45 protein-coding genes (1 of these 45 cut by a window edge) are annotated in these 52,243 nt (G+C 69.9%); 24 read left to right on the forward strand and 21 right to left on the reverse strand.

The window, feature by feature from the left end:
* A protein-coding gene (locus tag ACIQBL_RS33980) for an NADP-dependent oxidoreductase (protein ID WP_401948682.1) crosses the window boundary here: on the forward strand, positions 1-681 show its 3' portion. Its footprint begins 318 nt before the window's first position; only the last 681 of its 999 coding nucleotides appear in the window; the start codon falls outside the window, past its left edge; its stop codon occupies positions 679-681.
* Between the two features lie 59 nt (positions 682-740).
* On the opposite strand, the gene ACIQBL_RS33985 is transcribed toward ACIQBL_RS33980, so the two are convergent.
* Entirely contained in the window at positions 741-1,895 is a 1,155-nt protein-coding gene (locus ACIQBL_RS33985; protein ID WP_401948685.1) for a serine hydrolase domain-containing protein, read from the reverse strand.
* Positions 1,892-4,474, reverse strand: coding sequence for a M14 family zinc carboxypeptidase (locus ACIQBL_RS33990; protein ID WP_401948687.1), 2,583 nt, complete (start codon positions 4,472-4,474; stop codon positions 1,892-1,894). Before ACIQBL_RS33990 ends, ACIQBL_RS33985 begins: the two co-directional genes overlap by 4 nt.
* A 225-nt stretch (positions 4,475-4,699) precedes the next feature.
* Between ACIQBL_RS33990 and ACIQBL_RS33995 the strand changes: the two genes are divergently transcribed.
* Positions 4,700-5,563, forward strand: coding sequence for a hypothetical protein (locus ACIQBL_RS33995; protein ID WP_401948689.1), 864 nt, complete (start codon positions 4,700-4,702; stop codon positions 5,561-5,563).
* A gap of 37 nt (positions 5,564-5,600) precedes the next feature.
* Positions 5,601-6,404: an EI24 domain-containing protein gene (locus ACIQBL_RS34000; protein ID WP_401948692.1), complete on the forward strand. Its 804-nt coding sequence runs from the start codon at positions 5,601-5,603 to the stop codon at positions 6,402-6,404.
* Here the strand turns inward: ACIQBL_RS34000 and ACIQBL_RS34005 are convergent.
* Together ACIQBL_RS34005 and ACIQBL_RS34010 are read right to left on the reverse strand one after the other, a co-directional pair.
* Complete coding sequence (locus ACIQBL_RS34005) at positions 6,390-7,646, reverse strand: pyroglutamyl peptidase (protein WP_401948695.1); 1,257 nt, start codon at positions 7,644-7,646, stop codon at positions 6,390-6,392. The two genes, ACIQBL_RS34000 and ACIQBL_RS34005, sit on opposite strands and share 15 nt — an antisense overlap.
* Positions 7,647-7,721: 75 nt before the next feature.
* Entirely contained in the window at positions 7,722-8,690 is a 969-nt protein-coding gene (locus ACIQBL_RS34010; RefSeq protein ID WP_401948697.1) for a LysR family transcriptional regulator, read from the reverse strand.
* 49 nt (positions 8,691-8,739) lie between these two features.
* Between ACIQBL_RS34010 and ACIQBL_RS34015 the strand changes: the two genes are divergently transcribed.
* The 4 genes from ACIQBL_RS34015 to ACIQBL_RS34030 all read left to right on the forward strand — a co-directional run bounded on the left by ACIQBL_RS34015 (position 8,740) and on the right by ACIQBL_RS34030 (position 11,258).
* A complete protein-coding gene (locus tag ACIQBL_RS34015; protein WP_401948700.1) occupies positions 8,740-9,129 on the forward strand; it encodes a RidA family protein in 390 nt (129 codons plus the stop codon).
* A gap of 25 nt (positions 9,130-9,154) precedes the next feature.
* Positions 9,155-9,493, forward strand: a complete 339-nt coding sequence (locus ACIQBL_RS34020) for a YrdB family protein (RefSeq protein ID WP_401948703.1) — start codon at positions 9,155-9,157, stop codon at positions 9,491-9,493.
* Between the two features lie 83 nt (positions 9,494-9,576).
* On the forward strand, positions 9,577-10,239 hold the full coding sequence (locus ACIQBL_RS34025; RefSeq protein WP_401948706.1) for an RNA polymerase sigma factor: 663 nt from the start codon (positions 9,577-9,579) through the stop codon (positions 10,237-10,239).
* On the forward strand, positions 10,236-11,258 hold the full coding sequence (locus ACIQBL_RS34030; protein WP_401948709.1) for a CU044_5270 family protein: 1,023 nt from the start codon (positions 10,236-10,238) through the stop codon (positions 11,256-11,258). The genes ACIQBL_RS34025 and ACIQBL_RS34030 overlap by 4 nt, the downstream gene beginning before the upstream one ends.
* A gap of 64 nt (positions 11,259-11,322) precedes the next feature.
* On the opposite strand, the gene ACIQBL_RS34035 is transcribed toward ACIQBL_RS34030, so the two are convergent.
* Positions 11,323-11,898, reverse strand: coding sequence for a TetR/AcrR family transcriptional regulator (locus ACIQBL_RS34035; RefSeq protein WP_401948712.1), 576 nt, complete (start codon positions 11,896-11,898; stop codon positions 11,323-11,325).
* Positions 11,899-12,005: 107 nt separating this feature from the next.
* On the opposite strand from ACIQBL_RS34035, the gene ACIQBL_RS34040 reads away from it, so the two are divergent.
* The gene (locus tag ACIQBL_RS34040; protein ID WP_401948715.1) at positions 12,006-14,450 is read left to right on the forward strand and encodes a glycoside hydrolase family 3 protein; all 2,445 of its coding nucleotides are present in this window, start codon (positions 12,006-12,008) and stop codon (positions 14,448-14,450) included.
* A gap of 83 nt (positions 14,451-14,533) precedes the next feature.
* On the opposite strand, the gene ACIQBL_RS34045 is transcribed toward ACIQBL_RS34040, so the two are convergent.
* Both ACIQBL_RS34045 and ACIQBL_RS34050 read right to left on the reverse strand, forming a co-directional pair.
* On the reverse strand, positions 14,534-15,505 hold the full coding sequence (locus ACIQBL_RS34045; RefSeq protein ID WP_401948718.1) for an aldose epimerase family protein: 972 nt from the start codon (positions 15,503-15,505) through the stop codon (positions 14,534-14,536).
* Positions 15,506-15,515: 10 nt separating this feature from the next.
* Entirely contained in the window at positions 15,516-16,421 is a 906-nt protein-coding gene (locus tag ACIQBL_RS34050) for an SGNH/GDSL hydrolase family protein (protein ID WP_401948720.1), read from the reverse strand.
* A gap of 254 nt (positions 16,422-16,675) precedes the next feature.
* Here ACIQBL_RS34050 and ACIQBL_RS34055 point away from each other — a divergent pair, with 254 nt between their 5' ends.
* Complete coding sequence (locus ACIQBL_RS34055; protein WP_401948723.1) at positions 16,676-17,170, forward strand: DUF3145 domain-containing protein; 495 nt, start codon at positions 16,676-16,678, stop codon at positions 17,168-17,170.
* 160 nt (positions 17,171-17,330) lie between these two features.
* Here ACIQBL_RS34055 and ACIQBL_RS34060 read toward each other — a convergent pair whose 3' ends face one another.
* The 5 genes from ACIQBL_RS34060 to fasR form a co-directional block, all read right to left on the reverse strand.
* Complete coding sequence (locus ACIQBL_RS34060; RefSeq protein ID WP_401948725.1) at positions 17,331-18,602, reverse strand: beta-ketoacyl-[acyl-carrier-protein] synthase family protein; 1,272 nt, start codon at positions 18,600-18,602, stop codon at positions 17,331-17,333.
* 115 nt (positions 18,603-18,717) lie between these two features.
* The gene (locus ACIQBL_RS34065; protein WP_015660680.1) at positions 18,718-18,966 is read right to left on the reverse strand and encodes an acyl carrier protein; all 249 of its coding nucleotides are present in this window, start codon (positions 18,964-18,966) and stop codon (positions 18,718-18,720) included.
* Positions 18,967-19,047: 81 nt separating this feature from the next.
* Positions 19,048-20,046: a ketoacyl-ACP synthase III gene (locus ACIQBL_RS34070; protein ID WP_401948727.1), complete on the reverse strand. Its 999-nt coding sequence runs from the start codon at positions 20,044-20,046 to the stop codon at positions 19,048-19,050.
* 17 nt (positions 20,047-20,063) lie between these two features.
* Positions 20,064-20,981 (reverse strand): ACP S-malonyltransferase, encoded by a 918-nt coding sequence (locus ACIQBL_RS34075; RefSeq protein ID WP_401948729.1) that lies wholly within the window; start codon positions 20,979-20,981, stop codon positions 20,064-20,066.
* 89 nt (positions 20,982-21,070) lie between these two features.
* Positions 21,071-22,276, reverse strand: coding sequence for a fatty acid biosynthesis transcriptional regulator FasR (fasR, locus tag ACIQBL_RS34080; protein WP_401948731.1), 1,206 nt, complete (start codon positions 22,274-22,276; stop codon positions 21,071-21,073).
* Between the two features lie 73 nt (positions 22,277-22,349).
* Here fasR and ACIQBL_RS34085 point away from each other — a divergent pair, with 73 nt between their 5' ends.
* On the forward strand, positions 22,350-23,000 hold the full coding sequence (locus ACIQBL_RS34085; RefSeq protein ID WP_401948816.1) for a pirin family protein: 651 nt from the start codon (positions 22,350-22,352) through the stop codon (positions 22,998-23,000).
* On the opposite strand, the gene ACIQBL_RS34090 is transcribed toward ACIQBL_RS34085, so the two are convergent.
* Both ACIQBL_RS34090 and ACIQBL_RS34095 read right to left on the reverse strand, forming a co-directional pair.
* Positions 22,997-23,818 carry a serine hydrolase domain-containing protein gene (locus ACIQBL_RS34090; protein WP_401948733.1) on the reverse strand — a complete coding sequence of 274 codons (822 nt, stop codon included), beginning with the start codon at positions 23,816-23,818 and terminating at the stop codon, positions 22,997-22,999. The two genes, ACIQBL_RS34085 and ACIQBL_RS34090, sit on opposite strands and share 4 nt — an antisense overlap.
* 19 nt (positions 23,819-23,837) lie before the next feature.
* Positions 23,838-24,305, reverse strand: coding sequence for a GNAT family N-acetyltransferase (locus ACIQBL_RS34095; protein ID WP_401948736.1), 468 nt, complete (start codon positions 24,303-24,305; stop codon positions 23,838-23,840).
* A gap of 97 nt (positions 24,306-24,402) precedes the next feature.
* Between ACIQBL_RS34095 and ACIQBL_RS34100 the strand changes: the two genes are divergently transcribed.
* Positions 24,403-24,864 (forward strand): MerR family transcriptional regulator, encoded by a 462-nt coding sequence (locus ACIQBL_RS34100; protein ID WP_401948739.1) that lies wholly within the window; start codon positions 24,403-24,405, stop codon positions 24,862-24,864.
* Positions 24,861-25,877 carry an aldo/keto reductase gene (locus ACIQBL_RS34105; RefSeq protein ID WP_401948742.1) on the forward strand — a complete coding sequence of 339 codons (1,017 nt, stop codon included), beginning with the start codon at positions 24,861-24,863 and terminating at the stop codon, positions 25,875-25,877. Before ACIQBL_RS34100 ends, ACIQBL_RS34105 begins: the two co-directional genes overlap by 4 nt.
* Before the next feature lie 94 nt (positions 25,878-25,971).
* On the opposite strand, the gene ACIQBL_RS34110 is transcribed toward ACIQBL_RS34105, so the two are convergent.
* The 3 genes from ACIQBL_RS34110 to ACIQBL_RS34120 form a co-directional block, all read right to left on the reverse strand.
* Positions 25,972-26,820, reverse strand: a complete 849-nt coding sequence (locus tag ACIQBL_RS34110) for a DUF4429 domain-containing protein (RefSeq protein ID WP_401948819.1) — start codon at positions 26,818-26,820, stop codon at positions 25,972-25,974.
* A gap of 75 nt (positions 26,821-26,895) precedes the next feature.
* On the reverse strand, positions 26,896-28,110 hold the full coding sequence (locus ACIQBL_RS34115; protein ID WP_401948745.1) for an alpha/beta hydrolase: 1,215 nt from the start codon (positions 28,108-28,110) through the stop codon (positions 26,896-26,898).
* 83 nt (positions 28,111-28,193) lie between these two features.
* On the reverse strand, positions 28,194-28,865 hold the full coding sequence (locus ACIQBL_RS34120; RefSeq protein WP_401948748.1) for a TetR family transcriptional regulator: 672 nt from the start codon (positions 28,863-28,865) through the stop codon (positions 28,194-28,196).
* Between the two features lie 47 nt (positions 28,866-28,912).
* On the opposite strand from ACIQBL_RS34120, the gene ACIQBL_RS34125 reads away from it, so the two are divergent.
* Entirely contained in the window at positions 28,913-30,559 is a 1,647-nt protein-coding gene (locus tag ACIQBL_RS34125; protein ID WP_401948751.1) for an MFS transporter, read from the forward strand.
* A 234-nt stretch (positions 30,560-30,793) separates the two neighbouring features.
* The gene (locus tag ACIQBL_RS34130) at positions 30,794-31,072 is read left to right on the forward strand and encodes a small hydrophobic protein (protein WP_401948754.1); all 279 of its coding nucleotides are present in this window, start codon (positions 30,794-30,796) and stop codon (positions 31,070-31,072) included.
* A 31-nt stretch (positions 31,073-31,103) separates the two neighbouring features.
* Here the strand turns inward: ACIQBL_RS34130 and ACIQBL_RS34135 are convergent, their stop codons facing one another.
* Positions 31,104-31,865 (reverse strand): potassium channel family protein, encoded by a 762-nt coding sequence (locus ACIQBL_RS34135; RefSeq protein ID WP_401948757.1) that lies wholly within the window; start codon positions 31,863-31,865, stop codon positions 31,104-31,106.
* Positions 31,866-31,961: 96 nt separating this feature from the next.
* A complete protein-coding gene (gene aceE / locus ACIQBL_RS34140; protein WP_401948760.1) occupies positions 31,962-34,709 on the reverse strand; it encodes a pyruvate dehydrogenase (acetyl-transferring), homodimeric type in 2,748 nt (915 codons plus the stop codon).
* 408 nt (positions 34,710-35,117) lie between these two features.
* Here aceE and ACIQBL_RS34145 point away from each other — a divergent pair, with 408 nt between their 5' ends.
* The 6 genes from ACIQBL_RS34145 to ACIQBL_RS34170 all read left to right on the forward strand — a co-directional run bounded on the left by ACIQBL_RS34145 (position 35,118) and on the right by ACIQBL_RS34170 (position 39,666).
* Positions 35,118-35,555 (forward strand): DUF3052 domain-containing protein, encoded by a 438-nt coding sequence (locus ACIQBL_RS34145; protein WP_019060358.1) that lies wholly within the window; start codon positions 35,118-35,120, stop codon positions 35,553-35,555.
* Positions 35,556-35,697: 142 nt separating this feature from the next.
* A complete protein-coding gene (locus tag ACIQBL_RS34150; RefSeq protein WP_356054754.1) occupies positions 35,698-36,156 on the forward strand; it encodes a peroxiredoxin in 459 nt (152 codons plus the stop codon).
* A gap of 113 nt (positions 36,157-36,269) precedes the next feature.
* A complete protein-coding gene (locus tag ACIQBL_RS34155) occupies positions 36,270-36,845 on the forward strand; it encodes a TerD family protein (protein ID WP_019060360.1) in 576 nt (191 codons plus the stop codon).
* 115 nt (positions 36,846-36,960) lie between these two features.
* A complete protein-coding gene (locus ACIQBL_RS34160; protein WP_401948765.1) occupies positions 36,961-37,536 on the forward strand; it encodes a TerD family protein in 576 nt (191 codons plus the stop codon).
* Positions 37,537-37,663: 127 nt separating this feature from the next.
* Entirely contained in the window at positions 37,664-38,809 is a 1,146-nt protein-coding gene (locus ACIQBL_RS34165) for a DUF475 domain-containing protein (protein WP_401948767.1), read from the forward strand.
* Between the two features lie 122 nt (positions 38,810-38,931).
* Entirely contained in the window at positions 38,932-39,666 is a 735-nt protein-coding gene (locus ACIQBL_RS34170) for a tellurium resistance protein TerA (protein ID WP_019067110.1), read from the forward strand.
* Positions 39,667-39,761: 95 nt separating this feature from the next.
* Here ACIQBL_RS34170 and ACIQBL_RS34175 read toward each other — a convergent pair whose 3' ends face one another.
* Positions 39,762-40,535, reverse strand: coding sequence for a TerD family protein (locus ACIQBL_RS34175; protein ID WP_401948770.1), 774 nt, complete (start codon positions 40,533-40,535; stop codon positions 39,762-39,764).
* A 177-nt stretch (positions 40,536-40,712) separates the two neighbouring features.
* On the opposite strand from ACIQBL_RS34175, the gene ACIQBL_RS34180 reads away from it, so the two are divergent.
* Genes ACIQBL_RS34180 through ACIQBL_RS34190 form a run of 3 tightly spaced genes read left to right on the forward strand, consistent with a single transcriptional unit; the run spans position 40,713 to position 45,273 of the window.
* Positions 40,713-41,879, forward strand: coding sequence for an HpcH/HpaI aldolase/citrate lyase family protein (locus tag ACIQBL_RS34180; protein ID WP_401948772.1), 1,167 nt, complete (start codon positions 40,713-40,715; stop codon positions 41,877-41,879).
* A 14-nt stretch (positions 41,880-41,893) separates the two neighbouring features.
* The gene (locus tag ACIQBL_RS34185; protein WP_401948774.1) at positions 41,894-44,446 is read left to right on the forward strand and encodes a phosphoribosyltransferase; all 2,553 of its coding nucleotides are present in this window, start codon (positions 41,894-41,896) and stop codon (positions 44,444-44,446) included.
* Positions 44,446-45,273: an HAD family hydrolase gene (locus tag ACIQBL_RS34190; protein ID WP_401948777.1), complete on the forward strand. Its 828-nt coding sequence runs from the start codon at positions 44,446-44,448 to the stop codon at positions 45,271-45,273. Before ACIQBL_RS34185 ends, ACIQBL_RS34190 begins: the two co-directional genes overlap by 1 nt.
* Here the strand turns inward: ACIQBL_RS34190 and ACIQBL_RS34195 are convergent.
* Positions 45,270-45,482, reverse strand: coding sequence for a zinc ribbon domain-containing protein (locus ACIQBL_RS34195; protein ID WP_401948779.1), 213 nt, complete (start codon positions 45,480-45,482; stop codon positions 45,270-45,272). The genes ACIQBL_RS34190 and ACIQBL_RS34195 overlap by 4 nt on opposite strands.
* A 424-nt stretch (positions 45,483-45,906) precedes the next feature.
* Between ACIQBL_RS34195 and ACIQBL_RS34200 the strand changes: the two genes are divergently transcribed.
* Complete coding sequence (locus ACIQBL_RS34200; protein ID WP_401948782.1) at positions 45,907-52,134, forward strand: RHS repeat-associated core domain-containing protein; 6,228 nt, start codon at positions 45,907-45,909, stop codon at positions 52,132-52,134.
* Positions 52,135-52,243: the final 109 nt, after the last annotated feature.

Genomic DNA, 52,243 nt, shown 5'->3' on the forward strand with positions numbered 1-52,243 from the left:
GGCGCCGTCAAGGTCGACCCGGACCTCGCCCCGCTCTCCACCTACCTCGGCGTCGTCGGCATGACCGGCCTCACCGCCTACGCGGGCCTGCTGCGCACCGCCGCCTTCAAGGAGGGCGACTCGGTGTTCGTCTCCGGCGCCGCTGGTGCCGTGGGCAGCGAGGTCGGCCAGATCGCCAAGCTCAAGGGCGCCTCCCGGGTCATCGGCTCCGCCGGCTCGGACGAGAAGGTCAAGCTCCTCGTCGAGGAGTACGGCTTCGACGCGGCCTTCAACTACAAGAACGGCCCGGTCGCCGCACAGCTGCGCGAGGCCGCCCCGGACGGCTTCGACGTCTACTTCGACAACGTCGGCGGCGAGCACCTGGAAGCGGCGATCGGCTCCCTGAACGAGCGCGGCCGCATCGTGATCTGCGGCATGATCTCGGTCTACAACAGCACCGAGCCCGTCCCCGGCCCGAAGAACCTCGCCCGCCTCATCCAGACCCGTGGCCGCATCGAGGGCTTCCTCGTCGGCGACCACTACGACCTCCAGCCGCAGTTCGTCCAGGAGGTCGGCGCGTGGGTCGCGTCCGGCGAGCTGAAGTACCGCGAGACCGTCGTCGAGGGCATCGAGAACAACCTGGAGGCGTTCCTCGGGCAGCTGCGCGGGGAGAACACCGGGAAGATGATCGTCAAGCTCTGACCGGGAGAGAGTCGGGCTTGGTGGGCCCTCGCCCCTGGTGAGGGCCCACGCCGTCGATCTCAGTTCGCCAGCGCCGCGCCGTGCACCGCTCGCACCAGCCCCACGTTCTCCGGTGCCGCGCCGCCCGGGAACGCGAAGCGGCGGCGGGTGTAGCCGTAGGCGAGCCCGCTGCGGGGGTCCGCGAAGGCCTGGGAGCCCGCCGCGCCGCTGTGGCCGATCGTGCCGGCGCCCAGGAACGGGTACCAGGCCTCCGCCGTGGCCTGGAAACCCAGGCCGTACGCCTTGTGCGTGCCGGCCACCACGTCGTACCCGACGGAGTGCAACTGCCCGAACTCCGCCACCGTGTCCGGCTTCAGCAGCGGCGCCCGGTCCTCGACCGAGCTGATCGCCGCCGCGTACAGCCCGGCGAGACCGCGCGCCGACGCCACCCCGCCGACCGACGCGGGCCCCTTCGCCCGGATCACCCGCTCGTTCGGCAGCGCCGCCAGTTCGGTCGGCTCCGGCGCGTGCTCGTTGAAGGCGATCGCACCGAGGCTGTGCGGCGCGGGCGGCGCCGCGGCGCGCGCGGCCCGCTGGTCCGGGGTCGGCAACACGGGCTGGGTGGTGCGGAACCGGGGTTCGTGCACCATCGGCAGACCGAGGAAGAAGTCCAGGCCGTACGGCGCCCGCACTCTCTCCTCGTGCACCTCCTGGAGCGAACGGCCCGTCGCCCGCCGGACGATCTCGCCGGTCAACGCGCCGATCACCAGGGCGTGATAGCCGAACGCCGTGCCCGGGCGCCAGAACGGCCGCTGGTCGGCGAGGCGTTCGGCGACCGCCCGGTCGTCGGCGAGTTCGTCCAGCGTGAAGCCCGTGTCCGTGCCGACCAGGCCCGCCCGGTGCGCGAGCAACTCGCGCAGAGTCAGCGCGCCTTTGCCCTCCGCCGCGAACTCCGGCCAGTAGTAGGTCACTTTGCGGTCCAGCTCCAGCGTGCCGTCCTGCACGAGCAGCGCGACCACGAGGTGCGCGGCGCCCTTGGTGGAGGAGAACACGCCGTACAGGGAGTCGCCGTCGGCGCCGGGCGGTCCCGCCCAGAGGTCGACGACCCGCCGTCCGTGTACGTATGCACACAACTGGCCTTCGTAGTCCGCGCGTTCGGTCGCCACGAACGCGGCGAACTCGTCCCGCACCGCTTCGAAGCCGTCGGCTACGGTGCCGTGGATCTCCTGGGTCATCCGCTCTCCTCAACTGATCCGCTGCCGCGTGTGCCACTGCTCGCGTGTGCCATGGTGAACAACGCCCGTCCGACCTGCGGGAGTTCCCCCTTCGGGTGATCCCGGAAGAGGGGCTCCGTGCCGAACAGGACAGCTCGCGGGCCACTGACGACCGAGGGCCGCCCCGACGCGGCGGCAGGACCGCCGGAACCGTCGGCCTGCGCCCGCCAGTGCCCGGCGACCAGTGGATTTCCGGTCGCGTACGACTGCTCGACGCGCACCCCGGGCCCGAGACCGGTGAACCACACCGGCGCGTAGACAAAGCCGTACGGTGGTGCGCCGGCCGTGACCGGACCCGAATTCACCACCCGCACCACGCCGTTGGCGTCCTCGTCGCCCTCGACCGCCCTCGCGGTCAGCAGCCCGGCCGCCGAGCCGAGAGCCGCGCCGGTGACACCCCGGCCGACGAGCCCGTGGCCGGTGGCGAGGAAGACGTCGAGGGCCTTGCGGGCGGCCGGGGTCAGATCCCCGTACTCCAGCCCGGCCGACACGAACAGCACGTCCGTCTTCGACCAGTCGAACCCGGCGTTCAGGACCTCCGTCGACACGGGCGTGACGTCGAAGTCCATCTCCCGCAGCGCGAACAACTCACCCGCGGTGACGGCGGCGGCGACCCGGACGGGGTGGAGGGGGGTGGTGGGGGTGGGGGTGCCGGTGAGGGGGGTTGCTTCGAAGGCCACGTCGTATCTGGCGGCGGCCTCGGCTGCCCTCGCCCGCGCCGACTCCGGAACGATCGCAGTGCCGTCCGCCGCCCGCCGTACCGGAACCCCTTGCCGGAGAAGGGAGTTCAGGGCCGCGAACTCCGCCGGGTCGGTGAGGCGGAGGCGGAGGTCGCCGTGCGGGGCGACGTAGGCCACGGGGGAGGGGGCGGAGACGGCGTGAAGTGGTGTGCCGGGGAGGGTAGTTGCCGTTCGGACCGTCGCGCCCCACAGGCGTCCCAGGCTCCAGCCCGAGATGTCGTACATGGCCGTCACCTTGTCGCTGATGTCACGGCCGTCGGCCAACAGGGCGTTCGCCAGGCCGCGTTTGGGCTGGTGCATGTCGACGACGTACGAGCCGTCCGCCGCGCGCAGGACACGGATGTCATTGGCGAGGAGATGGGCGACGAGACGGGCGCCCGGGGTGTCGGCCGCAATGGTGTAGGCGCGGGGGAATTCGGTTGTGGAGACGTCCTCCGGTCCGATTCCCGGGACCCCCGGGACGGTCCGCGCCGACACCGGCACTTGCCCCGCGCCCGCCGCACCCCGCCGGAACATCTCGATCTGGTCGGCGACGAGGGAAGCGCGGTGCGACTGGGCGAAGTCGAGGGTGGCGCGCATGGCCGCACCCGCGACGGCCACGTTGATCGCGGCGCGGCGGCGGAGTTCGGCGGTGGGGAGGGTGTCGTAGGCGGAGTTGTCGACCGTCAGCGGGATCTCGACGGTGTGGGCGGCGACCGCGCCCTGGAAGGCCGCGTACTGCGGGGTGAAGACCGGGGGCCAGACGTCCCAGCCCTCCGCCCGGTCGCGGAAGGGGATCTGGGCGGGCTCGACGCCGTCCTTGGCCGGGGTGTACCCGAGGCCGTTGACGGCGGCCTCCATGCCCAGGGCGTTGGCGTAGGTGTTCTTGAGGAAGAGGTCGTACTCGTAGTTCTCGCCGTGCGGGGGAGTGGTCGGCTCGATGAGGGTGCCGTTTACGTAACCATGCAGGTCGAGCATGACAGCGGGCTGCTTGTCGACAGTGATCGCGCGGATCACGCGGGTCTCCGGCTGCGAGGCGGTGACCAAGTCCCGGTTCAGATCGAAGCCGTTGGCGTTGGCGCGGGTGCCGGCGATACGGCCGTCCGGGTTGGCCGTGATGTTGAAGTACAGGCGGCTGTGCGCCAAGAGGTCTTCGGTTTTCGGGTCCTTGGCGGTGGCGAGCCGCTCGATGAGGGTGAGGGAGGCGTCCGTGCCCTCCCACTCGTTGCCGTGGATGTTGTTGTCGAAGAAGACCGGGATCTTGTAACTGCTCTTGATCTGCGGGGACTTGGCGGCGGTGGCGGGCGCGTTCTCGATGAGTGCGCGCATCCGCTCCTGGTCGGCGGCCTCGCGGGCGGTCTCCGGGGCGGTGACCGTGACGAGGTAGAGCCGGTGCCCGCCGGCCGAGACGCCCGCGACCTCGGCACTCACGCGATCGCCCAGCCGCTGGAGGGAGTTCAGGCGCGGGGCGAGGGCGTGGTACGGGGTCAGGCCGAGCTTCAGGGACTTGTCGGCGGTGTTCGTCGGGTCGGGGGAGAGGACCTGGCGGCGCGGGTAGGCGAGGCCGGGGTCGGTGTGCGGCTCGGTGGCCGTGAGGGCGCGGCGGGCGGCGACGGCGGGGGCGAGGGCGGCCCGCCGGTCCGGTGCGGAGCCCTCGCGGATGGCGGGGCGCGGGTCGGGCGTGCTGCCCCGGCGGGGGGCGGGCCGGGGCGTGGCGTCCGCGGTGCGGGGCTGGAGCAGGAGCGAACCGGCGGCGGTGGTCAGGGCGACGGCGGTGAGCAGAACGGGTCGCGGGGGGACGGCTCTGGCAATGGTGCGCACGCGTACCTCCTCTTTGGTTCCAGAGATCGGTACGGCGAGCCGCACCTGTTCGACTCAACGGTGAACAAGAAGGTGTTGGTGTCGTCGATGCCCCGGATGGCGCATTCGCGGGGCCGGGGAGCGGGCATGCTGAGCACAGGTACCGGGCAGCGGGTGCGGTCGGCGGTGCACGGCCGCGGACGTCCGCTTACGGCCGCGCACGTCCACGCACGGCGAGGAGTTCCCATGGCAACGATTCCTTCGCTCCCCAGCAGGGACGAGATGCTGCGCATGGCACGCAGCACGACCGACATCACCGGCCAACTCCTGGACACGGCCGGGAACATCACCAGGATCGCGATCAACACCCTTGATCCACGGGACGGTTCGGGCGCGGAGGCGCTCCGGGTCCTGCGCGAGACCACCGCCGAACTGGCCGAGGCGAGCGCGTCGCCGCAGGCCCAGGAGGCGTTCTACCGCATCGTCGACACCCTGACCCGGCTCGGCACGACCGGCGCCCCGCTGGCCGTGCACCCGGTGAGCGCACCGGCGCAGGCGCTCCTCACGGTCCTCGGTGACAGCCTGCTGCCCGTCCTGGACGCGGTGGAACCGGCGGTCGAGGAATTCGCCACGGCACTCGGCGACCTGATCGAGGCGGCCACCCCGCTCCTGCCCGCTGCGGCGGGCGTCGCCGCGGGCGCCCTGCTCGCCCTGACCCCGCTGATCAGGGCACTGGCCGACACATTGGCCGACGCGTCCCCCGAACTCCGGCGCATCGCCGAGGCGTTGACGGCCGCCCTGGCGCCACTCCTGCCACTCCAGGTGTCGTTGGCCCAACGGGTGGCGGTGGCGGGCGCGAGCGTGGTCCGGACCGCTCTCCCGCCCCTCGCCGACCTCACGGAGGCCGCGGCGGCGACCACGAAGGCGGCCCGGCCGATGCTGATCGCCGGCGAGGAGCTCTTCGTCTCGGCCCTGGAGCGGATCCAGCCGCTCCTCCTCGCGGCGGCCTTCCGGGCGGGACGGGTGGCCCGGGCGACTGCGGTACGGGTGACGGCGGCGGTGTCACCGGCGGCGGACCAGGGGGTCGTGGTGGCGGTGTCGACCGCGTAGTGCCGACACGGCGCCGACGCTGAGTAAGGTTCACCCCATGCATGATCTTGGGGCGGGATTCGGCTATCTCCTGAAGGGCCATCGCTGGATGGCCCGGCACGGACGGCACTACGGTTTCGGGCTGATCCCAGGGCTGATCACGCTGGTCCTGTATGTGGCGGCCCTGGTCGCGCTGGCGCTGTGGGGCGAGGACTTCGTCAGCTGGGCCACGCCCTTCGCGGACGACTGGTCGAGCCCGTGGCAGGGCCTGTTCCGCGGTTTCCTCACGGCGGTCCTGTTCGTACTCGCCCTGCTGCTCTCGGTGTTGACCTTCACGGCGGTCACCCTCCTCATGGGGCAGCCCTTCTACGAGACCCTCTCCGAGAAGGTCGACCGGGACGTCTCCCCGGACGGCACGGCCCCCGCATCGGGCCTCCCCCTCTGGCGCGAACTGTGGATCTCGGCCCGCGACAGCCTCCGCATCCTGGTCCGCGCCCTCCTGTGGGGCGTCCTCCTCTTCGGCCTCGGCTTCGTCCCGTTCATCGGCCAGACGGTCGTCCCGGTGATCGGCTTCTTCGTCACGGGCTTCTTCCTGACGGAGGAGCTGACGGCGGTCGCCCTCCAACGCCGAGGCATCGACCTCCGTGCCCGCCTCGCCCTCCTCCGCTCCCGCAGAGCCCTCGTCTGGGGCTTCGGCACCCCCCTCGGCATCTCCTTCCTCGTCCCGTTCGTCGCCGTGTTCCTGATGCCGGGGGCGGTGGCGGGGGCGACGATGATGGCGCGGGAGCTGCTGGGGGAGGAGACCGAGGGGGACGACACGGACGCCGGCCCGGAACCCGACCCGGAGTCAGCGGACCGGTGAAGCGTCCATCGCCACCGTCACCATCGCCTTCACCTGCGCGATGATGTCCACCCGGTTCCGCACGAACTCCGGATCGGTGATCGTCCCCGTAGCCGGATCCGTGTTCCCGGCCCCGAACTGCAGCACAGGCGTGTGGATATGCCCACCCGGCAGCGAGTCGTGCAACCCGAGCCGGTCCCGCAACAGCGTCACCCGATAGGCGATCTCGTTGGAGAGATAGTTGCCGCCGCCGCCGGAACGGGCCGTGGATCCCGCGGTCGGCCCGTCCGCCCGCACGACGGGATCGGTCCCGCCCGCCGGGATCTCGGTCACCTCGGTGTGGTCGTAGACGGGGAAACGCCCGGTGTTCGCGGCCACAATGTCCTTGTACGGCAGGGTCGTCGACGTCCACTGGGGCTGCGAGGCCGGATCGGTGACCGGGATCGTCTCCGTGCGCGACACGTTCTCGTTGTCCGGAAACCCGCCCCGCCAGGCCCCGTTGGTCCGCTCGACGTCGAACCGGCCCACCCGCCCCTGACTCACCGTCGTGAACAGATCCACCTTCGGCAGATACGGCCGCAACGCCCGCTCCACCGTCCCCTCCGCGAAGTCCGCCCACCGCACCGGGAACATGGCCGTCTCGATCCGCGCCGGCCCGTGCGCCGTCCGGATCACCGTGCCGTCGAGCGCGAGCGCGATCGCCCCCGAAGGATTGGAGATCCGGATGTCCCGGTCCAGCGTGAACGGATCGAACCCGGTCACCAGAATCCGCTTGATCCCCTTCTCGTGCGGATACCGGATACCGCTCTGCCCTCGCGAGGTCCTCTCCAACTCGGCGAGCAGAGCGACCCGTTGACCGCTGGTGACTCCGAACTCGGGCTCCCAGGCCCGCACTTCCCGAGTCATCCCCAACCGCGCCCAGTACAGGGGCCGATCGTCGTCCCGGCTGAGATCCCCGCCCGCGGGCCCTCGCCCCTGCGCCCGGTCGACTGCCCGCCGCCACAGCGCGGTTCCTTCGCGTACGACGATGCGGCGGGCCTGCGCGTAGCTGTGCGCCGCTTCGAGTGCGTGGGTGAACTCCGGGGCCACGGTGTCGAATCCGGAGTGTTCGAGGATCTCCTGGGGGACCGCCTTGTCGAGCCGTTGCTCCTCGACGGTCGGGGACAGCGCGGTGTCGGCCGCCACCGCGCCGGTGCCGGGGGCGGAGAAACCGGCCAGCAGGGCCAGTCCGAGGACGCTGGTCCGAACTCGTATGACGTTCAAGGTGGTTGAGGCCTTCCATCGCAGTGGGGTGCGGTGCGGTGCCGGACGGCTGCAGTATCGCGTGACAGGAGTGGTCTACGCCACGGGTGGGTCGGACGAACCGATCCGTTTCGCGGCTTCCTCCAACACCCCGAGGAAGGCCTCCACCGCCGCCGACAGCGACCGCCCCCGCACCGTCGCCGCGTACACCGCCCGCGCCGGTGCCCCCTCGTCCAGCACCGGCAACAGCGCGATGTCCGGTCGTACGGAGTCCGCGGCGAGCGCCGGGACCAGGGCGACGCCGAGGCCTGCGGCGACGTAGCCCTGCTTGGCGGTCCATTCGCCGACGACGTGCGCGACACGGGGGCGGAAGCCCTGGCGCAGGGCCGCGTCGAGGAGGGTGCCTTCGGGGTGGGGGGTGCCGGATATCCAGTCGGCGTCGGCGAGTTGGGCGAGACGGACGGTGCCCCGGCCCGCGAGGGGGTGATCGGCGGGGACGGCGACGTACAGCGACTCGTCGAGGAGGTGGTGGAGTGCGTACGGCTCCAGCGGGGTCCCGCCCGTCGTCGAGACGATCGCGAGGTCGAGGTGGCCGGAGGCCAGCCGGTTCAGGAGGGCGGGCGTGAGGCCCTCCTCCCGGGAGACCCGGACGCGGGGATGCCGGGTGCGGAACGCGGCCAGCGTCTGCGGCACCAGCGCCGCGTCGGCCGTCGCGAACGCCCCGAACCGCAGCCGGCCCCCGGCCACTTCACGCAGCGCCGTCAGCTCGCGCACCGCACCGTGCAGCGACTCGGCCACCGTCTCCGCGTACGGCACGAGCACCTGCCCCGCCTCCGTGAGCCGCACCCCACGTGGCAGCCGGTCGAACAACGGCGTCCCGCCGAGCGCCGCCTCCAACGAGGAGATCTGCCGGGACACCGCCGACTGCGTCCACCCCAACACCCGCGCCGCCACCGTGAACGACCCGTGTCGGGCGACCTCCAGGAACACCCGCAACCAGACCGTGGAGAGGTCGGGAACCTGGTCGCGCGCCGAACTGCCATGCGGGGTGGGCATGTCAGCCATGCTAGACATTCGCTTGTCGCACCGCGGGGCCGGACCTAGCGTCGACGCCATGCGCATCACCCTGGACAGCCCCGCCTCCGCACCCCAGCCCCTGAGCCCCTACTACTCCCAGGTCGCCCGTGTCGAACACGCCGACGGCAGCGCCCTGTTGTACCTCTCCGGCCAGATCGCGGAGGGTGCCACCCTCGCCGAGCAGAGCCGAGGCGTCTTCGAAACCATCGCGGCTCTCCTGGAGGCACACGGCGCGACCCTCGCGGACGTCATCAACATCCGCACCTACCTGACCGACATCACCGGGCTCGGCGAATACGGCGCCGTACGAAGGGAGTTCCTCACCGGGACCCCGCCCACCAGCATGACCTTCGAGGTGGCGCGGCTGTTCCGGGCGGAGGCGCTGATCGAGGTCGAAGTCGTGGCCGCCGTCCCCGCGACGGAGTGATCCCTTCCGGGTGATACTGCCGCCCATGAAGACAGCGAAGGCAGCGAACCTGGGCGTCCTCTTCGCCATCGAGCTCGGCGCCCTTGTCGCCGTCGGCTATGGGGGGTTCACGAGGGACATCGCGACCCCGCTGACCTGGCTGCTCGGGCTCGGTGCGCCCGTCGTGCTCGCGGTGCTGTGGGGGCTGTGCGGTTCGCCGAAGGCCAAGTACAAGGTGCGGGGCGCCGGCCGTGTCGGGTTCGAGGTGCTGTGGTTCGGCGCCGGTGTCGTCGCGCTGGCCCTCGCCGGGGCCAACGACTGGGCCCTTGTCTTCGCCCTCGTGTGCGTCGCGAGCAAGACGCTCGCCGTCGTCTGGCGGCAATAGCGCCGGGCCGGTTCGCGCGCAGGGACGGCCGTGGTGTGACGCGGATCACCGCAGCGCCGCCCGTGCGGAGGACAGAGAGGTGTGTGGAGAACTCACTGCGCGCCCGCGTGCGAGCCGGTGACCCGGACGCGTTCAGGCACCTCTTCGACGAGCACGCTTCCGTGGTGCACCGGCACGCCGTCCGGACGACCGGCAACTGGGTCGTCGCCGACGACATCGTGTCCCTGACCTTCCTGGAGGCATGGCGGCTGCGCGAGCGCGTGCTGCCGGGCGAGGACAGCCTGCGGCCCTGGCTGCTGGGGATCGCGACGAACGTCTCGCGCAACACCGCCCGGGCGGCGCGAAGACACCAGGCCGCGCTCTCCCGGATCCCGCCCCCCGACCCCGTGCCGGACTTCGCCGACGAGGTGACCCGGCGCCTGGCCGACAGCGAGGAACTGGCCGCCGCGCAGCGGGCGTTGCGCACGATGCGCCGCGGGGAGCGCGAGGTGTTCACGCTCTGCGTGTGGGAGGGCCTGGACGCGGCCACGGCGGCCGAGGCCCTGGGCGTCGCCGTCGGCACCGTACGGGCCCGGCTCTCGCGTGCGAGGAAACGCCTGCGCAAGCTCACCGAACGCGAACTTGAACTCGAACCCCGACGCAAGAGCGGCACGGGGAACAACGAAGTGCAACGCCCGGCCGCGGTCGGACAGTCACCGGGTAGCCGCCATCAGGCGGCTCGGTCCACGCAGGAGAAGAAGCGATGAACACCACCCCGCGACGACGCGATCAGCCGGTCGACCACCACGATCTGGCCGAGTTGCTGCCCGCACCGGGCCGTCCGGTGCTCGCTCAGGACCGCCACCGCGTACTGAGGGAACACCTGATGGAACACATCACCCACGAGCAGTCCGGTGCGGCGACCGCCTCACCTCCGTCCACCATCCGCCGACGCCCCACCCGACGTCTCGTGCTCGTCGCCGCGCCACTGGCCCTCGCCGCAGTCGTGGGCCTGGGCGTGGTGGCGGTCGACAGCGCGCAGGACGGCAAGCAGGGCACAACCGCCGCAGGCGTCACCGCCGATGACCACTACAAGGCCACCCGACTGCTGGACCGGATCGCCCTGGCGGCGGCCTCCCGCCCGGCGGTCACCGTCCGCGACAACCAGTACGTCTACACCAAGTCCCAAGGTTCGGCCGCCGAGTTGGGCGTCGACTTCAGCAGCCCCGAAGAACTCGCCCAGCACAAGGGGACGTTCACGGCGAAGGCGTACAAGGGAGCCGTCCGGCAGGAGCAATGGGACTCCGTGGACGGCAGGCGGGACGGTCTGCGCAAGGGCGTCGCGCTCGACGACCCCTCCAAGAAGATGACCATGGACATGAAGGGAGCCGGATACCTGACCTTCCGGCAGCTCCAGGCCCTGCCCACCGACCCCGGTGCGCTGCTGAAGAAGCTCTCCGGCGACGCCAAGGACGTAAACCCCGCCCGCCGCACGGAAGTTGTCGTCGAGAACCTCGGCGCCATCATCGACGACGCCACCCTGCTTCCCGACCTCAGCGCCGCGATCTACCGTGCCATGGCCGAACTCCCGGGTGTACGCGTCGTGGACCACGTCAAGGACGCCGCCGGGCGCGAGGGCGTCGGCCTCACGTTCAAGGGCGCCCCGAAGGGTTACGCCTGGGTCTTCGACTCGTCCAGCCTTGTCTACCTCGGCACAACCGGCGCCGCCCTCATGGGAGTTGGCGTCACCGACAAGACGGGTGAGGTGCCGGCCACCTCGTCCTGAACGAGCCGGTAGAGGGCGCCCGCTCCGGCGGGCGCCCTTCTCGCACGTCATGGCCGACCGAGCTTCACGCCTCGCCCAGCAGCGCCAGGAAGTCCCGGAACGCCCCCGGCATGTCCACCGACTCCGGGTCGAGCAGCCACTGGTACTGCAACCCGTCCATCACCGCGACCAGCAGCGGAGCCGTGCGCTCGGGCGTGAGCCCGTTCGGCAGCCGGTCGCCGTACTCGGCGCGCAGCACCCCCGCCATGCTCGCCCGCACCCGCACATACCGCTCGGTGAAGTACTCCCGCGCCGGATGCCCCTCCGTCACGCTCTCGCCGAGCAGCGCGGAGAAGGTCTGGATGATCGCGGGCCGCATCGCGTTGTACTCGACCAGCGAGGCGAGCAGATCGACCCGCCATCGGCTGTCCGGTACGGCGTCCCACTGGTCCCGTTCCTCAAGGACCGCGACGAGCAGCGCGTCCTTCGTCGGGAAGTAGTGCAGCAGCCCCTGCTGGGTCAGCCCGACCCGCTCCGCCACCGCCGCCAGGCTCGCACCCCGGTAGCCGCGCTCGGCGATCACTTCCAGAGCCGCCCGCACGATCTCGCCGCGCCGCTCCGCACTCCTGGTCCTGCCGTTCATGGCGTCACCGTACGACATCCCCCGACCGTGAATATAACGGCAGCATTACGAAACCTACCGCTCTACAGGTAAACGATGCACGATGGAGGCACCGCACGGCACGGACTCAACGAGGAGGCACAGCGATGGCAGGTACCCGCATCCCGGCCGACGAGGCCCGCGAGGCAGCCGCGGAGGCGGCCCTCGGCAAGCTCGACCTCGACGCCAAGGCCCGGCTGCTCGCCGGTCAGGACATGTGGTCCCTGCCCGCCCTCCCGGAGATCGGCCTGACGTCCCTCGTGATGTCCGACGGCCCGATCGGCGTCCGGGGCGTGCGCTGGACCGCCGACGATCCGTCCGTCGCGCTGCCGTCCCCCACCGCTCTCGCCGCCGCCTGGGACCCCGAACTCGCCCGCCGCGCGGGCGTGTTGCTCGCCCAGGAGGCCCGCCGCAAGGGCGTCCACGTCCTCCTCGCGCCCACGGTCAACCTGCACCGCTCCCCGCTCGGCGGGCGGCACTTCGAGGCCTACAGCGAGGACCCCTGCCTCACCGGACGGATCGGCGCCGGATACGTGACCGGCGTACAGGAAGGCGGCGTCGGCACCACCGTCAAGCACTTCGTCGCCAACGACGCCGAGACCGACCGCTTCACCGTCGACAACCTCATCTCCCAACGCGCCCTGCGCGAGCTGTACTTGGCCCCCTTCGAGCACATCGTCGAGAACGCCCGCCCCTGGGGCATCATGACCGCCTACAACACGGTCAACGGCACGACGATGACCGAACACCGCTACCTGGTCAACGAGATCCTGCGCGGCGAATGGGGCTTCGACGGCTTCAACGTCTCCGACTGGACCGCCGCCCGCTCCACCACCGGCGCCATCGAGGGCGGCCTCGACGTCGCCATGCCCGGCCCGCAGACCGTCTACGGCCCGGCCCTCGCGCAGGCCGTGCGCGACGGCGAGGTCGAGGAGGCCACCGTCGACGCCGCCGTACGGAACGTGCTGCGGCTCGCCGCCCGTGTGGGCATCCTGGACGGCGCCGAACCCGTCGTCGCGGAGGCTCAACTCCCGTCCGCCGTCGACGGCGAGGCCCTCGCCCGCGAGATCGCCCGCCGCTCCTTCGTCCTCGTCCGCAACGAGAACACCACCCTCCCGCTGAAGCCGAACACCACCGTCGCGCTCCTCGGTGCCGCCGCCCGTGACGCCCGCGTCCTCGGCGGCGGCTCCGCCACCGTCTTCCCGGCCCGGACCGTCTCCCCGCTCGACGGCCTCACCGCCGCCCTCCCCGAAGGCACCCTGACCTACGCCGTCGGCGCCGACCCCAACACCGAACTCGCCACCGCCGCCAAGGGGTTCGCGCTGCGCGCGGTCTGCCGGGACACCGAGGGCGCCGTCATCGGCACCGCCTCCGTGCCCAACGGGCAGATCCAGTGGATGGGTTCGGACCTCCCCGCGGGCGTCACCCACGACACCCTCCACACCGTCGAACTCACCGGTACCTTCACCCCGCGCGACACCGGACACCACACCTTCGGCATCAAGGGAGTCGGCGCCTTCACCCTCACCGTCGACGGCACGACGTACTACGACGACGTCCAACGCCCGCTGAAGGGCGACCCGTTCATCTCCTTCTTCGGCGCCCCCGAACCCCGCGCCCGCGTCGAACTCACCGCCGGCGCACCGGTCGAGGTGTCCCTGACCTACGTCGTCGCCCGCCCCAAGGACCTCCCCCTCAAGGCCGTCGGCTTCACGCTCGTCCACCAGGAGCCGCAGCGCGACCCCGACGAACTCATCGCCGAGGCCGTCGCGGCGGCCCACGCCGCCGACACCGCCGTCGTCGTGGTCGCCACCACCGAGCGGGTCGAGTCCGAGGGCTACGACCGCAAGGACCTCCGACTCCCGGGCCGCCAGGACGACTTGGTGCGCGCCGTCGCCGCCGCCAACCCGAACACCGTCGTGATCGTCAACTCCGGCTCCCCGGTCGAACTGCCCTGGCGCGACGAGGTCGCCGCGATCCTGCTCGGCTGGTTCCCCGGCCAGGAGGGCGGCGCGGCCCTCGCCGACGTCCTCACCGGCGCCCACGAACCCGGCGGCCGACTCCCCACCACCTGGGGCTCCCTGACCGACGCCCCGGTCACCCAGGTCGTCCCGGAGGACGGCGAACTCCCGTACACCGAGGGCGTGTTCATCGGCTACCGCGCCTGGGAGAAGGAGGGCCGCCGCCCGTCGTACGCCTTCGGGCACGGCCTCGGCTACACCGACTGGACCTACGACGCGATCGAAGCGGACGGGGTGTCCGTCACCGTCCGGGTCACCAACTCCGGTGCCCGGCACGGCCGTGAGGTCGTGCAGGTCTATCTCGCCCCGGCCCAGGCCGACCCGGAGCGTCCGGCCCGGTGGCTGGCCGGATTCGCCGGTGTCGAGGCCGGACCCGGCGAGAGCGTGGACGTGATCGTCGAACTCCCGCGCCGGGCTTTCGAGATCTGGGATGAGACGGCGAACGGGTGGGCATTTGTAAAGGGTTCGTACGAGATCCAGGCGGGGCGCTCGATCACCGACCGCAGGGTCGCGACGACTATTAACGTCTGATCCGGGGCAGTTCTCCCCTCAGACAGCCCCGGTCCGGGACCTGACCCCTGGACCGGGGCTCATTCATGCCTGCGCCCCCGCGTTCAGCGGGCCGAGAAGCCGTACACCGTCTCCGACCGGTAGACCTCCCCCGGGCGCAGCTCCGTGCTCGGGAAGCCGGGGCGGTTGGGGGAGTCCGGGAAGTGCTGGGTCTCCAGGGCGATTCCGGCCCCCGGGGTGAACGGTTCGCTCAAGTAGTCGCCGGTGTACAGCTGGATGCCGGGCTCGGTCGTCGCCACCGTCAGCACCCGCCCGGACGCCGGGTCGTGCAGCTCGGCGATCTCGACCGGGGCCGGGGTGACGCCCTTGTCGAGCACGAAGTTGTGGTCGTAACCGGCGCCGACCTTCCGCGCCTCACGGAAGTCGAAGCGCGTGCCCGCCACGTCGTCGAGGGCACCGGTCGGGATCAGCTCCGCGTCGACCGGCGTGAACCGCGAGGCGGCGAGCCGGAGTTCATGGCCGCCCGCGTTCCCGGTGCCGCTCAGGTCGAAGTAGCTGTGATTGGTCAGGTTGACGACGGTCGGCGCGTCCGTCGTCGCCTCGTAGACGAACCGCAGGGCTCCCGACTCGTCCAGCGTGTACGTCGCCGAGACCTCCAGGCGCCCCGGGAAGCCCTCCTCGCCGTGCGCGCCGACCCGGCTGAGCCGCAGCCCGTGCTCGACCGGCTCGACGTCCCACACGCGCTTGTCGAAGCCCCGCTCGCCGCCGTGCAGGGAGTTGGGCCCGTTGTTCTGCGCGAGGGAGTAGGTCACACCGTCCAGCGGGAAACGGCCGCCCGCGATCCGGTTCGCGTACCGCCCGACCAGAGCCCCGAGATACGGCTCCGGGTGGGTCAGATACCCGTCCAGATCCGCGAACCCCAGCACCACGTCCGCCGCGTGGCCCTCCCGGTCCGGCACCTCCACCGACTGCACGATCCCGCCGTACGACAGCACCCGCACCCGGACGCCCGCCCGCTCCAAGGTCCAGCGGTGCACGGGCGGGCCGTCGGGAAGTGTGCCGAAAAGTTCGCTCATGAGGGAAACCCTAGGTCACGGGTTCGCGTGCCGTGATCCGCCGGTACGCGATCGCCGCGAGCTGCGCCTGCCCGTCCTTGCTCGGGTGGAACCAGTCCCAGTGGCTCAACTGGTCCGTGCCGAAGCGGTAGTCGTAGACCGCGCCCCCGTCGAAACGGCACCGCTCGTCCGTCGCGCACACCTGCTCAAGGACCTTGTTGTACGCCTCCACCCGGCCCTGCACCGTGTCCCGCCGCGCGGTCGCCGCCGAGTCCAGGGAGTCCGCGTCGGCCAGCATCGAGGGGCAGATGCCCAGCTTCCACACCGCCTTGCCCATCGGGTTCGTCCGCCCCTGCGACCAGAGCCGCTTGAGATTCGGCACGCTCGCGACGTAGACCTGCGTCTTCGGCAGCGCCCGGCGCAGGGTCCTGAGCGAGTCCTCGAAGTCGGCGCGGAAGTCGGCCACGGAGGTCATCGCCGCGGTCGAGGCCCGGCAGGCGTCATTGGCCCCCACCATCACCGTCACCAACTGCGGCTTGCGCGCCGCCGCCTGACTGATCTGCGCGGGCAGGTCGGCCATCCGCGCCCCGGTCACCGCGTAGTTCCAGCCGCGCTCCGCCGCGCCCGTCTCGCCCAGCAGCCGTACGGCGAGACTGTCGACGGAGGCCTCGGTGCCGGTCGCCCAGGACACCTCCGGGCAGTCCGACAGGACCGTACAGGCGTCGAAGCCGCGCGTGATGGAGTCGCCCACCGCCGCGACCGAGGACGGGCTGCGGTCCCAGACCGGCGTGGGCGACGGCTTCGCCTTGGCCGCCGTACCGCTCTCGTCGCGTGCCCCGGCGGCGTCACCCCCACTCGCGTCGCAGCCGGCGGCGCCCAGGACGGCCGCCGCCACGACGGCGAGCACGGCCCGAGTACGGTCGCGTCGGTTTCGCATGCCCTGGTCCAGCCCCTTGGTGTCGTGTCACATCTCAACCCATGACAACGCGCGGGAGTTCCCGCACGCGCGCGATGCAACGGCACACCCCCGTACAAGCGTCCCCATGGGTGAATGGCGGGGTTTCCTGGCACCGGGACGGACGGTACGTCGCACTCCTCGCGCCGCCGCACGGTAGCCTCGCCCTCAACGTGGCTGCCCTGCCGCCGCCGTTTGCCAGTCTGCAAGATGCCCCGCTCTGTCCGGAGGTCCCGGTGACGACACGTGGAGTTCTGTACGTGCACTCCGCGCCGCGCGCGCTGTGCCCGCACGTCGAGTGGGCCGTCGCCGGGGTGCTCGGCACACGCGTCAGCCTCGACTGGATCCGCCAGCCCGCCGCCCCCGGAACATGGCGCTCCGAATTCTCCTGGCAGGCCGAGGTGGGCACGGCGTCCAAGCTGGCCTCGGCCCTCCGCGGCTGGCACCTCCTCCGCTTCGAGGTCACCGCCGAGCCCTGCCCCACCGCCGAGGGCGAGCGCTACAGCTGCACCCCCGACCTCGGCATCTTCCACGCCGTCACCGGCATCCACGGCGACATCCTGATCCCGGAGGACCGCCTCCGCGCGGCCCTGACGAGGTCTCAGCAGGGCGAGACCAACCTGGAAGCGGACATCGCCAAGCTCTTGGGCAAGCCCTGGGACGACGAGCTGGAGCCATTCAGGTACGCGGGCGAGGGCGCACCGGTGCGCTGGCTGCACCAGGTGGTCTAGAAACACCGGCCAGGGGCGCTCTTCTAGGGGCGCGGGGCTGTATCGATTTGCGGCTCCGCCGCGTGGGCGCGACCAGCCCCCACCGGCCTGCAGCCGACAAACAACATGTGGCCCGCCCCCAAAACCCGGGGAGCGGGCCACACACCGTTAACGACAGTTCTCAGACGGTCCGGAACGCCAACACCACGTTGTGCCCACCAAACCCGAACGAGTCGTTCAGCGCAGCGATCCGCCCCTCGACCGGCAGCTTCCGAGCCTCCCCGCGAACAACATCCGCGTTGGCCTCCGCCTCAGGGTCGAGGTTCTCGACATTGATGGTCGGCGGCGCGATCCGGTTGTACAGCGCGAGCACGGTCGCGACCGACTCGACCCCACCCGCACCACCCAACAGGTGACCGGTCATCGACTTCGTCGCCGAGACCGCCATGTGGTCGGCGTCGTCACCGAACACCTTGCGCAGAGCCTTCAGTTCGGCCACGTCACCGGCAGGCGTGGACGTCGCGTGCGCGTTCACGTGCACGATCTCCGCCGCGTCGAGGTCGGTGTTGTCCATCAGGTTCTGCAGGGCGTGGGAGATGCCACGCCCCTCCGGCTCCGGCTGCACGATGTCGTGGCCGTCGGCGGAGATGCCCTGCCCGACCGCCTCGGCGTACACGCGGGCACCGCGCTGCGCGGCGTGCTCGGCGGACTCCAGGACGAGAACGCCCGCGCCCTCGCCGAGGACGAAGCCGTCGCGGGCGGTGTCGTAGGGCCGCGAGGCGCCCTGCGGGTCGTCGTTGTTCTTGGACATCGCCATCATGTTGCCGAACGCGGCGATGGGCAGCGGGTGGATCGCCGCCTCCGTGCCACCGGCGACGACGACGTCGGCGCGGCCGGTGCGGATCATCTCGATGGCGTAGCCGATGGCCTCGGCGCCGGACGCGCACGCGGAGACCGGCGTGTGCACACCCGCGCGGGCGCCCACGAGCAGACCCACGTTGGCGGACGGGCCGTTCGGCATCAGCATGGGGACGGTGTGCGGGGAGACGCGGCGGACGCCCTTCTCCTTCAGCACGTCGTACTGGTCGAGCAGGGTCGTCACCCCGCCGATGCCGGAGGCGATGACGGTGCCGAGCCGGTCGGGGTCGACGGACGCGTCCTCGCCGGCCTTGTCGGTGAAACCGGCGTCCGCCCAGGCCTCCTTGGCCGCGATCAGCGCGAACTGCGCCGAGCGGTCCAGGCGGCGGGCCTGCGGACGCGGGATGACCTCGGAGGGGTCCACGGCGGCCGGCGCGGCGATACGGACCGCCTGTTCGGCGGCCCACTCCTGCTCCAGGGGCTTGACGCCGGACCGGCCGGCGATCAGACCCTCCCAGGTCGAGGCTGCGTCGCCACCCAGCGGTGTGGTTGCGCCGATACCGGTGACGACCACGGTGCGATTGGTCGGGCTCACGGGAATTCTTTCTCCAACGGTACGAGGATTAAGCGGCGCCACCGCCGGGTGGCGGGGCCATGCAGCCGGGCCTTTGAGCTGGCTCAGGCCTGGTGGTCCGGGCCTGAGAGGTGGCTCAGGCCTGGTGCTTGAGGATGTAGTCGGTCGCGTCGCCGACCGTCTTGAGGTTCTTGACGTCCTCGTCGGGGATCTTGACGTCGAAGCGCTCTTCGGCGGCGACGACGACCTCGACCATGGACAGCGAGTCGACGTCCAGGTCGTCGGTGAAGGACTTGTCCAGCTGGACGTCCTCAACCGGGATGCCGGCGATCTCGTTCACGATGTCGGCGAGACCGGCGACGATCTCTTCCTGAGTGGCGGCCATGTCAGGCGCTCCTTCTTTGTGATCCAGAGGGTGTGGCAGTGCTTCCCGTGCCGGATCCGATGACGATCCGGCACGGAGTGCCTAGGGGAGGGTAACGACCGTCGCGGCGTACACGAGACCCGCCCCGAAGCCGATGACGAGCGCGGTGTCGCCGCTCTTCGCCTCGCCGGTCGCCAGAAGCCGCTCCATAGCGAGCGGAATCGAGGCGGCCGAGGTGTTGCCGGTGGTGCGTACGTCACGCGCGACCGTGACGTGCTCCGGCAGTTTCAGCGTCTTCACCATCGAGTCGATGATCCGCTCGTTGGCCTGGTGGGGAATGAAGACATCCAGGTCGTCCGGGGTGATCCCGGCCGCGTCCAGCGCCTGCTGGGCGACCTTCGCCATCTCGAACACGGCCCAGCGGAACACCGCCTGGCCCTCCTGCGTGATCGCAGGGAACTTGCCCGTGCTGTCGTACTCGGTCCACGGCACGGTCTGCTTGATGGTGTCGGACTTGTCGCCCTCCGAACCCCACACGGTCGGGCCGATGTGCGGCTCCTTCGCGGGGCCCACGACGACCGCGCCCGCGCCGTCACCGAACAGGAAGGCCGTCGCGCGGTCCTCCAGGTCGGTCAGGTCGGACAGCCGCTCCACACCGATGACGAGGACGTACTCCGCGCTGCCCTCGACGACCATGCCCTTGGCGAGGGTCAGGCCGTAGCCGAAGCCCGCGCAGCCCGCCGAGATGTCGAACGCGGCGGCCTTGTTCGTGCCCAGCTTGTCGGCGATCTCCGTCGCCACGGCCGGGGTCTGCTTGAAGTGCGAGACCGTGGAGACGATCACGCCGCCGATCTGCTCGGCGGAGATGCCCGCGTCCGCGATCGCCTTGCCGGACGCCTCGATGGACATCGCGGCGACGGTCTCCTCGTCGTTCGCCCAGTGCCGCGTCTCGATGCCCGAGCGCGAGCGGATCCACTCGTCGGACGAGTCGATCGTCTCCAGGATCACCTCGTTCGGGACGACCCGGACCGGACGGTAACCGCCCACACCGAGGATGCGCGCGTAGGGTGCGCCCTTGCTCGGCTTGATCTTCGTCGACATTTCCTACGGCTCCTTCTTCAGGCGTTGGCGTGCTCGGAGATGAGCTCGCGGGCCGCGTCGAGGTCGTCGGGGGTCTTCAGGGCCAGCGTCTTGACGCCGGGCAGGGCACGCTTGGCGAGGCCGGTCAGGGTGCCGCCGGGGCACACCTCCAGGAGCGCGGTGACGCCGAGCTCCTTGAAGGTCTCCATGCACAGGTCCCAGCGGACCGGGTTGGCGACCTGGCCGACCAGCCGCTCCAGCACCTCGGCACCGGTGGCGACGGCCTGCCCGTCCTTGTTCGAGACGTAGGTGATCCTAGGGTCGGCGGGCGTCAGCTCCTGCGCGGCCTTGGCCAGCGTGTCGACCGCAGGGGCCATGTGCCGCGTGTGGAACGCGCCGGCCACCTTCAGCGCCACGACCCGGCGCACACCCTCGGGCTTGTCGGCCTCCAGGGCGGCCAGCTGCTCCAGCGTGCCGGCGGCCACGATCTGGCCCGCGCCGTTCACGTTCGCCGGGGTCAGCCCCAGCTTCTCCAGGTGCGCGACCGTGGTGTCCGGGTCGCCGCCGAGCAGCGCCGACATCCCGGTCGGGCTGATCGCGGCGGCCTCGGCCATCGCCAGACCCCGCTTGCGTACGAGGGTCAGGGCGGCCGTGTCGTCCAGGACACCCGCGAGGACGGCGGCCGTGATCTCACCGACGCTGTGACCGGCGACCGCGCCCGGCGCTACGTCACCGAGTGCCGCGGCGGAGACCAGTCCGGCGGCGACGAGCAGCGGCTGGGCGACGGCGGTGTCACGGATCTCGTCCGCGTCGGCGTCCGTGCCGTAGTGCACCAGGTCGAGGTCGACGGCGGCCGAGAGGGCACGCAGACGGTCCTCGACACCGGGGAGGTCGAGCCAGGGGGTCAGGAAGCCGGGCGTCTGGGCGCCCTGGCCGGGAGCGACGAGTACGAGCACTCTCACACTCTCTCTTGGGGACGGGCACGGCCGCCCGTGGGGACAGGGACGAAGAACGGGAAGGGGTTTTGTGGGGCCCCGACAAAAGGCTAGTTCTGGGGATCTCCATCGGCCAGACGCCCCAGGATCAGCGCGATCCGCAGAGTGAACGCGGAACGTACGTCGGACGGCGACCAGCCGGTGACGTCAGTCACACGTCGAAGCCGGTAGCGCACGGTGTTGGGATGCACGAACAGCATCCGCGCCGCACCTTCGAGGCTACTCGCCTGCTCCAGATAGACACTGAGCGTCTCCAGGAGCGCGGACCCGGCCTCCTCCAGTGGTCTGTAGATCTCCTCCACCAACTGGTCCCGCGCGCCGGGGTCACCGGCCATCGCGCGTTCCGGAAGCAGGTCGTCCGCCAGCACCGGGCGCGGGGCGTCCTGCCAGGCGGAGCACGCCTTCAGCCCGGCGGCGGCGGCCTGCGCGGACCGGGTGGCGGCGAGCAGATCGGGCACGATCGGCCCCGCGACGACGGGCCCGGCCGCATAAGGGCCGATCAGCGACTTGGCGACGGCGAGCGGATTGTCGTCCCCGCCGGCGATGACGACGAGCCGGTCCCCGAGCACCCCGGTCAGCACCTGGAGCTTGGCGTGCCGGGCGGCCCGCCGGATCGCCTCCACGGTCAGTTCGCTGTCACCGTCGGGCGCGGTACCGAGCACCACGCACACATGCTCGGGCGAGTTCCACCCGAGTGCCGCGGCCCGGGAGACGGCCCCCTCGTCGGCCTCCCCGCTCAGCACGGCGTTCACGACGAGCGATTCGAGCCGGGCGTCCCACGCCCCCCGTGCCTCGGCGGCCTGCGCGTACACCTGGGCGGTCGCGAAGGCGATCTCACGGGCGTACACGAGCAGCGCCTCACGCAGCACGGACTCGTCACCGGGCGCGGCCACCTCGTCGATGGCGGACTCCATGACCTCGATGGTCGTCCGCACCATCTCCACGGTCTGCCGGAGGGTGATAGCCCTGGTCAGCTCACGAGGAGCGGTGCCGAACACATCGGTCGAGATGGCCTGCGGCGCGTCGGGATGCCGGAACCACTCCGTGAACGCGGCGATACCGGCCTGCGCGACCAGCCCGATCCAGGAACGGTTCTCCGGGGGCATCGCCCGGTACCACGGCAGCGTCTCGTCCATGCGCGCGATGGCCTGCGCGGCGAGACTCCCGGACGACTGCTCCAGCCGCTTCAGAGTCGCCGGGTGCGAGTGGGCACGGGGCCGGGGGGCTGCGGGTCTGGTGGTTTCGGGTTCGGGCACGGGACAAGACTGCCTTATCAGGACGACGGTTTGCGGTGCCGGGTCACGGCCGAGGGCTACCGTGGTCCCCGTGATGGACGTACGGCGCTCCGCCGAGCGCTACCCAGGGGGTGACCCGCAGGCCGGGATCCAGTCATGGCACGCCTTCTCCTTCGGGCCGCACTACGACCCCGACAACCTCCGGTTCGGCGCGGTCATCGCCTGCAACGAGGAACGGCTCGCCCCCGGCGCCGGTTTCGGCGAACACCCGCACAGCCACACCGAGATCATCACCTGGGTCGTCGAAGGGGAGTTGAGCCACCGCGACTCCACCGGCCACCTGACCCGGGTCCGCCCCGGTGACGTCCAGCGCCTCAGCTCGGCGGCCGGTGTCCGCCACGTCGAGCGCAACGACACCGACGCGCCCCTGACCTTCGTCCAGATGTGGCTCGCCCCGCTGGAACCCGGCGGGGACCCGTCCTACGAGATCGTCCACGGCATCGCCGACTCCACGCCGTACGCGGTACCGGAGGCCGGCGCGATGCTGCACGTGCGGCGGCTCACCCCGGGCGAGCGCACCGCCGTACCGGACGCGGTGCATGTGTACGTCCATGTGGTGCGCGGTGAAGTGAGCCTGGGCGGCGAGAAGTTGGGGCCGGGGGACGCTGCTCGGATCACGGACGCGCGGGATCTGGAGGCTCAGGCGGCCACCGGGGCCGAGGTGTTGATGTGGGAGATGCTCTAGAGCTCCGCGAGCACCGCGTCCGTGAACACCGGCCAGACCCCCACCGCCCACTCCCCGAACGCCCGGTCCGTCAGCGCCACGCAGCCCACCCCCGCGACCGGGTCGACCCACAGGAACGTACCGGCCTGGCCGAAGTGGCCGAAAGTGCGCGGGGAGGACGAACCGCCCGTCCAGTGGGGGGACTTGGAGTCGCGGATCTCGAAGCCGAGGCCCCAGTCGTTGGGGCTCTGGTGGCCGTAGCCCGGGAGGACGCCCTTGGTGCCGGGGTACTGGACCGTCATCGCCTCGGCGACCGTGCGGGGGTCGAGGAGGCGGGGGGCCTGGAGTTCGGCGGCGAAGCGGAGGAGGTCCTCGACGGTCGAGACGCCGTCCTTCGCCGGGGAGCCGGTGGCGTCGAGCGTCGTCGAGGTCATGCCCAGGGGGTCGAGGACCGCCTGGTGCAGGTACTCCGCGAACGGGATCTCCGTCGCCTTCGCGATGTGGTCGCCGAGTTGCTCGAAGCCCGCGTTCGAGTACAGGCGCCGCTGTCCGGGCGGGGCCGTCACGCGGTGTTCGTCGAACGCCAACCCCGAGGTGTGGGCGAGCAGATGGCGGACCGTGGCGCCGGGCGGGCCCGCCGGTTCGTCCAGCTCGATCGCGCCCTCCTCGTACGCGACGAGGGCCGCGTACGCCGTGAGCGGCTTGGTGACCGAGGCGAGCGGGAAGCGGTGGCCGGCCGGGCCGTGGGTCCCGAGGACGGTTCCGTCGGCACGTACGACACCCGCCGCCGCGGTCGGTACCGGCCAGTTCTCGATCAGCGCGAGGCTCTGCAAGGACATGCCGTCGAGCCTAAGCGGTTCAGAGGGTGAGCCCCATCATGGGGTCGGGCGTGCGGGTGAAGCCGAGGGCGGCGTAGAGAGGCTCGGCGTCGGGGGAGGCGGTGAGGAGGACCTGGCCCGCGCCGCGCTCGCGGAACCACTGGAGCAGCTCCTCCATGCACGCGCGCGCGTACCCCCGGCGCCGCGCGTCCGGGTCGGTGGCCACGCTGAAGACGAACCCGGCCTTCCCGTGCGGGTTCTCCGCCTTGCCGATGCGGTAGTCGACCGTCCCGACCACCAGGGCCGCCAGCGCCCCCGGCCGCTCCGGACGGTCGACGACGAACGCCCCGAAGTCGTCGTCCGCGTCGAGCCGGTCCCGTAGCGTCGGCAGGGACGCGGCGTGCCAGTCGGTGGAGAAGTCCGAACCCGGCAACGCGTCGATCATCACCTGGCGCAGTCGCAGCAGTTCGGCGGCGTCATCGGGAGTTGCCCGTCGTACGAGACTCATGACCCGCACGCTATCCACCGCGCCCCCGACGCGTCCCGCCGATTTCTTACCGGTTCCGCTTGCTTCGAGTGCACTCCAAGGCCATAGCGTGGTGGTCATGACGGTGATGGAGACCACGGGTACCAGGACCGACAGCTGCGCGGGCCCGGCACAGGCCGAGCGGCGTCCGGACGGCGCGGACAGCTACACCATCAGCGAGGTCGTCGCCTTCACCGGCCTGACGGCACACACCCTGCGCTGGTACGAGCGCATCGGGCTGATGCCGCACATCGACCGCTCGCACACCGGCCAGCGCCGCTACAGCAACCGCGACCTCGACTGGCTCGACCTCGTCGGCAAGCTCCGCCTCACCGGCATGCCGGTCGCCGACATGGTCCGCTACGCCGAGCTGGTGCGCGAGGGCGACCACACCTACGGTGACCGCTTCGAACTCCTGGAAGCGACCCGACGGGACGTCCTGGCCAGAATCGCCGAACTGCACGACACCCTCGCCGTACTCGACCGGAAGATCGCCTTCTACGGCGACGCACACGCATACGAGAAGGAGAAAGCCGGATGACCGACAGCACGATCCCGACGGACCGCCTGGGCACCGAAGGCCCCGAGGTCGGCGTACAGGGGCTCGGCTGCATGGGCATGAGCTTCGCCTACGGCCCCACGGACGCGAAGGCGTCGCGGGCCACCCTGGACCGGGCGCTGGAGCTCGGTGTGACCTTCTACGACACGGCGGACGTGTACGGCGTGGGGGAGAACGAGCGGTTCCTCTCACCGTTCTTCAAGGCGCACCGCGACGAGCTCGTCATCGCCACCAAGTTCGCCATGTCCGTCCCGCCCGGCGAGCCCACCCGGCGCGTCATCCGCAACGACCGCCCGTACCTCCGCCAGGCGGTCGAGGCCAGTCTCGACCGGCTCGGCATCGACGTCATCGACCTCTACTACATGCACCGCCGTGACCCGGACGTCCCCATCGAGGACACCGTCGGCGCGATGGCGGAGCTGGTGCGCGAGGGCAAGGTCAAGCACCTCGGGCTGAGCGAGGTCACCGGCGCGGAGCTGCGCGCCGCGCACGCCGTGCACCCGATCACCGCCGTGCAGTCGGAGTGGTCGCTGTTCAGCCGTGACGTCGAGATCAGCCTGGTCGGCGCGGCCGTCGACCTGGGCGTGGCGGTCGTACCGTACTCACCGCTCGGCCGGGGCTTCCTCACCGGCTCCTTCGCCAATGCCGAACAGGACCTGACAGAGGGCGACTTCCGCCGCAACCAGCCCCGCTTCACCGGCGAGAACGCGGCGGCCAACGGCACACTCCTCGAACCGATCCGCACGGTAGCCGAAGCCCACGGCGCCTCCCTCGGCCAGATCGCCCTCGCCTGGGTCCAACAACGCGCCCAGGTCCACGGCCTCCCGGTGATCCCCATCCCGGGCACCACCAAGCCCACCCGCGTGGAGGAGAACACGGCGGCGACCAGGATCATCCTCACGGACGACGAACTGACCCTCCTGGAGCCGATCGCGGGCAAGGTGGCGGGCGACCGCTACGCGGACATGACGTTCGCGTCAACGAGCCGGGAGTAATAACTCCGTGGACTGCAGTGCCCCGTAAGGGGCGCGGGGCTGTGACATGTGCGGCTCCGCCGCGTGGGCGCGAGCAACCCCCACCGGCCCGCGGTCAAAGCTCTGCCAGCAGCTCCGCTTTCTTCACCGAGAACTCCTCGTCCGTCACCAACCCCGCCGCATGCAACTCCCCAAGATGCCGAATCCGCTCAGCGATATCCGCAGGGTCGCGCCGCGCAGCCGGGATCACAGCGGCAGGACGCGCCGAGCGAACGGCGGAAAGCACCGCCGCCGCGAACGGCAGGGACTCATGCACAGGCCCGTACCCCAACCCGAACACCACAGCCGCCGGATCCTGATCCACCGGCAGCAGCGACTCGGCCCCCCGCAACAGCCGTAGATGCCCCTCGAAGACCTCGGGGGACCGCCACTCGACCCCGTTCAGGCCGGCGACCGGAAAGCTCTGGTCGCCGGCCTTCCACTTCGCGGACGACGCGCCCGTCCAGAACCAGCGGAAGGACACCGTCTTCCCGTCGAAGGACGCCTTCCCGTCGTACGCCTTGAACCGCAGCGGCACCTCGGGCGCGGCCACCAGGAACCGCTCGGCAGGCCCGTCGGCCCGCTTCAGCCGCGCACGCAACTCGTCGGCGTAGTACTCGGCGAGCGTCTCGCGCTCGGCGGGCAGCACCAGGCGATACGGGTCGCAGCCCTCCTTCAGCTGGCCGGCGGCGGCCTCCATCAGCGGATCGGCCCCCGCCCGGGGTGCCACGCGGAGCACGACCGTGCCGCGCTTGCCGGGGGCGAGCGTCACCGTCTCGATCGCCTCGAAGGGGATCCGGCGTTCGCCGAGCGCCTGGAACAGCTTGGGTGTTCGAATGCCCCGTTCGTAGCGGATGAGCACGGAGTCGGACTCGAACTCCCAGGCGGCATGAAATCCGGCCAGTACGTCACCCATGCGGCTCATCGTAGGCGGCACACGCTCCTCCGTCCCATCCCCGCGCAGACCGCACTTCCTGCTGTTTCTACGCGCGTCCGGCTCCTAGGCGCCGGACAAACCCTCTCGGCAGGTGTCACCCTCGTGCGCGCACGTCACCGAGCGGTACGCGCCAACCCCGATGTCGGCGAAGTTGGTGAGGCTGTCCGTGCCCTGTGCGAAATACCCGGTGTGGCCCTGGGCGTCCTTCGCGGACAGCACCCGCGCGCCGAACGCGTTCGACACCGGGTCCTCGCCGTGGCCGAGGCCGCCGACCTCCATGTACGGCACGTCCTGGATCCAGTCGTTGGCGTCCCGCATGGCCCACACCCGGGCGGTGGTGTGCAGGTGGGAGGCCTTCGAGGCGCGCATACCGGGGCTGCCGGCCACCGCGATGTCGCTCACCCGCGTCGGCAGTTCGTGCGCGGCGACGCCGCACACCACCGAGCCGTAGCTGTGGCAGAACAGGGCGACCCGCGAGCTGCCGGGCAGCGCCCGCACCAGCGCGTTCAGTCGTACGGCGCCGGCCTCGGCGCGCCGTGCGGTCGCCGAGTCGAGGCCGAGGCCGCCGGGCGCGGTGTAGTCGGCCCAGGCGATGACGGCCGTCCGTGTGCCGGTCGTGTCCGTCGCGGACTTCGCCGTGTTCTCGGCCGCGTACAGGTTCTGGGCCATGCCGACCGGCGCCGAGTACTCCTTGTACGTCTTCTGGAAGGTCAGCAGGTCGGTGTCGACACCGGGGACGATGATCGACACGCGCTGCGCGGTGTCCAGGTCGCCGAAGACCTCGGCGATGCGGCCCGAACCCTCGGGGTCGAAGGCCAGGATGTGGCGGTCCCCGCTCATCAGCGCCTCGAAGCGGTGCATCAGGCGGCCCGCTTCCTGCTTGCCGAGGGGCGTGAGACGGCTGTCGTGCGTGCGCTTCTTCTCGACCTTGCGGGCGTGGTCGAGGGCGAGGTGGTTGGCGCGGTAGCGCAGCTGGACCGGGGCGCCGTTCATGTTGCCGACCGCGAGGGGATAGCGGTGGGCGAGACGCGTGCGCTGCTGCGCGGTGAGCGAGGCGAAGAAACGGGCGAGCCGGCCGGCGGAGGCGTCCGGGTCGGGCAGCTCGCGCCCGTCTATGTGGCCGTGCTCCCATGCGGACAGGGAGGCCTGGAGTGCCGTTTTCCCCGGGTGGCTGCGGACCGCCGTCCAGCCGGTGGTCGCCAGCATCACGAACACCACGGCCAGCGCGAGCAGCGCGCGCCAGGCGTTCAGCGTGGGGGAGGAGTCGAAGGAAGTCACTGGGAGGACACACTAGGAGAACAAGAGGGTCTCGCGTTAACCGAGTGACGGGGATCACGTTTCAGTGGGAGGTGATGAGGAACTCAGTACGACCGGCTCGCGCGCCAGTTCCCGGCGAGCGCCGGTCCGACCCCGTCCAGGTGGGCGGCGGTCAGCTCCCGCATCGCCTCGATGCTGAGGTCGTCCCCCGCGATCCACATCCGCTCCACCACCCGCATCACCCCGCCGAACACGGCCACGACCAGCCGCGGCCGACGGTCCGTGTCCACGTCGAGCCCCTCGCGCTCGGCGACGATCCGCGCCAGCTCCTGCTCCAGCTCCATCGAGCGCCGCAGATGCGCGGCGAGCAGCGCGGGCGTCGACTCGATCACCCGGTAGGTGCGCATGTGCAGCTCCAGCGGTACGACCTGCTGGATCGCCTCGTTGATGGTGTCCCAGCTCTCCAGCACGGCCCGGCGCAGCGCCTCCAGCGGGGCCTCGTGCGGCGGGCGGGCGCGGACGGCCGCGACGAAGTGCGTCTCGGTGAGCCGGGGCACGAAGAACGCGGCCTCCTCCTTGCTCGCGAAGTAGCGGAAGAAGGTGCGCTGCGAGACGTCGACGACCTCGGCGATCTCGTCGACCGTGGTCTGTTCGTACCCCTTGGTCGTGAACAGCTCCAGGGCGGCGCGCAGCAGCGCGTCCCGCGTACGGGCCTTCTTGCGCTCGCGCAACGTCTCCATGGTGTTCTCCTCGCCCTTGTTGACAGTCGCCGACATCTGAACCTGTTTGTCAACTGTCAGCGGCTGACACTAGCCTCGAACGCATGACTAGTCAGACCACCATCAGCGCGACGGGGCCGGGGGACAAGGCAGCAGCCGCCCCGTCCGAACCGACGCCGCCCCAGGGGCTGCGCGGCCACCCGTGGTTCACCCTCATAACCGTCGCCGTCGGCGTCATGATGGTGGCCCTCGACGGCACCATCGTCGCCATCGCCAACCCGGCCATCCAGAAGGACCTCGGCGCCAGCTTCGCCGACGTCCAGTGGATCACCAACGGCTACTTCCTCGCCCTCGCGGTCTCCCTCATCACCGCCGGCAAGCTCGGTGACCGCTTCGGCCACCGCCAGACCTTCCTGATCGGCGTGACCGGCTTCGCCCTCGCGTCCGGCGCCATCGGGCTGTCCCACAGCATCGCCTTCGTCGTCACCTTCCGCGTCCTGCAGGGCCTGTTCGGCGCGCTGCTGATGCCGGCCGCGCTCGGCCTGCTGCGGGCCACCTTCCCGGCCGAGAAGCTCAACATGGCCATCGGCCTGTGGGGCATGGTCATCGGCGCCTCCACCGCGGGCGGCCCGATCCTCGGCGGCGTCCTCGTCGAACACGTCAACTGGCAGTCGGTGTTCTTCATCAACGTGCCGGTCGGCGCCGTCGCGCTCGTCCTCGGCCTGCTGATCCTGCGCGACCACCGGGCGGCCCTCGGGCGGAGCCCGGAAAACGGATACAGCGCCCCGCGCTCCTTCGACGTCCTCGGCATCGTGCTGCTCTCCGGCGCGATGTTCTGCCTCGTCTGGGCCCTCATCAAGGCGCCCGCCTGGGGCTGGGGCTCCGCCACCACCTGGACGTTCCTCGCCGTGTCGGTGCTGGGCTTCGCCCTGTTCGCCTTCTGGGAGCAGCGCGTCAAGGAACCCCTGATCCCGCTGGGCCTGTTCCGCTCGGTCCCGCTGTCCGCCGGTGTGGTCCTCATGGTCCTGATGGCGATCGCCTTCATGGGCGGCCTGTTCTTCGTGACGTTCTACCTGCAGAACGTGCACGGTATGAGCCCCATCGACGCCGGTCTCCACCTCCTCCCGCTCACCGGGATGATGATCGTCGGCTCCCCGCTCGCCGGCGCCGCGATCACCAGGCTCGGCCCGCGCATCCCGCTGGCCGGCGGCATGGCGGCCACCGCGATCGCCATGTACGGCATGTCCACCCTGGAGTCGGACACCGGCAGCGCCGTCATGTCGATCTGGTTCGCCCTGCTGGGCTTCGGCCTCGCCCCGGTGATGGTCGGCGCCACCGAGGTCATCGTGGGCAACGCGCCCATGGAGCTGTCCGGTGTCGCCGGCGGTCTCCAGCAGGCCGCGATGCAGATCGGCGGCAGCCTCGGTACGGCGGTCCTCGGCGCCGTCATGGCGTCCCGCGTCGACAGCGACCTGCCCGGCAACTGGACGGACGCGGGCCTGCCCAAGCTCACCCGGCCCCAACTGGACGCGACCTCCGAAGCGGTCCAGGTCGGCGTCGCCCCGATCGCCAAGGGCACCCCGGAGGCGGTCGCCGCGAAGATCACGCAGGTCGCCCACGACACGTTCATCTCCGGCATGAGCCTCGCCTGCCTCGTCGCCGCAGGCGTCGCGGTGGTCGCGGTGTTCGTCGCGCTGTTGACCAAGCGCGGCGAGAACGCGGAGGCGGGCGCGGGCGCGGCCCACATCTAACCCTGTTCCAGGCCGAGTTCGCCTATCAGGGTGACTCCGCTAAAGATTCCTGGCGTTCGGTACGCGCCGCAGGTCACAGTAAGTCAAGTCCTCCGCAGGGCAGGGGGGACGGGTTGTCTGCGGCGCGCTGCCGGAGGGGGGCAGCGCGCAAGCAGGCGTTTTTCGCGCGTACGGGGGTATCCGGTCACCGTAGGAGAAACGACCGAACCGGCATGGACGCCCAGGGAGTTGACGATGACGGGCTTCGGCAACGGAACGCGCAAGGACCCCCGCTCACGTGGCCGGACGAGGTCAGGGACCGGGCCGGATCGCGCGACGCTCGGCATCGTCGGACTGGTCTGCGCGGTCGCGGGCTTCTTCACCCTGGGGTTGGTCCTCGGCCCGGTCGCCGTGGTGTGCGGCTGGCTGGCCATGGGACGCAAGTGGACGGGCGCACGCCGGGCGATGGCACTGGTGGCCCTGGTCCTGGGCGCGATCGACACGCTGGCGGCGGTCCTGTGGACGTTCTTCTGAGCCGGAGCCGGAGCCGCTGTCGGCACTGCGGCTAGCGGGACACCTCGTCCCCGACCGGCTGGGCGGCCCGCGCTCCCGACAGGGTGGCCACCTCCGCCCGCAGTGCCCGCACCTCCGCCGTCAGCGCCTCGATCGCCTGAGTCTGGCGCCGCTCCTCCACGTCGTCCTTCTCGAACCGGGCGATGAACCACGTGGCGATGTTCGCGGTCACGACACCGAGCAGCGCGATCCCGGACAGCATCAGCCCGACCGCGATCATCCGCCCAAGACCGGTGGTCGGCGCGTGGTCCCCGTACCCCACCGTCGTCATCGTGGTGAACGACCACCACACGGCGTCACCCAGCGTCCGGATGTTCCCGTTGGGCGAGTCCCGTTCCACGGAGAGCACCGCGAGCGAGCCGAACATCAGCAGCCCGATCACCGCGCCGGCGACATACGTCGTCAGCTGGATCTGCGAGGCCATCCGGGCGCGCCGCCCGACGAGTATCAGCGTCGACACCATGCGCAGCAGCCGCAGCGGCTGGAGTATCGGTACCACCACCGCGCACAGATCCATCCAGTGCGTCCGCACGAACCGCCGCCGGTCCCGCGACATCGCGAGCCGCATCAGATAGTCGACGGCGAACGCCCCCCACACCACCCACTCGACCGCCGTGCACACCGCCGTCAGTGAATGCCCGGCGGTGGTGTCCACGATCGGCACGGCATAGGCAACGGCAAACCCCACCGCGAGCGCCAGCAACGGCCGCTGAGTGAGCTGCTCCCAACGGGCTTGCGCCGACAGTTCCTTCATGCCCGCATGTTAGGGGGGATGGGCTGCCCCGAAGGGGCGCCCATCAGGGGCGCGGGGAACTGCGCGACCAGCCCCCACGCACCCGCAGCCGACGAACTACGCATCTCCTCCAGCAGCCCCGGGGTCAGCCGAAGCCACATCCAGCAACTGATACCGATCGATCGCCTGCTTCAACACAGACCGATCAACCTTCCCCTCCCGGGCCAACTCCGTCAGCACAGCCACCACGATCGACTCCGCGTCAATGTGGAAGAACCGCCGAGCAGCCCCCCGAGTGTCCGCGAACCCGAACCCGTCGGCCCCCAACGACTGATAAGTCCCGGGCACCCACCGAGAAATCTGGTCAGGAACCGACCGCATCCAGTCGGAAACTGCCACGAACGGCCCCTCCGCCCCGCTCAACTTCCGCGTGACATAAGGAACCTGCTGCTCCTCCTCGGGATGCAGCAAGTTGTGCCGCTCCACCTCGACCGCCTCGCGCCGCAGTTCGTTCCAGGAGGTCGCCGACCAGACATCGGCCCGCACGTTCCACTCCTCGGCGAGGATCCGCTGCGCCTCGATCGCCCACGGCACCGCGACACCCGACGCCATGATCTGCGCCGGAACCGTCCCCGCCGAGCCCCGACTGACGCGGTGGACGCCCTTGAGGATGCCTTCCACGTCGACGTCCGCCGGCTCGGCCGGGTGCTGGATCGGCTCGTTGTAGACGGTGAGGTAGTAGAAGACGTCCTCGCCGTGCGGGTGTTCCGCGTCCGAGCCGTACATCCGCCGCAGCCCGTCCTGCACGATGTACGCGATCTCGTACGAGTACGCCGGGTCGTAGGCGACACAGCCCGGGTTGGTCGACGCCAGCAACTGCGAGTGCCCGTCCGCGTGTTGCAGACCCTCACCGGTCAGAGTCGTACGACCCGCGGTCGCCCCCAGCACGAAACCGCGCGCCAACTGGTCGGCCATCTGCCAGAACTGGTCACCGGTGCGCTGGAAACCGAACATCGAGTAGAAGACGTAGACCGGGATGAGCGGCTCGCCGTGCGTCGCGTACGCCGAACCGGCCGCGATCAGCGAAGCGGTGCAGCCCGCCTCGGAGATGCCGTCGTGCAGCATCTGCCCGGTCGGCGACTCCTTGTACGCGAGCAGCAGTTCACGGTCCACCGACTCGTACTGCTGGCCCAGCGGGTTGTAGATCTTCGCGCTCGGGAAGAACGAGTCCATGCCGAACGTGCGGTACTCGTCCGGCGCGATCAGCACGAACCGCTTGCCGATCTCCTTGTCCCGCATGAGGTCCTTGAGCAGCCGTACGAACGCCATGGTCGTGGCGATCGACTGCTGGCCCGAACCTTTCTTCACGCTCGCGTACGTCTTGTCCTCGGGCAGGACCAGGGGCTTCGAGCGGACGACGCGCGTCGGGACGTAGCCGCCCAGCGAGTTGCGCCGGTCGTGCATGTACTGGATCTCCTCCGAGTTCCGGCCCGGGTGGAAGTACGGCGGCGCGCCGGACTCCAGCTCCTGGTCGGTGATCGGCAGGTGCAGCCGGTCGCGGAAGCCCTTGAGGTCGGCGACCGTCAGCTTCTTCATCTGGTGCGTGGCGTTGCGGCCCTCGAAGTTGGGGCCCAGCGTCCAGCCCTTGACCGTCTGGGCCAGCACCACGGTCGGCTGGCCCTTGTGCGCCTTGGCCGCCGCGAAGGCCGCGTAGACCTTCTTGTGGTCGTGCCCGCCGCGTCCCAGGTGCAGGATCTGGTCGTCGGTCATGTTCTCGACCATCGCGCGCAGCCGGTGGTCGTGCCCGAAGAAGTGCTCGCGGATGTACGCGCCGGTCTCCGTGGCGTACGTCTGGAACTGGCCGTCCGGCGTGGTGTTCAGCTGGTTGACCAGCACACCGTCGCGGTCCTGGGCCAGCAGCGGGTCCCAGGTGCGGTCCCAGACCAGCTTGACGACGTTCCAGCCGGCGCCCCGGAACTGGGACTCCAGCTCCTGGATGATCTTGCCGTTGCCGCGCACCGGGCCGTCGAGCCGCTGGAGGTTGCAGTTGACGACGAAGGTCAGGTTGTCCAGGCCCTCGCGTGCCGCGATCGACAGCTGGCCGAGCGACTCCGGCTCGTCCATCTCGCCGTCGCCGAGGAACGCCCACACGTGTGACGTGGAGGTGTCCGCGATCCCGCGCGCCTCCATGTAGCGGTTCATCCGCGCCTGGAAGATCGCGCCGAGCGGGCCGAGGCCCATGGACACGGTCGGGAACTCCCAGAAGTCCGGCATCGACCGCGGGTGCGGGTACGAGGACAGCCCGTACGGCGCCTTGGACTTCTCCTGGCGGAACGCGTCCAGCTGCTGCTCGCTGAGCCGGTCCAGGAGGAACGCGCGGGCGTAGATGCCCGGCGAGGCGTGCCCCTGGAAGAAGATCTGGTCGCCGCCGTCGCCCTGGTCCTTGCCCCGGAAGAAGTGGTTGAAGCCCACGTCGTAGAGCGAGGCGGAGGACGCGAAGGTCGCGATGTGGCCGCCGACGCCGATGCCGGGCCGCTGGGCCCTGGAGACCATCACCGCGGCGTTCCAGCGGGTGGCGTTCAGGATCCGGCGCTCGATCTCCTCGTTGCCGGGGAAGAACGGCTCGTCCTTGGTGGCGATGGTGTTGACGTAGTCGGTGCTGCGCATCTCGGGCACGGCCACGCGCTTCTCGCGGGCCCGCTCGATCAGCCGGAGCATCAGGTAGCGGGCCCGCTCACGGCCGCGCTGGTCCACGGCGGCGTCGAGCGAGTCGAGCCACTCCTGGGTCTCTTCGGGATCGAAGTCAGGAACCTGACTCGGAAGGCCGCCAATGATGATCGGATTGCGATCGGATCCGGAAGCCACGCTGTTCCTTACCTGTCAGAGGGGCTGTCTTCGGGGACTGTCTGAGGCTGATGGGTGCTTATAGGCGCTGGATTTCCTATGGTTGCGCACCCTTCCCCATCGTCTACCGCGGGACGGCAATCGTCATCTCTACCGTGAGGTAATCGAGACTCGTTTAGCAAAGTCATTCGAGTCGCGTACCCTCGGAGGGTTCTCAAACGTGCAAACCGGGCAGAACGCTGTGGTGTACGTCACCGGTGGCCGCGATAGCGTGCCTGGAGTTGCGGCGACACGGCCAGGATCGTCACCGTTTCGGCGTTCCGAATCGCCGGGTACTTGCGCGATCCGGCCCGTCCGTGTGGACTACGGCCAATGCTTCGCGCACGCGCGTGGCTGGACATTCATCAAGACATGATCAGGAGGCAACCCGTGAGCGCGACCGCGGACCACGCGGAGGAGCGGACGAACCCTGCCGTCAGGCTGGGGTTCCAGCCCGAGCAGGTGGTCCAGGAGATCGGCTACGACGACGACGTAGACCAGGAACTCCGCGAGGCCATTGAAGAAGTCATCGGCAGCGACCTGGTGGACGAGGACTACGACGACGTCGCCGATGCCGTGGTGCTGTGGTTCCGCGACGAGGACGGCGACCTGACCGACGTGCTGGTGGACGCCATCTCGTACGTCGAGGAGGGCGGCTCGATCCTGCTGCTGACGCCGAAGACCGGCCGTGACGGCTACGTCGAGCCCAGCGACATCTCGGAAGCCGCCACGACCGCGGGTCTTTCCGCGGCCAAGAGCGTCAGCGTGGGCAAGGACTGGAGTGGCAGCCGGCTGGTGACGCCCAAGGCAGCCAAGTCCAAGAGGTAGTCCCCGAGAGGTACCTCGATCGTCGAACCCCGGACGGGCTGGCCACGCCAGCCCGTCCGTCCGCATGCGGTGATCGCTGCGTAGGGTGGTGAGCCCAGGGTGATCTCACCCGAACAGCCCCACCGAAGGGATGCAGAACGACATGGCGATCCAGGTAGGCGAAAAGGCCCCCGATTTCGAGCTCAAGGACAACCACGGCGCCACCGTGAGGCTCTCGGACTTCCGGGGCGAGAAGAACGTGGTGCTGCTCTTCTACCCCTTCGCCTTCACCGGCGTCTGCACCGGCGAGCTGTGCTCCCTGCGCGACAACCTGCCGCAGTTCACCGACCGCGACACCCAGCTCCTCGCGGTCTCCAACGACTCCATCCACACCCTGCGCGTCTTCGCCGAGCAGGAGGGCCTGGAGTACCCGCTGCTCTCCGACTTCTGGCCGCACGGCAACACTTCGCGCGCGTACGGCGTCTTCGACGAGGACAAGGGTTGCGCCGTGCGCGGAACCTTCATCATCGACAAGGAGGGCGTCGTGCGCTGGACGGTCGTCAACGGCCTGCCGGACGCGCGCGATCTGGGCGAGTACGTGAAGGCGCTCGACACCCTCTGATTGTTAGGTTCCAGGGCCTGCGAGGGCCGGGAACCCGTCACTAGGATCGAGACGTTGATCCGATACCGACGCACTACGGGGCATCCCCGCCCCTGGACACCAATGGAGGACTCGTGGGAGTCAGCCTCAGCAAGGGCGGCAACGTTTCACTGACCAAGGAGGCCCCGGGCCTGACCGCGGTCATCGTCGGTCTGGGGTGGGACGTCCGCACCACCACCGGTACCGACTTCGACCTCGACGCCAGCGCACTGCTGCTGAACAGCGCGGGCAAGGTCGCCAGCGACGCCAACTTCGTCTTCTTCAACAACCTCAAGAGCCCCGACGGCTCCGTCGAGCACACCGGTGACAACACCACCGGTGAGGGCGAGGGCGACGACGAGGCGATCAAGGTGAACCTGGCGGCGGTCCCGGCCGACGTCGACAAGATCACCTTCCCGGTCTCGATCTACGACGCCGAGAACCGCCAGCAGTCCTTCGGCCAGGTCCGCAACGCGTTCATCCGCGTGGTGAACCAGGCCGGCGGCGCCGAGATCGCCCGCTACGACCTCTCCGAGGACGCCTCGACCGAGACGGCGATGGTCTTCGGCGAGCTGTACCGCAACGGCGCGGAGTGGAAGTTCCGCGCCATCGGCCAGGGCTACGCCTCGGGCCTGCGCGGCATCGCCCAGGACTTCGGCGTCAACGTCTGACGCCCGAGGGGTCTCACCGCCCGGCGTCGCACGGTTCGCGTGCGGCGCCCGGGGGTCCCCCGCTGGGGGAGCGCACGACAACCAAAGAAGCATCACCTCGGGGAGGACCAGCACTATGGGCGTCACGCTCGCCAAGGGGGGCAATGTCTCCCTGTCCAAGGCCGCACCGAACCTCACGAACGTACTGATCGGGCTCGGCTGGGACGCGCGCTCCACCACCGGAGCCGACTTCGACCTCGATGCCAGCGCACTGCTGTGCAGCGGCGGGCGGGTGCTCGGGGACGAGTGGTTCGTGTTCTACAACCAGCTCACGAGCCCGGACGGCTCGGTGGAGCACACCGGCGACAACCTCACCGGTGAGGGCGAGGGCGACGACGAGTCCATCCTGGTCGACCTCCCGAAGGTGCCGGCCACCTGCGACAAGATCATCTTCCCGGTCTCCATCCACATGGCCGACGAGCGCGGCCAGACCTTCGGCCAGGTCAGCAACGCCTTCATCCGCGTCGTCAACCAGGCGGACGGCCAGGAACTGGCCCGCTACGACCTCTCCGAGGACGCCTCCACCGAAACGGCCATGATCTTCGGCGAGCTCTACCGCTACCAGGGCGAGTGGAAGTTCAGGGCGGTCGGTCAGGGGTACGCGTCGGGACTGCGGGGCATCGCGATGGACTTCGGGGTCAACGTCTCGTAAAGAGCGTGGGTCCCGCCCGGCTGTCCCGGCCGGAGGAGTCTCCCTCTAGACTCTGTGCTCGACGTCAAATTTTAAGTAAAGCCGAGTACGGCGCGGGGGAGACCCGTACACAACGATGGGGTAGCCAGTGCTTCTGAAAACCTTCGGCTGGTCGTTCGCGGTCACCGCGCTCGGCCTGGTCGCAGCGGCGTTCTACGGGGGGTGGGAAGCCTTCGGAGTCGTGGCGATCCTGGCCGTCCTGGAGATCTCGCTGTCCTTCGACAACGCGGTGGTCAACGCCGGGATCCTGAAGAAGATGTCCGCCTTCTGGCAGAAGATCTTCCTCACGATCGGTGTCCTGATCGCCGTCTTCGGCATGCGGCTGGTCTTCCCCGTCGTCATCGTCGCCGTCACCGCCAAGATCGGCCCGATCGACGCGGTCGACCTCGCGCTCAACAACAAGGACCACTACCAGCAGCTGGTCACCGACGCCCACCCGGCGATCGCGGCCTTCGGCGGCATGTTCCTGCTGATGATCTTCCTCGACTTCATCTTCGAGGACCGGGACATCCAGTGGCTGCGCTGGATCGAGCGCCCGCTCGCCAAGCTCGGCAAGGTCGACATGCTGTCGGTCTGCATCGCGCTGGTCGTCCTGCTGATCACCTCCTTCACCTTCGCGGCCCACGCCCACCAGCACGGCGGCGCGCACGCGGACAAGGCGCAGACGGTCCTGATCGCCGGTATCTCCGGTCTGATCACGTACATGATCGTCGGCGGACTCTCCGGCTACTTCGAGGACAAGCTCGAGGAAGAGGAGGAGCGGGAGCACGAGGAGGAGGAAGAGGCCGCGCGCACCGGCAAGCAGCGCTCGGCGGTGGTCCTGGCAGGCCAGGCCGCGTTCTTCATGTTCCTGTACCTGGAGGTCCTGGACGCGTCCTTCTCCTTCGACGGCGTGATCGGCGCGTTCGCCATCACCAACGACATCGTCCTCATGGCGCTGGGCCTGGGCATCGGCGCGATGTACGTCCGCTCGCTGACGGTCTATCTGGTCCGCCAGGGCACCCTCGACGACTACGTCTACCTGGAGCACGGCGCCCACTACGCGATCGGCGCCCTGGCAGTGATCCTCATGGTCACCATCCAGTACCAGATCCACGAGGTCATCACGGGCCTGGTCGGCGTGATCCTGATCGGCTGGTCCTTCTGGTCCTCGGTCCGGCGCAACCGTGCCCTCGCGGAAGCCGAGGGAAAAGCGGGCTCGGACGAGAAGACTGAGGTCCCGTCCGGGGTGTGACAAGCTCCCTGGTAAGGGAACGCTCTGTTCGGGGCGGCAGACAGAGGACATGCCCTCGGTCCGCCGCCCCGACGGCTTTGTCATGCGGCATGCGGTACGTGGATGTGGACCTGGGGGCGGGAATGGGCTTCTTCGACGGAATCTGGCGGCGCGAGATCGACTTCGACTCGGGCAGCGCGGCCAGCAACGCGATCGAACTGACCAAACGGCACCACCAGGTCTCGCTCACCAAACAGGGCGCGGCCACCGGCAACCTGCGCGTCAACCTGACCTGGCGGATGCGGACCTCCGACATCGGGGGCCTCCAGCGGGACAGCCTGCTGCGCCACCCCTTCAAGGCCCTGAAGCCCCCCGAGGTCATGGGCCACAGCCAGAGCATGGTCAACGTCGACCTCGACCTGGGCTGCCTCTACGAACTCATGGACGGCACCAAGGGCGTCGTCCAGCCCCTCGGCGGCCTCCTCGGCGACGTCAACTCACCGCCGTACGTGAAACTCAGCGGCGACGACCGCTTCGGCTCCGCGTCCGGCGAGACGATGTACGTCAACCTCGACCACCGCGACCAGATCAAGCGGCTCCTGGTCTTCGTCTACATCTACGACCAGACCCCGGCCTTCGACCGTACCCACGCGATTGTCACCCTCTACCCCAGCAACGGCCCCCGCATCGAGATAGGCCTCGACGAACGCCACCCCCAGGCCCGCTCCTGCGCGGTCGTCATGATCGAGAACGTCAAGGGCGAGCTGGTGGTCCGCCGAGAGGTGAAGTTCGTCTACGGCTTCCAGGCGGAGCTGGACAGGCTGTATGGGTGGGGACTGCAGTGGGGCAGGGGCTACAAAACGAAGGTCGAGCGATAGCTTTTAGGGGCGCGGGGCTGTGTCGATTTGCGGCTCCGCCGCGTGGGCGCGACAAGCCCCCACCGGCTCGCACCGAACGAACTACCGGCCCGACGTCAGATGAACTGCGGCCCCTGTGGCGGCAAACGGAAGTCGGGATCCGGCGCAATCGCCGAAGGCACCGGCTGCGGATACCCATACGTCCCGGCGGCAGCCGCCTGCGGATACCCGTACGCCGGCTGCGTCACCGGCTCCTGCGGATACCCGTACGCCGGCTGTACCGGAACCGCTGGAACCGCCGGAGGCAACGCCCGGGCAACCTCGGAGGTCGCGGGCGCGGCCGTCTCCGACTCGTCGACCGTGATGCCGAAGTCCATGGCCAGCCCGCGCAACCCGTTCGAATACCCCTCGCCGAGCGCCCGGAACTTCCAGCCCTCCCCGCGCCGGTACAGCTCGCCGCAGATCAGCGCGGTCTCCTCACCGGTCTCCGGCTTGATGTCGAAATACAGCAGCGGCTCACCCTCGGCGACGGCCGCGTCGTACAGCAGGATGCGCAGTCCCTGTACGTGGTCGAAGGTGACGTCCTCCGCCGAAGCGACCACGAGAATCCGGCCGACTTCGGACTCGACACCGGCGAGATCTGTCTGGATCGTGTCCGTGGGGCCCTCCGTGACACGCTTCTTGCCGAGCCACCAGACCTTCCCGGAGGGGTGCCGGGGCTGGTTGTAGAAGACGAAGTCCTCGTCGGAACGCACCTGACCGGCGGGGCCGAGGAGCAGAGCCGAGGCATCCACGTCCGGGACCCCCTGCCCGGGCGTCCAGCGCAGCACGGCACGTACCGTGGTGGCCTCCAGCGGGACGTTCGACCCCTTCAGCATCGCGTGCGTCATGCGGTCATCCTGCCCTCTCGGTCCTGGTCACGACAACGTGGGGGGTTCGGACACCGACACGGCCGAGTTACCTGAAGTTCATGCCCGGCGGGAACTCCTGACATGGATTTGTACGTACTATTACCGGCCACCTATCGAAAATACTCACGGACCACATCGTCACCACGGGGGAGCTTTATGCGTCATTTCGGGCACATTGCCCCTGAGGTACGGCAGCGTCTCTTCTTCCAGGAGCCGTGCGAGTTCGACGCGGACTCACCGGCCAGGCTGCTCTCCGCGGCCCTGGGCGCCACGCTGTACAGCCCGGCCACCCGGCCCCGGCTCGCCGACGACATCGTCAAGCTGGCGGCGCGCGGCGTCGTGTCGATGGTGCTGTGCCTGGAGGACTCGATCGGCGACGAGGACGTCCCGGCCGCCGAGGAGAACCTGGTCCAGCAGTTCACCGAGCTGGCCGCCCGCCCCGACGCGGAAGTCCCACTGCTGTTCGTCCGGGTCCGCGTGCCCGAACAGATCCCCGACCTGGTACGCCGCATGGGCCCGGCCGTACGGCTGCTCTCCGGGTTCGTGATGCCGAAGTTCACCGAGGAGCGCGGCACGCCGTTCCTGGAGGCGCTGTCCGCCGCGGAGGCGGCGAGCGGCCACCGGCTGTTCGGCATGCCGGTCCTGGAGTCGCCCGAGCTGCTCTACCGCGAGTCGCGCGTCGAGACCCTGGAGGGCATCTCCCGCGCGGTCGACAAGTACCGCGACCGCGTCCTCGCCCTGCGCCTCGGCGTGACCGACTTCTGCTCCTCCTACGGCCTGCGCCGCGCCTCCGACATGACGGCCTACGACGTCCAGATCGTCGCCAGCGTGATCGCCGACGTGGTGAACATGCTGGGCCGCGCCGACGGCACCGGCTTCACGGTGACCGGCCCGGTGTGGGAGTACTTCCGGGTCCAGGAGCGCATGTTCAAGCCGCAGCTGCGCCGCAGCCCCTTCCTGGAGGGACAGGCAGAGGAGCTGCGCGAGGCGCTGATCGAACACGCCATGGACGGGCTGCTGCGCGAGATCGCCCTCGACCAGGCCAACGGGCTGCTGGGCAAGACCTGCATCCACCCCACGCACGTGCTGCCCGTGCACGCGCTGTCCGTGGTCAGCCACGAGGAGTTCTGCGACGCGCAGGACATCCTGCGGCCGGAGCGGGGCGGCGGGGGCGTGCTGCGCTCGGCGTACACGAACAAGATGAACGAGGTGAAGCCGCACCGCGCCTGGGCCGAGCGGACCATGCTGCGCGCCGAGATCTTCGGCGTCGCACGCGAGGACGTCGGCTTCGTGGAGCTGCTCGCCGCCGGAATCCCCGGCTGAATCGCAAGGGACGTATGAACAAGGCAGTGAACGACGGGGTCTGGTCGGGCAGTTGGGTCGCGGAGCGGCTCGGCGTCGAGCTGGTCGGCGACCCCGAACTGACCGACCTCCTGGGCCTGGCACTCCGCCGCAACCCCAAACGGGCCCACCTCCTGGTGTCGCACGTGCTCGGCAAGCACGTCCCCCAGTCCCCGTCGATCGTCTACGGCTACGGCTTCACCCTGGGCCGCAGAGTCCGCGACCTCCTCGGCCCCGACGAGTCCGCCCGAGCGGTGGTCCTCGGCTACGCGGAGACCGCGACGGGCCTCGGCCACGCGGTCGCCGACGGCATCGCCCTCGCCCCCTACCTCCACTCGACCCGCCGCCCGGTCCCCGGCGTGGCCGCGGCGGGCGGTTTCGAGGAGTCCCACTCCCACGCGACGTCGCACCTCCTCCTGCCGGAGAACCCCGAACTCCTCGCCGGTGAGGGCCCGTTGGTCCTGGTCGACGACGAGTTCTCCACCGGCAACACGGTCCTCAACACCATCCGCGACCTGCACGAGCGGTATCCGCGGCGGCGGTATGTGGTGGTCGCCCTGGTGGACATGCGTTCCCCTGTCGACGCGGGCCGTCTGGACGAGTTCGCGGCGGAGATGGGCGCGAGGGTGGACCTGGTGGCAGCGGCATCGGGCACGGTGAGGTTGCCGGAGGGGGTGCTGGAGAAGGGGCAGGAGTTGGTGGCGCGGTACGAGACAGGTCGTGATTCGTCTGCAGCGCCGTCGGGGCTGGTCGCGCAGTTCCCCGCGCCCCTGAAAACGAACCTGGACGCCAACTCCCCAGGGGCGCGGGGCAGTGTCGATATGCGGCTCCGCCGCGGGGCGCGACCAGCCCCCACCGGCCCGCACCCGGCCCACCACCGCATCACCCGAGTCGAACTCCGCTGGCCCCACAACCTCCCCGACGGCGGACGCCACGGCTTCACCCCCCAGCACCGAATACGCCTGGAAGCCGCCCTTCCGGCCATGGCGGCCCGCCTCGCCGAAGCCCTCCCGGAGGACGCGCACCGCGTGCACATCCTCGGCTTCGAAGAGCTGATGTACGCCCCCCTGAGACTCGCCCGTGAACTGGAGCAGGTGGCCGACGCCGACGTCACCTACTCCACCACCACCCGCTCACCCGTCCTCGCCGTGGACGACCCGGGCTACGCGATCCGCACCCGCCTCACCTTCCCCGCCCACGACACCCCCGCCGACGGCCCCGGCGACCGCTACGCCTACAACATCGCCGGCGCCGGCTTCGACGCCGTGGTCGCGGTAGTGGACTCCGTCGCGGACACCCCCGAACTGGACGGCCTGCTGGACCAGTTGGCCGATCACACCCCGCACGTACTGCTCGCGGTCGTTCCCTCGTACGTCCCCGAAAGGCCCCCCATGCTCCCCGAGCCCCTCCGCGGCCCCGCCTTCTCCTCGTACGCGCCGGAAGAGGTCGGCTGGCTGCTCCAGGACCTGTCGGACGTGACGCTGGAGGCGCCGACCGAGGAGCGCGAGGAGGCCATCCAGAGCGGCGGAGCGCACTACGCGGAGTCGCTGCCGGTGGAGTACCAGCCGAGCGAGCAGTACCAGGAGCTGTTCCACACCGCGCTGGACGAGGCCGCGGACCGGCTCGCGCTGGCGGTCGGAGCCGTGACCGAACTGGTCCTCGCCGAGCGCTCGCCCCACCCGGTCCTGGTGTCCCTCGCCCGCGCCGGTACCCCCGTCGGTGTCCTGATGCGCCGCTGGGCCCAGCACCGGCACGGTCTCGACCTGCCGCACTACGCCGTGTCGATCGTGCGCGGTCGCGGGATCGACGCCAACGCGCTGCGCTATCTCGCCGCCCATCACGACCCCGCCGACGTCGTGTTCGTCGACGGCTGGACCGGCAAGGGCGCCATCACCCGCGAACTCGCCGACGCCATCAGGGAGTTCGAGGAGTCCGACGGCATCACCGGCTTCGACCCGGAGATCGCGGTACTGGCCGACCCCGGATCCTGCGTGAAGACGTACGGCACCCGGGAGGACTTCCTCATCCCCTCCGCCTGCCTCAACTCGACCGTCTCGGGGCTGATTTCGCGCACGGTGCTGCGCTCCGACCTGGTCGGTCCGCACGACTTCCACGGCGCGAAGTTCTACCGCGAACTCGTCGGCGCGGACGTCTCGGTGGACTTCCTGGACGCCGTGGCCGCACGCTTCCCGGACGTCACGGACGCCGTGGCGACCCTCGCCAAGGAACTGCTGGCCGCCGACCGCACCCCAACCTGGGAGGGCTGGGCGGCAGTTGAGCGGATCAGCGAGGAGTACGGCATCCACGACGTGAACCTCGTCAAGCCCGGCGTCGGCGAGACCACCCGGGTGCTGCTGCGCCGGGTGCCCTGGAAGATCCTCGCGCGGGCCGGTGCGGGTGCCGACCTCGACCACGTCAGACTGCTCGCCGAACAGCGAGGCGTACCCGTCGAGGAGGTCGCCGAACTGCCGTACACCTGCGTGGGGTTGATCCACCCCAAGTACACGCGCGGTGCGACCGGTGCCGATGGCAGGGCGGTGGCGGTCTGATGCCGGTACTCGTCGCGAGCGACCTCGACCGTACGCTCATCTACTCCTCGGCCGCCCTCGCCCTGACCATGCCGGACGCGCGGGCGCCCCGGCTGCTCTGTGTCGAGGTGCACGAGAGCAGGCCGCTGTCCTTCATGACGGAGACGGCGGCCGGGCTGCTCACCGAACTCGGCGACGCGGCCGTGTTCGTGCCGACGACCACCCGCACCCGCAAGCAGTACCAGCGCATCAGCCTGCCCGGCCCGGAACCGAAGTACGCGATCTGCGCCAACGGCGGCCACCTCCTCGTGGACGGCGTGACCGACGCGGACTGGCACGCCGGGGTACAGGCGAGGCTGGCCGCCGAGTGCGCCCCGCTGGAGGAGGTCCGGGAGCACCTCGAAACCTCCGCCGACCCGGCCTGGGTGCGCAAGCACCGCATCGCCGAGGACCTCTTCGCCTACCTCGTCGTCGAGCGCGAACTGCTCCCCGAGGAGTGGGTGAAGGAGCTCGCGGTGTGGGCGGAGAACCGCGGCTGGACGGTGTCGTTGCAGGGCCGCAAGATCTACGCCGTACCGAAGCCGCTGACGAAGAGCGCGGCCATGCGCGAGGTCGCCCGCCGCACCGGAGCCACCCTGACCCTGGCTGCGGGAGACTCCCTCCTGGACGCCGACCTACTGCTAGCCGCCGACAAGGGCTGGCGCCCGGGCCACGGCGAACTGGCGGACGCGGCCTGGACGGCACCTCAGATCACGGCCCTGCCGGACCGGGGAGTACTGGCGGGGGAGCGCATCCTGCGGGAGTTCTTGACCCAGTCCCGCAGGCAACAACGCACGGACTCTGCCTAGCCGCAGCACCCGCCACCACAACAACCGCCCCCGCCGCCACCTCCGGCCGCGGGGGCGGCGGACGTACCCCCTACCGCCACGGCAGACAGCAGCTTCACCGTGTCGTCATGCCCGGAGGGGCACGCCGCCGGAGCGGAGGACTCCGCCATCGGCCGGCTGAGTTCGAACGTGTCTCCGCAGGTGCGGCAGCGGTACTCGTAGCGAGGCATGAGGACAGGCTAACGGGAGTGATGGGCACGGCGTGCGGCCGCTCGCCAGGGGCAAATTGCGGGCGATCCGTCAAGGGGGCGGAGCCGTATTTGCCCGAACATGGCCTGACGGTGATACGTCCTTGGTGTTGGGTATGTTTTCTTGACCCTGTGCGACCGAACGCTTTGGGTTTTGTTTTCACCCGAGCGTGCATATGGGTTTAGCGCTCAGTTTTCGTCATGATTGATCAGCTTTGACGGCCTGAAATGTGTCTAGACCGTGAAGATCTCGGCCGGTATCTCTTGTGTGATCATGGGCGCCGCTTGCGTCCTGACATACCAGAGGAGTCCCGTGAGGACCAGTCGCACAGGCCATTTCCGAAGAAGCGCAAGCCATTTCCGAAGAAGACCGAACAGCGGACCCCTGTCCGTCTCACCTCGGCAGGTGGCAACGGCAACGGCACTGGTGCTGTTGCTCGTCACCGAAGCCGCCGTAACGCTCTCGACCACTGGACAGGCCTTCGCCGTCTCCGCGCACAAGGCGCGCACCCCCTCGGTGGCGAAGTCCCGCTCCGCCTCCACCGGGCCGCTCTCGGCTCCTGACGCGGCGTCGGCATTCGCCACGGCCCGACTGCGTAAACACAAGGTCGAGATTCTCGACCAGATCACGGCCAAGACCACCACTTGGGCAAATCCGAATGGCACGGTGACCACCCGGTCGTATGCGGCGCCGATCCGTTTCAAGCGGGCCGGGAAATGGGTTGATGTCGATACAACCCTGCATATGAATGCCGATGGCACTGTGACGCCCAAGGCCCAGCAAAACGGCCTGATTCTCGCGCCTGGTGGCAAGAACGCCGTGCTTGCCGGCATGGGATCGGGCAAGCATCGGGTAGCGGTCGGCTGGAAGGGAACGCTTCCCAAGCCGTCCCTCAAGGGCACCACCGCCACCTACGCGAACGTCACCCCGGGCGCGGATGTGACCGTACAGGCGACCCGGACCGGCTTCGAGGAGAACGTGGTCCTCAAGTCGCGCCCCAAGGCCGGTTACACGGTGACCATTCCCGTCTCCGCGAAGGGGCTGACGGCCAAGCAGCGCAAGAACGGCTCGATCACCTTCACCGATGCCCACCACAAGGTCGTCGGCACCATACCGGCGCCGGTGATGTGGGACGCGCAGGTCGACGCCAAGTCCCTGGAGCACCCGCACCGTGCCCGGGTGAAGATGACGATGTCCCAGTCCGGTGACACGGTGAATCTCACCCTGACCCCGGACGCGAAGTTCCTGGCCGACCCCAACACGCAGTACCCGGTCACGGTGGACCCCTCCACGAGTCTTTCTCCCCTGCTGGACACGTGGGTGGAGAACACCGACACGGCCCCGGAGTACACGTCCACCGACCTGAAGCTCGGCACCTACGACAGCGGCACCGACGTAGCCCGCTCGTTCCTGGAGTTCCCGGTCCTCCCGCTCGACAACACGCAGATCCTGTCCTCGTCGCTCAACCTGTACGAGTACTGGGCCGGTGGCTGCGTCCAGTCGCCGTGGGAACTGTGGGAGTCCGGAGAGTCCTCCACGGACACGGTCTGGTCGAACCAGCCGGTCTGGAAGGCGAAGTACGCCACGACCTCCCAGACCAAGGGCTACTCCAGCGACTGCACCACCTCCAGCGCGGAGGGCTGGGTCTCCATCGACCCCTCGACCTTCCTCCAGTACGCCGGTGACAACGGCTACGACGTCGCCTACATGGGCCTGAGGGCGTCCGACGAGACGGACAGCAACAGCTGGAAGCGTTTCTACTCCGCCAACGCCTCGGCCAACGTGCCCTACCTGTCGGTGACCTACAACTCGTACCCGATGCCTTCCGCCCCCACAGTGGCTCCCGGTGTCTCCTCGGTCTCCGGCTCCACCACGACTCTCTACACCAACACGACCACCCCGCAGCTCCAGTCGACCGTCACCGACGCCGACGGCGGCAACGTCATGGCCCAGTGGAACGTCTACGACACCACCGGTGGCGCCAACACCAAGGTCATCTCCAACCTCAACGGCAGCTGGACCGCCTCCGGAGGTATCTCCAGCGCGTCCGTCGCGGCCGGAACACTGGTGAACGGCCACACCTACACCGCGTGGCCCTACGGGTACGACGGCTCCCTGTGGTCTCGTCAGACCGTCCCGAACGGACTGGTCTTCACGATCGACACCACCAAGCCCGGCGCGCCGACGGTCGCCTCCACGGACTACCCCTCCGGCGGCTGGGGCAAGGGCGCCGGACAGAGCGGCGCGTTCACCATCACCCCGCCCTCCGGCGGCACGGACACCTCCGGCGTCGTCTGGCAGCTCGACTCCGGGGCCCAGAACTCCGTGGCGACCACCGGCAGTGCCGTGAGCGTGAGCGTCACCCCGTCCGCGGACGGCCCGCACACCCTGACCGTCTCCACCCGCGACAATGCCGGCAACCTGTCCGCGTCGACGGTCTACAGCTTCAACGCGGGCAACGGCGCCGTCACCTCGCCGACCGACGGCACCAGGACCGCGCGGCGTGTCACGCTGACCGCCGCCGCGGCGTCGTCGACGTGGCAGTCGGTGAAGTTCCAGTACCGGCGATCCGCCACGGACAGCTGGACCACCATCCCGGTCGCCGACGTGACGTCCGGCGGCAACGCGGTGAGCAGCTGGCCGGTGGCCGTCACCAGCGGTGCCAACTCCCCGCTCGTCTGGGACGTTTCCAGCACCTTGGGCGACGACGGCGCGGTCCAGGTCCGTGCCGAGTTCACGGACACGTCTTCGGCGAGCCACGACACCTCCGCCGTCACCGCCACCCTGGACCGCGGAGCCACCCAGACCGCGAGCGACTCGGTCGGTCCGGGCACGCTCAACCTGTCGACCGGCAACTACACCCTGACCGGCCCGGAAGTCTCCGCATTCGGAATGTCGGTCGGCCAGTCACTCGATTCCCGCACCCCCCAGGGGACCCCGCCGGCCGGTCAGGTCGCGCCCTTCGGCCCCGGCTGGCAACTGGCGGGCGCTGCCGCGACGGCGATGACGGACTACACCGAGATCCGTCCGGTCACCTCCACCGCCGTGCAACTCGTCGGCTCGGCCGGCTCACAGGTCTCGTTCACCAAGAACAGCAGCGGGTCCTGGACTCCGGAGCCCGGCGCTGAGGCGTACACGCTCAGCTACAGCAGCTCCGCGGACACCTACACGCTGACCGACACCTCGGGAACGACGACGGTCTTCGCCAAGTCCTCCACCACGGCGGGTGTGTGGGCTGTCGCTTCGACGAGCCCGGCGGGCAGCGGCACCTCGGTGCGCTACCGCTTCGACGCCGTGACCAGCGGCAGTACCACCACGATGCGCCTGGCCCGGATGGCCGCACCCACGTCCGCGATCTCCGACACCAACGCGTCCTGCCTCACCCCGACGACGCCGGCGGTGGGCTGCCGAGTCCTGCAACTGAGCTATGCCACCGCGACCACCGCGACGGGCACGACCAGCGGTACGTTCGGCGACTACGCCGGCCAGGTCGGCATGATCGTCATGTGGGCCACCGACCCGGCCACGGGTACGGAGACGTCCAAGACCATCGCCCAGTACGCGTACGACTCCACCGGCGCCCTCCGCCAGGAGTGGAACCCGCAGCTCACGCCCAACCTCGTGACCGCGTACACCTACACCTCGGCCGGCCGGGTGGCCACACTCACGCCTCCGGGCCAGCTCCCCTGGACGTTCACCTACGGCACCGCGGGCACCAGCGGCGACACCAACGCGGGACGCCTGCTGAGCGTCTCCCGCCCGACCCTCACCCCGGGTTCCGCGTCGTCGACCAACGGCACGGCAACCACCACCGTCGTCTACGACGTGCCCCTCACCACCGCGGCGGGCGGCCCCTACGCGATGGGCGCTTCGGACGTGGCCGCGCTGGCCCAGGCCGATGCACCGACCGACGCCACGGCGATCTTCCCCGCCGATCAGGTGCCCACTTCCAGCACCGGATCCGGGCACCTCACCTCCAGCTCCTACACGCGCGCCGAGATCCACTACCTGGATGTCAACGGGCGCGAGTCCAACACGGCCTCCCCTGGTGGGCACATCACCACCACCGACTTCGACGCTCTCGGGAACCCCGCTCGCCAGCTCAGCGCCGCCAACCGCGAACTCGCCCTGGCCGCGAGCACCAACACCGAGCTGAACGTGCTCGGACTGGCGGCGATGACCACCGCGCAGCGTGCCGCACTGCTGTCCTCGGTGAACGTCCGCGACAGCAGCGGCCAGCTCCTGACCGACATGTACGGCCCGCTGCACCAGGTCACTCTGGAGCACGCGTTGGCCGCCTCGGGTACCAGCGCCGCCCGTGCGGCCGGCTCCGTCGTCGCCGCCCGGACACACACCCACAACACCTATGACGAAGGCCGCCCCACCGACGGCTCCGCGGATGCGTCCGGCCTGGTGACCACCGCCGTCACCGGCAGCGCCGTCGCGGGCTACGCCACGGACGCGGACACCCGGACCACCCGGACCACCTACGACTGGACGCTGGGACAGGCGACCAGGACCACGGTCGACCCGACGGGCCTGGCGATCGCCACCGCGACGGGCTACAACTCCGCCGGCAAGGTGACCTCCAACTCCCAGCCCTCCTCCACCGGCTCCGACGCGGGCGCCACCACGACCACCTACTACACCGCTACCGGAAGCAGCCCCTGCGGAAGCCACCCCGAGTGGGCCGACCTGGTCTGCCAGACCGCCCCCGCCGGCGCCATCACCGGTGGTGGCTCCAACCCGAGCCAGCGGGCCACCACAACGACCACGTACAACCTCTACGGCTCGCCGAGCACGGTGACCCAGACCGCCAACGGCGTCACCCGCATCAGCACCATGACCTACGACGCGGCGGGCCGTAAGAGCACGGTCGCGGTCTCCGGCGGTGTCGGCCAGGCTGTGCAGACGACGACCACGACCTACAACACGAGCAACGGTCAGCAGGCCAAGGTCTCCACACCGGACGGCGCCTCGACCACCTGGAGTTACGACCAACTCGGCCGTGGGATGTCCTCGACCGACGCGGACGGGAACACCGCCACCGTTCAGTACGACGCCCTGGACCGGCCCACGCAGACTGGCGACACGGCGCCGTCGACCACCACCTTCACCTACGACACCAGCAAGGACCCGCGCGGTGTGCCGACGACGCAGACCGACTCCAACACCGGTGCCTTCAGCGCCACCTACGACGCCGACGGCAATGTGAGTACTGAGTCCCTGCCGGGATCGATCACCCTCAAGATCACCACGGACGAGACCGGACAGGCCACCTCCCGTGTCTACACCGACGCGAACGGGAACGTGCTGCTCTCCGACCAGGCGGGGTACTCCGGAACCGGGCTGGAAGTCAGCCGGGCCCAGTCGACCACCGGAGGCCTCGGCGTCAATAACACGTACGCCTACGACGCTGCGAATCGCCTCTCGGACGTCAGCCAGACCGTCCTCAGCACCAGCGCCACCACTGGCGCGACCAGTACCTGCACCACGCGGCACTACGCCTTCGACAAGGACTCCAACCGCACGGGTCTGACCACGGCCGTCGGTGCCGCCAAGGCGGCCTGCCCCACCAGCGGTGGAACCACGGTCAGCCACAGTTACGACAGTGCCGACCGTGTGGTCGACAGCGGCTACACCTACGACGCCCTCGGTCGCACGACCGCTGAGCCGAGTGGGACGACGACCGCGTACTACGCCAACGACCTGGCCTACCAGCAGACCTCCGGCACCAGCCGCGTCACCTGGCAGCTGGACCCCCTGGGCCGCAGCCGGTCCTACACGTCGGAAACCAACACATCCGGAAGCTGGACCCAGACCGCAGTCCGCACCAACCACTACGACGGCACCTCGGACTCGCCTTCCTGGACCCGCGAAAGCACGAGCGCGTACACGCGCAACGTCAACGACATCACCGGAGACCTCAGCGCCGTCTACTCGTCGACGAAGGGCGACATCCTGCTGGAACTCACCAATCTGCACGGTGACGTCAACATGGTGCTTCCCATCAACGACAGCGCGACCCCGGTCCTGGTGATGGCGGCCGACGAGTACGGCACACCGCTCACCGGTACCAGCACCTCGCGCTATGGCTGGCTGGGCGGCAAGCAGCGCTCCAGCGAGACGCCCTCGGGCGACCTTCTCATGGGCGCCCGCATGTACAACCCGTCACTCGGCCGCTTCCTCCAGACCGACCCGGTCTTCCAGGGATCTGCCACCGCCTACGACTACGTCAATCAGAATCCCACCACGGGTTACGACCTGACGGGCACCAGCACCTGGGGTTACTGCGGCAACAACACCTATTTCAGGTGGTGTGAAATCTACCTGAGTGAGCACGCGACCCAGGGGATCATCGTCGCGCTCGGCCTGGGCTGGGCGTTGGGCAATGCCTGCGCCCTTGCCGGTGTCGTTTCCGTCATCGGTACGCCGGCGGCAGCGGTGTGCGAGGCGGCCGGAGTGGTTTCCGGTATTACGGGGGCTGCGATTGCCGCCATCGACTGGATGGGGCACAACAAGGGGGTGAGAATTGAAGTGGACTTCCGCGCCAAGTGGAAGTGGTCCTGGTCCACGTTCAGTTATCATCGCGTAGGGTGGCGGCCCATCTTCGCGTACCTCTGGCACCGGTAATCAACGGAGCCTGATCGGTGGCGGGGGGGGGGGGGGGGGGCGGCGCCCCCCCCCCCCCCCCCCGCGCGGGGCCCCCCCCCCCCAAAAACGCCGCCGGAAAGTATGATAA

Origin of the sequence: Streptomyces sp. NPDC088350, assembly GCF_044753545.1 — a bacterium.
In the GTDB taxonomy this organism is placed as follows: Bacteria; Actinomycetota; Actinomycetes; order Streptomycetales; family Streptomycetaceae; genus Streptomyces.

What these genes read in the sequence shown, in the direction of transcription:
- ACIQBL_RS34095 (WP_401948736.1), bottom strand. Translation starts at nt 24,305, where the DNA reads ATGAGTCTCGTACGACGGGCAACTCCCGATGACGCCGCCGAACTGCTG.
- ACIQBL_RS34065 (WP_015660680.1), bottom strand. Translation starts at nt 18,966, where the DNA reads ATGGCCGCCACTCAGGAAGAGATCGTCGCCGGTCTCGCCGACATCGTG.
- ACIQBL_RS34175 (WP_401948770.1), bottom strand. Translation starts at nt 40,535, where the DNA reads ATGACGCACGCGATGCTGAAGGGGTCGAACGTCCCGCTGGAGGCCACC.
- ACIQBL_RS34000 (WP_401948692.1), top strand. Translation starts at nt 5,601, where the DNA reads ATGCATGATCTTGGGGCGGGATTCGGCTATCTCCTGAAGGGCCATCGC.
- ACIQBL_RS33985 (WP_401948685.1), bottom strand. Translation starts at nt 1,895, where the DNA reads ATGACCCAGGAGATCCACGGCACCGTAGCCGACGGCTTCGAAGCGGTG.
- ACIQBL_RS34070 (WP_401948727.1), bottom strand. Translation starts at nt 20,046, where the DNA reads ATGTCGACGAAGATCAAGCCGAGCAAGGGCGCACCCTACGCGCGCATC.
- ACIQBL_RS34130 (WP_401948754.1), top strand. Translation starts at nt 30,794, where the DNA reads ATGACGGGCTTCGGCAACGGAACGCGCAAGGACCCCCGCTCACGTGGC.
- ACIQBL_RS34195 (WP_401948779.1), bottom strand. Translation starts at nt 45,482, where the DNA reads ATGCCTCGCTACGAGTACCGCTGCCGCACCTGCGGAGACACGTTCGAA.
- ACIQBL_RS34040 (WP_401948715.1), top strand. Translation starts at nt 12,006, where the DNA reads ATGGCAGGTACCCGCATCCCGGCCGACGAGGCCCGCGAGGCAGCCGCG.
- ACIQBL_RS34010 (WP_401948697.1), bottom strand. Translation starts at nt 8,690, where the DNA reads ATGGCTGACATGCCCACCCCGCATGGCAGTTCGGCGCGCGACCAGGTT.
- ACIQBL_RS34105 (WP_401948742.1), top strand. Translation starts at nt 24,861, where the DNA reads ATGACCGACAGCACGATCCCGACGGACCGCCTGGGCACCGAAGGCCCC.
- ACIQBL_RS34185 (WP_401948774.1), top strand. Translation starts at nt 41,894, where the DNA reads ATGAACAAGGCAGTGAACGACGGGGTCTGGTCGGGCAGTTGGGTCGCG.
- ACIQBL_RS34190 (WP_401948777.1), top strand. Translation starts at nt 44,446, where the DNA reads ATGCCGGTACTCGTCGCGAGCGACCTCGACCGTACGCTCATCTACTCC.
- ACIQBL_RS34100 (WP_401948739.1), top strand. Translation starts at nt 24,403, where the DNA reads ATGACGGTGATGGAGACCACGGGTACCAGGACCGACAGCTGCGCGGGC.
- ACIQBL_RS34160 (WP_401948765.1), top strand. Translation starts at nt 36,961, where the DNA reads ATGGGCGTCACGCTCGCCAAGGGGGGCAATGTCTCCCTGTCCAAGGCC.
- ACIQBL_RS34020 (WP_401948703.1), top strand. Translation starts at nt 9,155, where the DNA reads ATGAAGACAGCGAAGGCAGCGAACCTGGGCGTCCTCTTCGCCATCGAG.
- ACIQBL_RS34180 (WP_401948772.1), top strand. Translation starts at nt 40,713, where the DNA reads ATGCGTCATTTCGGGCACATTGCCCCTGAGGTACGGCAGCGTCTCTTC.
- ACIQBL_RS34125 (WP_401948751.1), top strand. Translation starts at nt 28,913, where the DNA reads ATGACTAGTCAGACCACCATCAGCGCGACGGGGCCGGGGGACAAGGCA.
- ACIQBL_RS34035 (WP_401948712.1), bottom strand. Translation starts at nt 11,898, where the DNA reads ATGTCGTACGGTGACGCCATGAACGGCAGGACCAGGAGTGCGGAGCGG.
- ACIQBL_RS34170 (WP_019067110.1), top strand. Translation starts at nt 38,932, where the DNA reads ATGGGCTTCTTCGACGGAATCTGGCGGCGCGAGATCGACTTCGACTCG.
- ACIQBL_RS34030 (WP_401948709.1), top strand. Translation starts at nt 10,236, where the DNA reads ATGAACACCACCCCGCGACGACGCGATCAGCCGGTCGACCACCACGAT.
- ACIQBL_RS34110 (WP_401948819.1), bottom strand. Translation starts at nt 26,820, where the DNA reads ATGAGCCGCATGGGTGACGTACTGGCCGGATTTCATGCCGCCTGGGAG.
- ACIQBL_RS34015 (WP_401948700.1), top strand. Translation starts at nt 8,740, where the DNA reads ATGCGCATCACCCTGGACAGCCCCGCCTCCGCACCCCAGCCCCTGAGC.
- ACIQBL_RS34045 (WP_401948718.1), bottom strand. Translation starts at nt 15,505, where the DNA reads ATGAGCGAACTTTTCGGCACACTTCCCGACGGCCCGCCCGTGCACCGC.
- ACIQBL_RS34120 (WP_401948748.1), bottom strand. Translation starts at nt 28,865, where the DNA reads ATGTCGGCGACTGTCAACAAGGGCGAGGAGAACACCATGGAGACGTTG.
- ACIQBL_RS34135 (WP_401948757.1), bottom strand. Translation starts at nt 31,865, where the DNA reads ATGAAGGAACTGTCGGCGCAAGCCCGTTGGGAGCAGCTCACTCAGCGG.
- ACIQBL_RS34090 (WP_401948733.1), bottom strand. Translation starts at nt 23,818, where the DNA reads ATGTCCTTGCAGAGCCTCGCGCTGATCGAGAACTGGCCGGTACCGACC.
- ACIQBL_RS33995 (WP_401948689.1), top strand. Translation starts at nt 4,700, where the DNA reads ATGGCAACGATTCCTTCGCTCCCCAGCAGGGACGAGATGCTGCGCATG.
- ACIQBL_RS34085 (WP_401948816.1), top strand. Translation starts at nt 22,350, where the DNA reads ATGGACGTACGGCGCTCCGCCGAGCGCTACCCAGGGGGTGACCCGCAG.
- ACIQBL_RS34050 (WP_401948720.1), bottom strand. Translation starts at nt 16,421, where the DNA reads ATGCGAAACCGACGCGACCGTACTCGGGCCGTGCTCGCCGTCGTGGCG.
- ACIQBL_RS34150 (WP_356054754.1), top strand. Translation starts at nt 35,698, where the DNA reads ATGGCGATCCAGGTAGGCGAAAAGGCCCCCGATTTCGAGCTCAAGGAC.